This is a genomic window from Sphingobacterium sp. ML3W (assembly GCF_000747525.1).
GTDB lineage: Bacteria > Bacteroidota > Bacteroidia > Sphingobacteriales > Sphingobacteriaceae > Sphingobacterium.
Map to the genome: position 1 here is coordinate 5,072,109 of NZ_CP009278.1, position 57,671 is coordinate 5,129,779.

General features: G+C 35.2%; 59 protein-coding genes and 3 pseudogenes (2 of these 62 cut by a window edge). 14 read left to right on the forward strand and 48 right to left on the reverse strand.

The annotated features are described in order from the left end of the window. The 15 genes from KO02_RS21510 to KO02_RS21575 all read right to left on the reverse strand — a co-directional run. Positions 1-6, reverse strand: the beginning of a protein-coding gene (locus KO02_RS21510) for a metal ABC transporter ATP-binding protein (RefSeq protein ID WP_038701609.1). 780 nt of this gene lie to the left of the window's left edge; 6 of the gene's 786 nt are visible here — the first part of the coding sequence; it begins with the start codon at positions 4-6; its stop codon lies off the left edge, out of view. Between the two features lie 4 nt (positions 7-10). Then, positions 11-931, reverse strand: a complete 921-nt coding sequence (locus tag KO02_RS21515; protein WP_038701611.1) for a metal ABC transporter solute-binding protein, Zn/Mn family — start codon at positions 929-931, stop codon at positions 11-13. A 412-nt stretch (positions 932-1,343) separates the two neighbouring features. Further along, positions 1,344-1,793: a BT0820 family HAD-type phosphatase gene (locus tag KO02_RS21520; RefSeq protein WP_038701613.1), complete on the reverse strand. Its 450-nt coding sequence runs from the start codon at positions 1,791-1,793 to the stop codon at positions 1,344-1,346. Continuing rightward, positions 1,790-2,098 (reverse strand): hypothetical protein, encoded by a 309-nt coding sequence (locus tag KO02_RS21525; RefSeq protein WP_038701615.1) that lies wholly within the window; start codon positions 2,096-2,098, stop codon positions 1,790-1,792. Before KO02_RS21525 ends, KO02_RS21520 begins: the two co-directional genes overlap by 4 nt. A 43-nt stretch (positions 2,099-2,141) precedes the next feature. Then, a complete protein-coding gene (locus KO02_RS21530; protein ID WP_038701617.1) occupies positions 2,142-2,738 on the reverse strand; it encodes a 2,3-bisphosphoglycerate-dependent phosphoglycerate mutase in 597 nt (198 codons plus the stop codon). Between the two features lie 68 nt (positions 2,739-2,806). Next, the gene (locus KO02_RS21535) at positions 2,807-5,146 is read right to left on the reverse strand and encodes a ribonucleoside-diphosphate reductase subunit alpha (RefSeq protein ID WP_038701619.1); all 2,340 of its coding nucleotides are present in this window, start codon (positions 5,144-5,146) and stop codon (positions 2,807-2,809) included. Between the two features lie 38 nt (positions 5,147-5,184). Continuing rightward, on the reverse strand, positions 5,185-5,325 hold the full coding sequence (locus tag KO02_RS23870; protein ID WP_158500334.1) for a hypothetical protein: 141 nt from the start codon (positions 5,323-5,325) through the stop codon (positions 5,185-5,187). 134 nt (positions 5,326-5,459) lie between these two features. Next, positions 5,460-6,458 (reverse strand): ribonucleoside-diphosphate reductase small subunit, encoded by a 999-nt coding sequence (locus KO02_RS21545; RefSeq protein WP_200878586.1) that lies wholly within the window; start codon positions 6,456-6,458, stop codon positions 5,460-5,462. Then, the gene (locus KO02_RS21550) at positions 6,424-7,866 is read right to left on the reverse strand and encodes a leucyl aminopeptidase family protein (protein WP_038701621.1); all 1,443 of its coding nucleotides are present in this window, start codon (positions 7,864-7,866) and stop codon (positions 6,424-6,426) included. Before KO02_RS21550 ends, KO02_RS21545 begins: the two co-directional genes overlap by 35 nt. After that, positions 7,856-8,422: a peroxiredoxin gene (locus KO02_RS21555; RefSeq protein WP_200878685.1), complete on the reverse strand. Its 567-nt coding sequence runs from the start codon at positions 8,420-8,422 to the stop codon at positions 7,856-7,858. Before KO02_RS21555 ends, KO02_RS21550 begins: the two co-directional genes overlap by 11 nt. Before the next feature lie 79 nt (positions 8,423-8,501). Beyond that, positions 8,502-8,936, reverse strand: coding sequence for a tetratricopeptide repeat protein (locus KO02_RS21560; protein WP_200878587.1), 435 nt, complete (start codon positions 8,934-8,936; stop codon positions 8,502-8,504). Between the two features lie 17 nt (positions 8,937-8,953). Continuing rightward, a complete protein-coding gene (locus KO02_RS21565) occupies positions 8,954-9,550 on the reverse strand; it encodes a superoxide dismutase (RefSeq protein ID WP_038701625.1) in 597 nt (198 codons plus the stop codon). After that, positions 9,547-9,717 (reverse strand): hypothetical protein, encoded by a 171-nt coding sequence (locus KO02_RS23875; RefSeq protein WP_158500335.1) that lies wholly within the window; start codon positions 9,715-9,717, stop codon positions 9,547-9,549. The genes KO02_RS21565 and KO02_RS23875 overlap by 4 nt, the downstream gene beginning before the upstream one ends. An 891-nt stretch (positions 9,718-10,608) precedes the next feature. Further along, positions 10,609-11,061, reverse strand: a complete 453-nt coding sequence (locus KO02_RS21570) for a DUF6036 family nucleotidyltransferase (RefSeq protein WP_038701627.1) — start codon at positions 11,059-11,061, stop codon at positions 10,609-10,611. Between the two features lie 6 nt (positions 11,062-11,067). Beyond that, the gene (locus tag KO02_RS21575) at positions 11,068-11,271 is read right to left on the reverse strand and encodes a hypothetical protein (RefSeq protein ID WP_051960198.1); all 204 of its coding nucleotides are present in this window, start codon (positions 11,269-11,271) and stop codon (positions 11,068-11,070) included. A gap of 478 nt (positions 11,272-11,749) precedes the next feature. On the opposite strand from KO02_RS21575, the gene KO02_RS23880 reads away from it, so the two are divergent. Beyond that, positions 11,750-11,890, forward strand: a complete 141-nt coding sequence (locus KO02_RS23880) for a hypothetical protein (RefSeq protein ID WP_158500336.1) — start codon at positions 11,750-11,752, stop codon at positions 11,888-11,890. 102 nt (positions 11,891-11,992) lie between these two features. On the opposite strand, the gene KO02_RS21580 is transcribed toward KO02_RS23880, so the two are convergent. Beyond that, complete coding sequence (locus KO02_RS21580; protein ID WP_235212304.1) at positions 11,993-13,030, reverse strand: hypothetical protein; 1,038 nt, start codon at positions 13,028-13,030, stop codon at positions 11,993-11,995. Between the two features lie 935 nt (positions 13,031-13,965). On the opposite strand from KO02_RS21580, the gene KO02_RS21585 reads away from it, so the two are divergent. The 4 genes from KO02_RS21585 to KO02_RS21600 all read left to right on the forward strand — a co-directional run bounded on the left by KO02_RS21585 (position 13,966) and on the right by KO02_RS21600 (position 17,231). Next, positions 13,966-14,901 carry a hypothetical protein gene (locus tag KO02_RS21585; protein WP_038701629.1) on the forward strand — a complete coding sequence of 312 codons (936 nt, stop codon included), beginning with the start codon at positions 13,966-13,968 and terminating at the stop codon, positions 14,899-14,901. A 135-nt stretch (positions 14,902-15,036) separates the two neighbouring features. Then, positions 15,037-15,402 carry an STAS-like domain-containing protein gene (locus KO02_RS21590; protein ID WP_038701631.1) on the forward strand — a complete coding sequence of 122 codons (366 nt, stop codon included), beginning with the start codon at positions 15,037-15,039 and terminating at the stop codon, positions 15,400-15,402. A 726-nt stretch (positions 15,403-16,128) separates the two neighbouring features. After that, positions 16,129-16,809: a hypothetical protein gene (locus KO02_RS21595; RefSeq protein ID WP_144243384.1), complete on the forward strand. Its 681-nt coding sequence runs from the start codon at positions 16,129-16,131 to the stop codon at positions 16,807-16,809. An 11-nt stretch (positions 16,810-16,820) separates the two neighbouring features. Beyond that, positions 16,821-17,231 (forward strand): hypothetical protein, encoded by a 411-nt coding sequence (locus KO02_RS21600; RefSeq protein ID WP_038701633.1) that lies wholly within the window; start codon positions 16,821-16,823, stop codon positions 17,229-17,231. 243 nt (positions 17,232-17,474) lie between these two features. On the opposite strand, the gene dcd is transcribed toward KO02_RS21600, so the two are convergent. The 6 genes from dcd to KO02_RS21630 all read right to left on the reverse strand — a co-directional run bounded on the left by dcd (position 17,475) and on the right by KO02_RS21630 (position 23,086). Continuing rightward, positions 17,475-18,098: a dCTP deaminase gene (dcd, locus tag KO02_RS21605; RefSeq protein ID WP_038701635.1), complete on the reverse strand. Its 624-nt coding sequence runs from the start codon at positions 18,096-18,098 to the stop codon at positions 17,475-17,477. Further along, positions 18,098-19,252, reverse strand: a complete 1,155-nt coding sequence (locus tag KO02_RS21610) for a hypothetical protein (RefSeq protein ID WP_038701637.1) — start codon at positions 19,250-19,252, stop codon at positions 18,098-18,100. The genes dcd and KO02_RS21610 overlap by 1 nt, the downstream gene beginning before the upstream one ends. Beyond that, complete coding sequence (locus tag KO02_RS21615) at positions 19,252-19,551, reverse strand: hypothetical protein (protein ID WP_144243385.1); 300 nt, start codon at positions 19,549-19,551, stop codon at positions 19,252-19,254. Before KO02_RS21615 ends, KO02_RS21610 begins: the two co-directional genes overlap by 1 nt. Before the next feature lie 1,208 nt (positions 19,552-20,759). Continuing rightward, positions 20,760-20,951, reverse strand: a complete 192-nt coding sequence (locus KO02_RS21620; RefSeq protein ID WP_038701641.1) for a hypothetical protein — start codon at positions 20,949-20,951, stop codon at positions 20,760-20,762. Continuing rightward, entirely contained in the window at positions 20,941-21,519 is a 579-nt protein-coding gene (locus tag KO02_RS21625; RefSeq protein WP_038701643.1) for a zeta toxin family protein, read from the reverse strand. The genes KO02_RS21620 and KO02_RS21625 overlap by 11 nt, the downstream gene beginning before the upstream one ends. 472 nt (positions 21,520-21,991) lie before the next feature. Further along, entirely contained in the window at positions 21,992-23,086 is a 1,095-nt protein-coding gene (locus KO02_RS21630; RefSeq protein ID WP_038701645.1) for a Fic family protein, read from the reverse strand. A gap of 173 nt (positions 23,087-23,259) precedes the next feature. Between KO02_RS21630 and KO02_RS24200 the strand changes: the two genes are divergently transcribed. The 3 genes from KO02_RS24200 (at position 23,260) to KO02_RS21640 (ending at position 25,613) form a co-directional block, all read left to right on the forward strand. Beyond that, positions 23,260-23,793 carry a hypothetical protein gene (locus KO02_RS24200; protein ID WP_235212305.1) on the forward strand — a complete coding sequence of 178 codons (534 nt, stop codon included), beginning with the start codon at positions 23,260-23,262 and terminating at the stop codon, positions 23,791-23,793. A 383-nt stretch (positions 23,794-24,176) separates the two neighbouring features. After that, positions 24,177-25,112, forward strand: coding sequence for a hypothetical protein (locus KO02_RS21635; protein ID WP_038701629.1), 936 nt, complete (start codon positions 24,177-24,179; stop codon positions 25,110-25,112). Between the two features lie 135 nt (positions 25,113-25,247). Further along, the gene (locus tag KO02_RS21640) at positions 25,248-25,613 is read left to right on the forward strand and encodes an STAS-like domain-containing protein (protein WP_038701631.1); all 366 of its coding nucleotides are present in this window, start codon (positions 25,248-25,250) and stop codon (positions 25,611-25,613) included. Positions 25,614-26,507: 894 nt separating this feature from the next. On the opposite strand, the gene KO02_RS21645 is transcribed toward KO02_RS21640, so the two are convergent. Further along, a complete protein-coding gene (locus tag KO02_RS21645) occupies positions 26,508-26,699 on the reverse strand; it encodes a hypothetical protein (protein ID WP_144243386.1) in 192 nt (63 codons plus the stop codon). A gap of 421 nt (positions 26,700-27,120) precedes the next feature. Between KO02_RS21645 and KO02_RS23885 the strand changes: the two genes are divergently transcribed. The 4 genes and pseudogenes from KO02_RS23885 to KO02_RS24205 form a co-directional block, all read left to right on the forward strand. Then, complete coding sequence (locus KO02_RS23885) at positions 27,121-27,264, forward strand: hypothetical protein (RefSeq protein WP_158500337.1); 144 nt, start codon at positions 27,121-27,123, stop codon at positions 27,262-27,264. Positions 27,265-27,294: 30 nt separating this feature from the next. Continuing rightward, positions 27,295-27,576: pseudogene (locus KO02_RS24450) on the forward strand (integrase core domain-containing protein). A gap of 290 nt (positions 27,577-27,866) precedes the next feature. Further along, positions 27,867-29,015, forward strand: coding sequence for a nucleotidyltransferase family protein (locus KO02_RS21660; RefSeq protein ID WP_051960201.1), 1,149 nt, complete (start codon positions 27,867-27,869; stop codon positions 29,013-29,015). 8 nt (positions 29,016-29,023) lie between these two features. Beyond that, positions 29,024-29,312, forward strand: a pseudogene (locus KO02_RS24205) (integrase core domain-containing protein); the annotation flags it as partial. Between the two features lie 86 nt (positions 29,313-29,398). On the opposite strand, the gene gldN reads toward KO02_RS24205, so the two are convergent. The 5 genes from gldN to KO02_RS21685 all read right to left on the reverse strand — a co-directional run bounded on the left by gldN (position 29,399) and on the right by KO02_RS21685 (position 36,008). Then, the gene (gldN, locus tag KO02_RS21665; protein WP_081918465.1) at positions 29,399-30,424 is read right to left on the reverse strand and encodes a gliding motility protein GldN; all 1,026 of its coding nucleotides are present in this window, start codon (positions 30,422-30,424) and stop codon (positions 29,399-29,401) included. 32 nt (positions 30,425-30,456) lie between these two features. Beyond that, positions 30,457-31,740, reverse strand: a complete 1,284-nt coding sequence (locus KO02_RS21670) for an SUMF1/EgtB/PvdO family nonheme iron enzyme (RefSeq protein WP_158500338.1) — start codon at positions 31,738-31,740, stop codon at positions 30,457-30,459. Between the two features lie 53 nt (positions 31,741-31,793). Then, entirely contained in the window at positions 31,794-32,483 is a 690-nt protein-coding gene (locus KO02_RS21675; RefSeq protein WP_038701653.1) for a hypothetical protein, read from the reverse strand. A 412-nt stretch (positions 32,484-32,895) separates the two neighbouring features. Continuing rightward, a complete protein-coding gene (locus KO02_RS21680) occupies positions 32,896-35,307 on the reverse strand; it encodes a GumC family protein (protein ID WP_038701655.1) in 2,412 nt (803 codons plus the stop codon). Between the two features lie 5 nt (positions 35,308-35,312). Continuing rightward, positions 35,313-36,008, reverse strand: coding sequence for a polysaccharide biosynthesis/export family protein (locus tag KO02_RS21685; protein WP_235212306.1), 696 nt, complete (start codon positions 36,006-36,008; stop codon positions 35,313-35,315). Between the two features lie 313 nt (positions 36,009-36,321). On the opposite strand from KO02_RS21685, the gene KO02_RS23075 reads away from it, so the two are divergent. Further along, a complete protein-coding gene (locus tag KO02_RS23075) occupies positions 36,322-36,735 on the forward strand; it encodes a nucleotidyltransferase family protein (RefSeq protein ID WP_081918467.1) in 414 nt (137 codons plus the stop codon). Between the two features lie 268 nt (positions 36,736-37,003). Then, the gene (locus KO02_RS23085) at positions 37,004-37,447 is read left to right on the forward strand and encodes a nucleotidyltransferase family protein (protein ID WP_235212405.1); all 444 of its coding nucleotides are present in this window, start codon (positions 37,004-37,006) and stop codon (positions 37,445-37,447) included. Positions 37,448-37,490: 43 nt separating this feature from the next. Here KO02_RS23085 and KO02_RS21695 read toward each other — a convergent pair whose 3' ends face one another. The 20 genes and pseudogenes from KO02_RS21695 to KO02_RS21790 all read right to left on the reverse strand — a co-directional run. Further along, positions 37,491-38,627 (reverse strand): DegT/DnrJ/EryC1/StrS family aminotransferase, encoded by a 1,137-nt coding sequence (locus tag KO02_RS21695; protein ID WP_038701668.1) that lies wholly within the window; start codon positions 38,625-38,627, stop codon positions 37,491-37,493. Between the two features lie 20 nt (positions 38,628-38,647). Continuing rightward, positions 38,648-39,235, reverse strand: coding sequence for an acetyltransferase (locus tag KO02_RS21700; RefSeq protein ID WP_038701670.1), 588 nt, complete (start codon positions 39,233-39,235; stop codon positions 38,648-38,650). A gap of 10 nt (positions 39,236-39,245) precedes the next feature. After that, on the reverse strand, positions 39,246-39,851 hold the full coding sequence (locus tag KO02_RS21705) for a sugar transferase (protein ID WP_038701672.1): 606 nt from the start codon (positions 39,849-39,851) through the stop codon (positions 39,246-39,248). Beyond that, positions 39,844-41,013 carry a glycosyltransferase family 4 protein gene (locus tag KO02_RS21710; RefSeq protein ID WP_200878588.1) on the reverse strand — a complete coding sequence of 390 codons (1,170 nt, stop codon included), beginning with the start codon at positions 41,011-41,013 and terminating at the stop codon, positions 39,844-39,846. Before KO02_RS21710 ends, KO02_RS21705 begins: the two co-directional genes overlap by 8 nt. Positions 41,014-41,020: 7 nt before the next feature. Beyond that, a complete protein-coding gene (locus KO02_RS21715) occupies positions 41,021-42,178 on the reverse strand; it encodes a right-handed parallel beta-helix repeat-containing protein (RefSeq protein ID WP_038701674.1) in 1,158 nt (385 codons plus the stop codon). Next, on the reverse strand, positions 42,163-43,299 hold the full coding sequence (gene wecB, locus KO02_RS21720; protein WP_038701676.1) for a non-hydrolyzing UDP-N-acetylglucosamine 2-epimerase: 1,137 nt from the start codon (positions 43,297-43,299) through the stop codon (positions 42,163-42,165). Before wecB ends, KO02_RS21715 begins: the two co-directional genes overlap by 16 nt. Before the next feature lie 14 nt (positions 43,300-43,313). After that, positions 43,314-44,432, reverse strand: a complete 1,119-nt coding sequence (locus KO02_RS21725) for an NAD-dependent epimerase/dehydratase family protein (RefSeq protein ID WP_038701678.1) — start codon at positions 44,430-44,432, stop codon at positions 43,314-43,316. Further along, positions 44,429-44,851 carry a WxcM-like domain-containing protein gene (locus tag KO02_RS21730; RefSeq protein ID WP_038701681.1) on the reverse strand — a complete coding sequence of 141 codons (423 nt, stop codon included), beginning with the start codon at positions 44,849-44,851 and terminating at the stop codon, positions 44,429-44,431. The genes KO02_RS21725 and KO02_RS21730 overlap by 4 nt, the downstream gene beginning before the upstream one ends. Positions 44,852-44,879: 28 nt before the next feature. Next, entirely contained in the window at positions 44,880-45,911 is a 1,032-nt protein-coding gene (locus KO02_RS21735; RefSeq protein ID WP_038701683.1) for a polysaccharide biosynthesis protein, read from the reverse strand. Further along, complete coding sequence (locus tag KO02_RS21740) at positions 45,901-47,070, reverse strand: glycosyltransferase (protein WP_038701685.1); 1,170 nt, start codon at positions 47,068-47,070, stop codon at positions 45,901-45,903. The genes KO02_RS21735 and KO02_RS21740 overlap by 11 nt, the downstream gene beginning before the upstream one ends. Before the next feature lie 97 nt (positions 47,071-47,167). Further along, a pseudogene (locus KO02_RS24455) lies at positions 47,168-47,317 on the reverse strand (acetyltransferase); the annotation flags it as partial. A gap of 278 nt (positions 47,318-47,595) precedes the next feature. Next, a complete protein-coding gene (locus KO02_RS21750; RefSeq protein ID WP_038701689.1) occupies positions 47,596-49,071 on the reverse strand; it encodes an MATE family efflux transporter in 1,476 nt (491 codons plus the stop codon). Then, positions 49,068-50,336, reverse strand: a complete 1,269-nt coding sequence (locus tag KO02_RS21755; RefSeq protein ID WP_038701690.1) for a glycosyltransferase family 4 protein — start codon at positions 50,334-50,336, stop codon at positions 49,068-49,070. Before KO02_RS21755 ends, KO02_RS21750 begins: the two co-directional genes overlap by 4 nt. A gap of 2 nt (positions 50,337-50,338) precedes the next feature. Then, positions 50,339-51,631 carry an O-antigen ligase family protein gene (locus KO02_RS21760; protein ID WP_038701692.1) on the reverse strand — a complete coding sequence of 431 codons (1,293 nt, stop codon included), beginning with the start codon at positions 51,629-51,631 and terminating at the stop codon, positions 50,339-50,341. Between the two features lie 7 nt (positions 51,632-51,638). Beyond that, positions 51,639-52,922, reverse strand: coding sequence for a nucleotide sugar dehydrogenase (locus tag KO02_RS21765; protein WP_038701694.1), 1,284 nt, complete (start codon positions 52,920-52,922; stop codon positions 51,639-51,641). 43 nt (positions 52,923-52,965) lie between these two features. Beyond that, a complete protein-coding gene (locus KO02_RS21770) occupies positions 52,966-53,934 on the reverse strand; it encodes an SDR family oxidoreductase (RefSeq protein ID WP_038701696.1) in 969 nt (322 codons plus the stop codon). A 15-nt stretch (positions 53,935-53,949) separates the two neighbouring features. Further along, entirely contained in the window at positions 53,950-54,468 is a 519-nt protein-coding gene (locus KO02_RS21775) for a transcriptional regulator (protein ID WP_038701698.1), read from the reverse strand. Between the two features lie 290 nt (positions 54,469-54,758). Further along, a complete protein-coding gene (locus KO02_RS21780; protein ID WP_038701700.1) occupies positions 54,759-55,727 on the reverse strand; it encodes an MraY family glycosyltransferase in 969 nt (322 codons plus the stop codon). Between the two features lie 399 nt (positions 55,728-56,126). Then, a complete protein-coding gene (locus KO02_RS21785; RefSeq protein WP_038701702.1) occupies positions 56,127-57,038 on the reverse strand; it encodes an NAD-dependent epimerase/dehydratase family protein in 912 nt (303 codons plus the stop codon). After that, positions 57,031-57,671, reverse strand: the 3' portion of a protein-coding gene (locus KO02_RS21790; RefSeq protein ID WP_038701703.1) for a glycosyltransferase family 4 protein. It continues 616 nt past the right edge of the window; 641 of the gene's 1,257 nt are visible here — the last part of the coding sequence; its start codon lies beyond the right edge, outside the window; it ends in the stop codon at positions 57,031-57,033. Before KO02_RS21790 ends, KO02_RS21785 begins: the two co-directional genes overlap by 8 nt.

The window sequence follows — 57,671 nt, forward strand, 5'->3', positions numbered from 1 at the left end:
AATCATTTGCTTACTGTTTTAGTGCGGTTACGATAGTCGTAACATTGTGTTTTACCATTCCGATATACGTGCCTTCGGGTGTTCCTTTTTTACCCATTGCGTCTGAAAAAAGATTACCTCCGATGGAGATTTTTTTTCCTTTGTTATTCACGCCTTCTACCACCGCTTTGAGCGATTTGTCCGATACGGAACTTTCGACAAATACTGCTGGAATATCGTTTTTGATAATGAAATTGACCAGATCGGTCACGTCACGCAAACCGATTTCTGACATCGTTGAAATACCCTGTAATCCCCTTACATCAATTCCGTAAGCCTTTCCGAGATAGTTGAACGCATCGTGTGCGGTAATCAATACCCTTCGCTTTTCGGGAATGGATGCAATTTCTGTTTTCACCCAACTGTCAAGGCTGTCCAGTTCTTTCAGGTATTTATCAGCATTTTTCTGATAATATGCTGTGCTTTGGGGATTGAGCTTTATGAGGCTCCTTAAAGCTACTTCCGCAGCTTCTTTCCAAAGAGCTACATTAAACCAGATATGGGGATCATACGTATTTTCGGAGACACTGATTATTTTCCCTCGGACTATGGAATCACCCAAAGCAATTACAGGCTTTACGTTGGTCTGTTTCTCCAGTATTTCGCCCATTTTTCCTTCAAGATGCAAGCCATTGTAAAAGATATAATCAGCATCCATTATTTTTTTGAGATCGCCCTGGCTGGCTTTGTACAGATGTGGATCCACACCGGGGTGCATGATGGCCTCTACCAGTGCCGAATCCCCGGCTATATTTTCTACTACATCGGCTATCATTCCTGTTGTAGTTACAATATAGGGTTTTTCACCAGTTGCTGTCTTTTTGGATTCACCACAGGAAAACAATAGCAACACAACGGTTAAAACAATAAGAGAATGTAAGTGATTGTGCATCTTTATATGAATTAATTTTTTCTATGTCACTCACAGAATGATACAAAACAAATATTTAGACAAATGTAATTAAAATGTTAGACTTATGAAACATCATAAACAATAATATGCTTTATTCGCTCTGTAAAAACTGATTATTGTGAATGTCCTTAATGCCAATTATTCAAATAAAAAAAGTGTAAACCAATAAAATAAGAGATAGAAGTAATAAATGACCTGACAAAATGATTTTTAAACACGAAACTGGGTATGGATATTGAGGATAGCCAGCGTATTGCATAAAAAATAATGATGTAGGAGGTTCCCGTATTATTTGACAAAAAGAAATAGGCATTAAATTAGGCTGATATTTGATAACGTATCCGAAAATTGACTTGGATTCAAACCAAACACATATCTGGTTACTTTTATCCTATCTTCCAAACCGAAACCAGCTCTTTTTTTTCTTTTTGTAATTGATATGGGCATTTTTATTCTTCAGCTGATGGGCATAATCGCCACTTTCGGGATGGAGTGTTTGCCATATAACATCCCATCCCAAAAAACCGCCCACATTACGGTCGTCAATAAAAATATCGGCATTAATTTTTCTGCTGAAATCACCTTCAGCGGTTTCTCCATGATAATTTTCATTGACCGCATAGAATACCATTCCATTTTTCCTGCAAAAATCAGTCGCATCCTGCAATTCTTTCCCTTTCCTGTACGTCCACAATATCATTCTATGACCTTTGATTTGTAATGCTTTTAGCGTAGCAAAGGCATACATCATTTCGTCTCCGATTTCGGGATATTTATGTTCTACAACAGTACCGTCAAAATCTACGGCAATTATTTTTCCTTTTGGGTCAATAAGATTCATTTTTTACTATATTTTGCTCTGAGTTTTATTTTTTCGTTTTCTCTTTCTATCAGTAACTGTGCGATAAGCTCTCCTGCAGGAATTTTATTTTGATTTTCAAACAGCACATTTTTGACTTTTTCTTCCGATACATCTATGCGGTACAAAATACTTAGCAGTTGATTGAAATCGGACTGTATCAATCTGTCTAAATAGCGTGCTAACACTTCAAATTTTTCCTTATTTGAATTTTTGGATATAACTTCATGAATCTGAAGCTTATCCGCGATTGACAGAATGGTGTAATGTTTTTTTATATTTGACATTTAAACGTATTATTTTACGTGCATTTTAGTTTTCATACTCTTTTCAACATTTGGCAGCATTCATATGTTCATCATAAGCATAAGTCAATGGTTCTCCTGTTGCGATTTCCCGCTTTAGGATTTCTTCCGGTGAAAGATGTTCGAGATACATAATCAATGCCCGTAAACTATTGCCGTGTGCCACGATGAGTATATTTTTATGCTGTTGCAACTGGGGTTGTATGCAATTCTTAAAATAAGGTATCACACGGTTGTAAGTATCTTCCAGGCTTTCACCTCCGGGTGGAGCTATATCAAAAGACCGCCTCCATAGATGCACCTGTTCTGTACCATATTTTTCCGCTGTTTCTGCTTTGTTCAGTCCTTCAAGCATTCCGTAAGCTCGTTCGTTCAATGCCCCGTCAATGATAACAGGCATCTCCGTTTTACCCATTTCGTTCAGCATGATTTTCAATGTATGCTGTGCCCTGACGAGCTTAGATGTGAAAGCTACATCTATCTGTTCATTTCGTAAAGCTAGACCGGCTTGTCGAGCTTCCGATTGTCCGAGTTCTGTGATATCTATATCCTGCCAACCTGTAAAACGGTTTTCCAGGTTCCATCGTGATTGTCCGTGCCGGACTAAAAATAGTTTTGTCATATCTTATTTGATTTATTTATGTATAACTAAGGATTGTGGTATTAACGTGCTGATATTGATACAATTATTTAACTTCCACAGGCAATACACTCGCCGGGATTATCCAATGAACACGAAATAGCGGTCTGTTGTTCTTCTACGGATTGAACCGTTTCTACGGTAAATTTTATGGCATCTGCCGCCGCTTTGGTGCGCAGGTAATACATTCCTGTTTTCAGTCCACTTTTCCAAGAATGAAAGTGCATAGAAGTCAATTTTGCCATATTGGGTTCTGCCATAAACAGATTGAGTGATTGGGATTGACAGATAAATGCACCTCTATCGGCAGCCATATCAATAATGGTTTTCTGCTTAATTTCCCACACGGTTTTGTATAGCTCTTTTAATTCCGTCGGGATTTCATTAATATTTTGGACGGAGCCATTTTCGGCAATCAGTCTATTTTTCATCGTGGTATCCCACAAATTCAATTCGATAAGGTCTTTCAGTAAGTGCTTGTTGACCACCACAAATTCACCCGAAAGCACACGCCGGTTATAGATATTGCTGGTGTAAGGCTCAAAACATTCGTTGTTCCCTAATATCTGCGAGGTGGAAGCCGTAGGCATTGGGGCAAGCAATAGAGAATTTCTTACGCCAAATTCCATTACGTTTTTGCGTAAACCTGCCCAATCCCATCGGTCGGACGGTTCCGCATGCCACAGATCAAACTGAAACTTTCCTTCCGAGAGTGGCGAACCTTTGAAACTTTCATAAGCGCCCTGTTCCTTCGCCAGTTCCATCGAGCTCTCCATTGCCGCATAATAAATAGTTTCAAAAATATCCTTGTTCAGTTGCCGTGCTTCGTCACTTTCAAAAGACATCCTCAATAACAAAAACACATCCGCCAAACCTTGTACACCCAAGCCGATAGGTCGATGTTTGAAGTTGGAGTTTTGCGTTTCCGGTACTGGATAATAATTGCCATCAATAACCTTATTGAGGTTTCGAGTAATAGTCTTTGTTACTTCGTACAGTTTCTGAAAATCAAAATCAATCTCTGTTACATAGCGGGGCAATGCCAAAGAGGAAAGGTTGCAAACAGCTACCTCATCGGCATTAGTGTACTCCATTATTTCCGTACAAAGATTGGAACTACGGATAACGCCGATATTTTTCTGGTTGGATTTTTCATTTACCGCATCTTTGTAGCACATATAAGGCGTACCTGTTTCTATTTGGGCTTCCAATATGGCATTCCACAGTTCACGGGCTTTCACTTGTTCGCGAAATTTTCCCTCTTGTTCGTATTGCTGATACAACGCTACAAACCCTTCACCATAAGTATCGTACAATCCTGGAGCTTTATTGGGGTCGAACAATGACCAGTCGGCATTTTCTTCTACCCGCTGCATAAACAAATCGGGTATCCACAAGGCAGGAAACAAATCCCTTGCTCGCATTTCTTCCTTGCCATGGTTTTTACGAATGTCGAGAAAATCAAAAATGTCGGCATGCCAAGGTTCCATATAGACAGCGATAGCTCCCTTTCGTTTGCCCCCTCCTTGGTCAACATACCGTGCCGTATCATTGAACACACGAAGCATTGGGATAATGCCATTGGAAATACCGCCTGTACCTTTGATATAACTTCCTGTAGCTCGTACATTATGAATACTCAAACCAATACCTCCGGCAGATTGTGAAATCAAGGCACATCGTTTAAGTGTATCAAAAATACCAGAAATGCTGTCTTCGGTCATACTCAATAAAAAGCAGGAAGACATTTGCGGTTTAGGTGTACCTGCATTGAACAGCGTCGGTGTGGCATGGATAAACCATTTTTCACTCATCAGGTTATACGTCTCTATCGCTGCTGCAATGTCTTCTTTATGTATGCCAATTGCTACGCGCATAAACAAGTGTTGCGGACGCTCGGTCACTTTGCCGTTGGTTCGGATAAGATAAGAGCGTTCGAGCGTTTTAAACCCGAAATAGTCAAAATTGTAATCACGGTCATAGATGATACTGCTGTCTATTTCATCGGCATTTTTGCGGATGATGTTGTATACTTCTTGTGATAATAACGGTGCGTGCGTATTAGTTACAGGGTCGATATAATCGTATAACAATTTTGCCGTTCTGGAAAAGGATTTTAAAGTATTCTTATGCAGGTTGCTAACTGCAATGCGTGCAGCAAGCACTGCAAAATCGGGATGTACGGTCGTGTAGGCCGCAACCGTTTCGGCAGCAAGGTTGTCGAGTTCGGTCGTGGTAACATTGTCATAAATACCTTGGATTACTTTCTTGGCAATTTCTATAACATCCTTTTCATTGACAGCAAGTCCGTACACTAATTTGTGAAGCCGTGCCGTAATCTTATCGAAATGTACGGCTTCCTGTTTTCCGTTTCTTTTTATTACAAACATTGAGTTGCGTTAAATTATTTTTATTACTTAAATTTCATTTAGTAGGGTGTGATTACTTTTCCTTTGAGCACCTGTTTCAATTTGCCTTCCATCAGCTTTTTATGTAATGGTTTTACACCATCTATAGCTAAAATACCTTGTGTGCGGTCGTATTCGTGAAGGATGACACGGGTGGCCATCCCACTAAATCTTTTCTGTATGATTTTTCAAGATGCCGATTTTGGTATTGTATTTCCACAGACCACGAACGGACCACCATACCTCACATTATTACCATCTCCATAAATCGACAACTTCATATTGAGCTCATTTATTAAAAATCCTCATCCAGTGAAAACGTGGTTTTTTCTTTTATACTCTGTGCCACACCCGATTTTTGATATTCGCCTACACGGCGTTCGAAAAAGTTGGTTTTGCCTTGTAACGAAATCAGCTCCATAAAGTCGAATGGATTGGTCGCATTCCAAAATTTTTCACAACCTAATGCCACAAGCAATCGGTCAGCTACAAATTCGATGTATTGACACATCAATTCCGCATTCATCCCGATAAGCCTTACAGGCAAAGCATCCGTTACAAATTCCTTTTCCACTTCAACCGCATCTGCTATTATTTTTTGTACAATTGCTTCCGGTAGTTTATTGACTATATGATTTACATACAGCAAACAGGCAAAATCGCAGTGCAGACCTTCGTCACGGCTGATAAGTTCATTGGAAAATGTCAGACCGGGCATCAGTCCCCTTTTTTTTAACCAGAAAATGGAACAGAAACTACCCGAAAAGAAAATCCCCTCCACCGCAGCAAAGGCAATCAGCCTTTCGGCAAAATTGTCGCTGTTTATCCATCGTAAAGCCCAATCTGCTTTTTTACCTACACAGGGAATGGTTTCGATAGCGTGCAAGAGGTAATTTTTTTCCTTGGTGTCTTTCACATAGGTATCGATCAGCAGCGAATACATTTCCGAATGAATGTTCTCTATCATAATCTGGAACCCGTAGAAACAACGTGCTTCGGGATATTGCACCTCTTGGACGAAATTTATTGCAAGGTTTTCGTTGACAATCCCATCACTTGCCGCAAAAAATGCCAGTACGTGAGATATAAAGTAACGTTCTTCTTTGTTGAGCTTGTTGTGCCAATCGTTCATATCGGGTGACAAATCCACCTCTTCGGCCGTCCAGAAGCTCGCTTCCGCATTTTTGTAGAATTGCCAAATGTCATCGTGCTGAATAGGAAAGATGACAAAGCGGTCTTTGTTCTCCTGTAAAATCGGTTCAATCATTTTTGCATTTTTTCTTAATAAATTCATATAGTAACCGTACAGGTACAGCCGTAGCTCCGCTTTGCCTGTATCCTTTGGCTTCTTTGACCGAGGCTGCTCCGGCAATATCAAGATGTATCCAAGGATAATCGGTAAAGTGTTGCAAAAATATGGAAGAGGTACTAACGCCCCCTATCGGGCCGCCCAAATTGCTCATATCGGCAACCGTGGATTTCAACAAATCTTTGTATTCCTTCCAAAGTGGCAGCTGCAATAACCGTTCGTAAACCTGCTCGCCAACCTCTTTGAGTTCATCTATTTTCGCTTGATTATTTCCCAACACGGCTATACCAAACGAACCTGTAATAGCAGCTGAAGCTCCCGTTAAGGTTGCTAGATCAATCACCAATTCGGGGTCAAATCGTTTGGCGTAAGTCAAAGCATCTGCCAATACCAAACGCCCTTCGGCATCGGTATTCTGTACTTCTACGGTGGTGCCGTCCATCATCGTGATAACATCATCTACTACAAGAGCATTGGCAGAAATTTTATTGTCCGTAGCAGGAACAAGACCGATAATATAATAGGGCAGTCTGTTTCCTGCAATAGCGGCTATTGTTCCCAAAACAGCCGCTCCTCCTGCCATATCGCATTTCATCGTGAGCATACTGCCACTTATCTTCAGCGAATAACCACCGGTATCGAACATCACGCCTTTACCCACAAGTACCAACGGCTTTTCATTGACCGCATTTTCGGGCTTGTAATGAAAAATATTAAAGGTTGGTGGTACTTCTGAACCTTTGTTGACCGCCAGTAAACCGCCCATTTTCAGTTCTTCAATCTGTGCCTTGTGCAGGATTTCGGTTTCAAATCCGAACTGCCTTCCTGTTTGAGTTACCACTTCGGAAAACTGCAAGGCGTCCATATAATTAGCAGGTTCATTGACCAATGTTTTGGTCAATGAACCTGCTTCTGTAAGCATTGTCAACGCTGTAATTTTATCTTCGAGAAATGAACGTCTGGAGATATGAACCTTAATCGTGTTTACTTTTTTCTTTGCTTTGTATTTGTCAAAATCATAACTACTCAAAATCATTCCTTCCAAAAAAGCATAACGCTCTTCTTCTGTAAGTTCGTTCATTCCACGCAGCCTTGCCGTCCGGATTTGAAGCTTATCCAGAGAAGCATACACCGAAGCTCCAGCTAAACGTAATACTTCTTTTTCCCTGTCTGGCGTTACAACTATAATGTTCTGCTTATCGCCAAGCGTAGAAATGACAACCATTTTGTTCTCCAAAAATGCCAAATCTATTTTTTGTGCCAACGACTTTTGAAATCCGTACCGGTCGGCTTGCTCTTTGGTTGCTATAAGTACGATATTATCGACATCAACTGGAACATCTTCTTTCTTTACATAAGTTATAAAGGTTACATTCAAGTAATTATCCTGCATCTTCTTCTTTTAATTGTGCCGTTAAAGTCTGTTCTCCTGCTGTCCAGCCACACCCAGTCAATTCCTCCGTTTGCAAAGCATCTAACACACGAAGTACTTCGCCCACATTTCGACCTACATTCATTGGATAGGCACTCACCCATTGGATAGTACCTTTTGGGTCTATAATAAACGTTGCCCGGTAGGCTACCTTTTCTTGTTGATCTAAAATACCCATTTCTTCGGCTAATGATTTGGATGTATCTGCCAGCATTGGGATAGTAAGGTTGGCCAATCCCGGATGGTTTTGTCTCCATCCCAGATGTACAAACTCCGTGTCGGTTGATGCTCCTATGACTACAGCATTTCGTTCAGCAAAAGCTCCATTGCTGTTGTCGAACTCGATTATCTCTGTAGGGCACACGAATGTAAAATCCTTTGGCCACCAAAACAAGACCGTCCACTTACCCTCCTGTGAAGCGTACTGATGGTTGATGTCTGTAATTTCAATGCCGTTATCGGTTGTCACTACGGCCTTCTTTGCAAAATCTGGCAGCTTATCACCAATGGATAGTATTCCTTTCTGCACCAGTTGCATCTGCTGATTATTCATTAATTTTTTTACTGAATTGCACATAATATCTAATCTATTTTTATTAATTGTTTTCTAATAGTTGTTCTTTAAGGGTTCTGAAAAGCTGTTCCTGTTTTACTTTTCCTTCTCCCGTTTTTTCCGAAAAACGCACATAAGCCAACGTTGCTCGCTTTAGTTCCGATTGTATTTCATCTATATTGAGACTTTTGTTTGCTGTCAAATGAAGTAGGTAGTACACAGCACGTTTCAACATATTTTCCGCTTCTTCTTGGTTTCCAAGTTCCTCATAGGTGTTTGCCAAATTATTGCAGGAAATGATGTACACCTGTATGAATGGGATGTTCAAACGGATACACTCCGGAATATGATTGTTCAGTACCTCCGCCCTGTACAAAGCATCCTTGTAGCCGTTTAATGCTTTTTCAAAATCTCCTTTATTAAAAAATTCATTGCTGGACACCGTTAGTGCCTGCCAATATCGTTCTATGTGGTTCATACAGATGTCAATCATTTTTATTTTAAATTTTGGTTGGCAAAATCCCAATTGACTATTTCCCAAAATCCTTCTACAAATTTTGGACGTGCATTGCGGTAATCGATGTAATAAGCGTGTTCCCACACGTCCAATGTCAGTATTGGTTTTTTATTCTCCGTGAGCGGTGTATGGGCATCTTTCATCGGTACTATTTCTAACAGCCCCTGTTCATTTTGTGCCAACCATGCCCATCCGCAACCGAAAAGCTTTATTGCTGTTTCGGAAAATTTGTTTTTAAAATCCTCAAAACTGCCGAAGTCACGATTGATAAACTCGGCTATCTGTCCATCGGGAGCCTTCCCGCCATTTGGTGAAAGGCAATGCCAAAAAAAGCTGTGGTTCCAGTGCTGAGCGGCATTGTTGAATAAGGGTGCATTATTTTCGGAAAACCCCTTCTTAATAATTTCCGCTATAGTTGCAGTTTCCAAAGGTGTATCCTTGACTAATCCCGCCAGATTATTGACATAGGTAGCGTGGTGCTTACCGTAATGGTAGTCAAATGTTTCCTCTGTTATTATCGGATTAAGGGCGTTTTTGTCGTACGGTAGGTCCGGTAGTGCTTGTGTAATTCTCATTGTTTTTTGTTCTTTAGTTTTAAAATTTTAATTGCTCGTTTTAGTTGACTGACCTGCCCCAATTCCTCGGTAGCTTTCTTCATATTGGTCTGCATCAGTTTATTATCCCGGATATTTCTTTCCAGATACTTTTTGTTTTTTTCTAATAATTCTATCACGTAATCCATATTTGAAATATACATAAGTTAGATTGACAAATCTAACAAGTTAGATGATACTAACAAAATAATTAGGCTAATTATTTTTAAATAATCAGAAGCTAAATGTTTTCATTAAAAAAACCGAAGCTTTTAAAGCTTCGGTTTTTACGTATTGGTCCGAGTTTCCTAAGTAAGTTCTATATTTTTGTTTATTATCCTTCTTTTTGATTCCCCTGCGCCAAATGCGCACCTAATGATCCGTTAAAGTTAAAAATGGCGACCGTCCGGTTATTGGACTAGTGCTGAAACCAACTGATGGAGATGAAGTAGATGGTGAGGGATAAGTTCATTACTGACAAAGGTCAAGTAGATTGACCTACAAAAAACAGAGCCGAATGGTCATCCAATCGGCTCTGTATATTTTATGGTAATAAATTATTTATAATTTTTCAATCTCTTCGATTGGAAGGCCAGTCCCTTTAGCAATATCAGCTATAGGTAGACCCATTTTCTTAAATTCTAATGCAACGGCAATCGCTTTTTCATGCTCAGCTTTCTGTTTTTCTACCTTAAGCTTAGCGCGCTCTTCTAAACGTCCTTTCTCAATGCCCTGCTTTTACGCCTTGTCCAATAAATATTCGTGAGTACCCATAATACTGTTCCTCTCTAATTTTTTTTCAATTTCTTCCTCAAACTTAGTTAAAAATTGAATAAAAAAACAATTTTTAACGATATCTCATCGACCTATGAAAAACAAATATTACGATGAAACATATAGAAATTTTCTGGCTTTTGAAAACTAACATAATATGCTTAAAACCATTATGAGCAATAGCTCATAATAGCATCATTACCATTGAAAGCAAAATTTAAATAATGATAATCATAAGATCCGTTAGTACCAGAACTATCTTGATATTAAGATAAATTTTCTATATCATCAATATCTTTCGGTCTATTACTTTCCTTTTTTGCTGCAATCAATTGAGTTTTATGCAACGTTCTTATTTTTACATCCTCATCTTCGAAAATTATAGATTTATCATAATTTTCATTAAAATCCAAACCCTTTACTTTGACCATAATATCAATAGCAACTGGCGGAACTCCAAATGTAAAAACATCCCATATAGGATGAGACAGAAAATTATCTTTAGTCATATCAAATACTGGCATACCGAATTCTAAAAATGCATGCTTCAATCTTGAATAATTTGTTTCTGATCGCTCAACCCAAATATCCATATCGCCAGTAGTACGAGAATAACCGTGCAAAATAACTGCAAAACCCCCAACTAGAATATACCTTACCTCATGCTTATTCAATGAATTTAGAAAATCTCTAAAATCCTCATTAAAAATATTACCCATCGTAAATTATGCCCTTGAACTTGCTTTAAATTTTGTTTTATCCATCCTTGGCGGGTTATCTAATGCGTAATTAAAAGCAATACTGTTCAGATAAAATGCTATTTGAAGACGTTGTTGCCAACTCAATTTTATATAATACTGAGCATGATTTGCAGCCTCCACTGCAGTTTGCGCTTTAAAAGCAGTTATATCCATTCGAAATGTCATCATAAAACAAATTTAAATAATAAAGTCCATAATATATTAGAAAGTCAACGTTGATAAAAGAACGAAAAATTTAATATTTTCATATGGGAACCTCAAAAACTACATTTTCTGAATGAAGACATGTAACAACTTAAATTTTCGAGAATTAATAGTTTTTGGAAATTTTGGTGGCCACTTCAAACTTATTTGTCTATATTACTACTTATAACTAAAAAACACTACTTTGGCAAAGAGGTTCATTTATTTGATTTGATTTTATTCTACCTACTATAATAAATAAGGAGGCTTCACATTGAAGTCCCTTTTACATAAAGTAAATTTGACCAAAGGATTCCAAATCGAGATACACGAATTGGTATTGCATACTAAATTAATCCATCCCAACTCTTCGAATAGACGAAGATGTATAAAATTTGTTCTTTATCTGAATCATGGATTATCTGCTGACTTTAGGTTTTAACTTTAAATAAGTAACACAGTGATGAGTAACGCAGTAACAATCAGTCTAATTTACTCACCTCATAACCTGATAACATTAAAAAACCTGATAACAATTAAAAACGATGAACGTCCAGTAATAGGATTACCTAAGCCTGCTGATGGAGGTGAAAGTGAGGGATAAGATGATTGCTGATTACCGATGATAGTAAAGCATATTGACCAATAACATACAGAGCCGAATGGTCATCCAATCGGCTCTGTATATTTTATGGTAATAAATTATTTATAGTTTTTCAATTTCTTCGATAGAAAGACCTAAAATATCACTAACCTCTTCTTTTCCGATACCTCTAGCAAGCATTTTACGAGCAGACTCGCATGCTTGTTCATGAGCTTCATCCAATATCGTTTGAAGTTTCAATTCTAATGTATGCTTTTCCTCTGCAATCCTTTTCTTTTCAGCAATAATCTTAGCGCGTTCTTCTAGACCCGCAGCAATGCCTTTCTTTTCCGCCTTATCCAATAAATATTCTTGAGTGCCCATAATATTGCTCCTTCCTAATTTGTTTTCGACCTCTCTTTCAAAGGTATAGAAATTTTCTGGATTTTGAAAACTAACATAATATGCTAAAAAATCATAGAGACCTTGACGTGTTTTCTTATCCATTTTACGTTTCATCATCTCCTCATAAAGATCATGTTTGATGTCTTTCAAGGCTTCATCACTGATATTCTTATTAACGATAGCCAATAATGTCGTCAATACCACAACAGAAAATGGATTGCCATTGGCACGTAATAAGGATTCATCTTGATCCAGAATCTTATAACTATTAAAATCATAGCGCAAACTGGTACCCATAAATTTGTACATATAAAATGACGGTCGATAATTACTGTTGCCATCTGCCAAAATAGCGATAGCGGTGACAGGAACTTGATACTTATCCGATACTTTATAAAAATATTGGAACATACGATTCGCTAAATCTCCCTTACCTTTACTGGACTGTATCTCAATATGGCACAATATAAATTGTTCGCCTCCGTCTTTAAGATACACCTTGACCAATTTATCTACAAAACGAACGCCCTTACCATTGGGCTCGGGTGGAAACAAGGTCTCAAACTCCTTATCCAAATAATCAAAGGGTTTGCTCAGATCAAAAACATCATCAGCATCTGAAAAGAAAAATCGTAAAAAATGTGCAAAGGTCTGCTCTAAAATAGATTTCCACAGCAGATCATCGACACGACTGGATGAATGACTCATAACGGTATATAATTGGTTATCAGCATAAAAGTAAAAAATAAAATCCATAAAGCTAATAAATTTAGCATTTCAACTAAATTATTTACTAATTTATAGATTCGCCACTTCGAATAGTTCATGATAAGTAGGCTTTGTTTTTTATCGGCATCATGGAATGTCTAAAGACAATACTACGGTGATTCTGAGCGTCCAGTAATAGGATTACCTAAGCCAGTTGAAGAAGATGCAAGTAAGGGATAAGGTTAATGACAAAAACTTGAATTTTAAAATTATTTGTCTACCTTACTATTTATAAATAAAAACACCCCTTTGACAAAGAGGGTTATTTCACTTGATTATATATCTACCTACAATAGTAAATAATGGGGCTTCACATTTGAAGTCCCTTTTACATAAAGTAAATTTGACCAAAGGACTCCAACTCGATATTCACGAACTGTTATTGCAGAAGGATCATCTAACCTAACTCTTCGAATAGACGAAGGTGAATTGAATTTGTTCTTTATCGGTATCATGGATTATCCGCTGATGTGAGGTTCTAACTTTTAAACAAGTAACACAGTGACGAGTGACGCAGTAACGAAGAGTCTAACATTCTAACCTAATAACCTGATAACATTAACGAGTAACACAGTGATGAGTAACGCAGTAACGATTAAAAAATGGTGAACGTCCAGTAATAGGATTACCTAAGCCAGTTGATGGAGATGCAAGTAAGGGATAAATAACAAAGGATATGAGTATAACATAACCATTATAGGACAATCTTGCAGTTTTACAGATTCATTTATTGAAGAAGATGATTCCGAGACACAAAGTCTTGATAATAATAATATCGAGGAAGAAGAATGAATGAACATACTTTTCAATAATTAATAACTAAAATCATACTTATCTTTGGTATCTTAGTTACTATAAAAACTACGATCAACCAAAACTGCAGCTAAATTAGTATTTAATAACATCTAATTACCCTTTATAGTATGAAAACAATATCATTGCCAACACATATAAATGATAATTTTGGGGACTCAATGGGTAAACTTTTTGAGCTCCAAGTTCAGATTGACAATACAGAAAAAAACATAGAAATATTACTGGATTATAGTAAAGCAGCATTCACTAAACCATTTTTTACATTAGGACTCTTGCTACTCATTAAACAATATGGAGGAAAAAGAGCTCCAATTAGTTTAAAGTCTGAAATAGAAAATCAAAGTGTTGCTGGCTATATGAATAATATTTTTTTTCCAAATATTATTCATTGCGACAAAATAAACAGCGTGTCTGTCATATCATTATTAGAAAAGTATAAAAATAAAACATACATCCCCCTTCTTTCATTTCCAATAGGTAGTGATGCTGAGACCTCAAGAATAAGAGATATCTTTATCGGTCATCTGAATTCTTTATTAAGAGGATTTGTCAACGTAGGCACAAATTATAATCTTCTTTCAGCTCTGCTTTATCTTATTGATGAGACGATTGAAAATATTATTCATCATGCTCATCACGATCACGGTTATATATTTGCTCAATTTTACCCTACATTAGGATATCTTGACATTTGCATAGGCGATATTGGAAGGACGTTATTAGAATCTTATACTGACTTTAAAGATAATGCCTATAATGTAACGTCTCACCTAGATGCAATGAAAGCAGCACTTGGGGGTAAATCTACAAAATTACAAGATATCAGTAGAGGGTTTGGAATAAGTACATCAACACGTATGTTGACGGAAGGAATGAATGGCAAGTATTTTATCTATTCAGGAGATACTTTTTGCTATATATCTGCAGAGAAAAATGAAATCTATACAACAAAAGGAGATTTTAATTGGCAAGGTGTATTGGTCTGCTTAAGAATACCTGCGCTCGTACCTCAAGATTTTGATTATTCTAAATTTGCAGAATAATAGAAGGAAATAAAAAAAACAATTTATCTATTGACTTGTTCTTTACAAGAAGAATTTGTATATTGTTTAAAAGCATTTTAATAATTTATAATTTAAGCATATCTTTGCACACTATTTAAAGAACAGGAGTACACTATGACAACTGCAGCAGACATTAGGTTAAAGGATTTATTCAATGAATCTTTAGACACCAGAGAATCTGTACATTTTCTGATTAATTATATCGAGAGGGAGTTGGGTAAAGAGGACTGTTACGATATTACATTAGATTTTACAGGAATTGATTTTATGTCTAGGTCATTTGCGGACGAACTACATAAACAAATCAATTTAGAGAATTTTCATAAATCATTCACATTTGCCAATATGCCTCTGAGCATGAAAGAATTGTTAAGAGTGGTTGAAAAGACACAAACTACAAGAAAAAAAAGAGAGATGAAATCCTCTGTTCTTGTCGTAAAAGATATTTCTATGATAAAGGATTACACTTTTTCGTGGTAAAAATTTGTCTACTTATTTAATATAGAGAGGCTTCATATTGAAGCCTTTTTTAATTTTGATATATTTTAGTCCACTTAATATTACTTAGAAAAACAGAGAGTTTTAATGCAGCACTACAATCGGCATCATGGATTATCCGCAAACTTTAGTTCTAACTTTAAACAAGTAACACAGTGACGAGTAACGCAGTAACGATCAGTTTAACTTTAAACAAGTAACACAGTGACAAGTAACGCAGTAACGATCTGTCTGACTTTTAAACGAGTAACGCAGTAACGATTGGTCTAACATTCTAACCTAATAACCTGATAACATTAACGAGTAACACAGTGACAAGTAACGCAGTAACGATCAGTCTAACTTTTAAACAAGTAACGATTAGTCTAACTTTAAAAAAGTAACACAGGGACGAGTAGCGCAGTAACGATTAGTCTAACTTACTCACCTCATAACCTGATAACGCTAAAAAACGGCGAACGTCCAATGATAGGGTTTTACCTAAGCCAGCTGATGGAACGGAAAATGCTAATTAAAGGTGGGCATAAAACTTGACTTATAAAAAAAGTCGCAACATAAAGAGTAATGATTGTCGAATTAATAAGACAATAAAAAAAGGGATCCTTACAGAATCCCTTTATATCTTATACTTGGTTACATTTCAGAAGTGAAAGAGGCTTGACCAAGTCTTACAATACAAATATAGTAATTCTTAAACCAATTACCAAAATGAAAATAAATCTTAGGCATAAATATCTTTCCCGATCAAGATACAATAGGTATTTGTATGCCACCCATAATCATAAAGAAAAAGCAAAGAGACTTTATAATGCAAATATTAGATTGGCACAAGCATTTCATCCATTATTGACCCAATTTGAAGTAATCCTTCGTAATTCCTTAAGTAACGTACTAGCGGCACATTTCATTGATCCAGATTGGATTATTAATCAGAAAAATGTGTTCATGAGCAATCCCTCTCTCGGACAATCACGTTATTATCTAAAAGAATGTATTATAAAATCCGAACGTAAGTTCAACAGAAGAAATACAACCATTACTAATGGTAAGCTATTAGCAGATCAAACATTTGGTTTCTGGATAGCCTTATTTCTACCACATCATTATTCCTTGTTGAACGGAAAACCAATACAAATCTTCCCTTGTAAACCGACGAATGAAAACCGAGCTAGTATACATGCCAAATTAGAAAAAATCAAAGACTTTAGAAATAGAGTCAATCATTGTGAACCCATTTGTTTCAATGGACAACATATCGACTGTACAGAGGCTACAGATATCAAACAAATTCTTTATCACTTAATAGAATGGATAGATCCTGAATTAGTACCATTTTTTACAGCTATTGACAACATCAATAATAAGACAAATCAAATACACAACATTTAAAATAAAAAGTTATGTTTATAATTGATATCCGCTGGATCTTTAAAATACTTTTTAACTTGGCGATCATCATTATTATCGGCAGGTTATTTTATGCTCCATACGAACCAAAGCTACAGGGCACCAACATGGTATATATTCTGCCATGTCTTGGTCTGCTGAGCAGTTACCTCTATCTCGCGGCTTGGTTTGGCTGGAAAAAAGGATTTAAAATATTATGCTATGTAGCTGGATACTTCTTATTTACAGGTTATTTTGCCTTAAGAGACTCCTTACCGAAGTGGCTCGATCACACCATAACAGTTTTAATACTGGCCCTGATAGCTTATGGTTGTTACCGCGTCATTAAATACCTGATTAACCTAGTGAAAAATCTAAAAGTGAGATTTGAAGCTTACAGGATGCGTTATAAAAATAGAAGATGATACTGTAAAAAGAAAACCTCATAAACTTTTCGAATAGTTCATAATAAGTAGGCTTTGTTCTTTATCGACATCATGGATTATCAGCAGACTTTAAGTTCTAACTTACTCACCTAATAACCTGAACGCTTAAAAAATGGCGAGCGTCCAGTAATAGGATTATCTAAGCTAGTTGATGGAGATGCAAATGAGAGAGAAGGTGATTGATAGTTGAGAGCAGAAAGAAACCTGCAGATTAAATGATCATTATTCTGTGATATTATTAATATCTTTCCACATGGCATTGAGAACTATCAAATCCTCATCTGACTGTAATGTTGTCACTTGGGGCCTCACGGCACAGGAATATTTTCGAGCAGAAGTGAAATAGTTAACTTCTTTATCAACTACACTAAATATGCCCTGAACAATCCTAGCACCAACAGTTAGATTTATTGGTGAATGATTATTATTTGTCAATTCCATAGACAAACAACCACAATATCCAGGTTGGGCTATAGTAGAAATAGTCAAACCCAGCCTCGAATACGAACTACGCATATATAGGGAAAGTAACAAATTATTCGGGATTTTAATGTATTCAAGAGTTGTGGCCAATACAGTTTGACCTGGATATAAAACAATTGTTTCACCAAGCTGTCGGCGAGTTTCTTGAAAGAAATTTTTAAACTCCTTTGGTTTCCCTAAATCAGTATTTAAAGAAGCAACCATTAATGGATTGCGACCGATAGAAGAAATTAAGAAATTAATTCCCAATCGAAAGTCAATCCCTATTTGTGTTATTTGACTTTCATCTAGTAAAGGCCGTAATACGAGCTCTCCTGAATCAATAAGCTCAACTATTTTATCTTTTGTAATTATTGCTGACATTATTTCTTATTGTTCCACTCTTTCGTAATAAAATAATTTCCTATTGACTTTTCCATAAGACTGTTAATGATCGAATAAATCTTACCGCCTGGGACTTTATTTGTTGTACCTAACATAGGGTCAAAGCGATTGAAATCCGCTAACCAAATATTCCAACCATACTCAAAAATACCATGCAGCTCTGCATCACTCTTAGCCTCAACCGGTATAAGATTATAAAAATCATCGGACTCAATATTCGAAAATCTTTTCATCAGGGTTTTCCCTGTTAATCTATTCAATATTTCATTGAAAGTGTTAATAATTAAATTATTATTACCATCAACGAAATCTCTTACCATACGTTCTCGATGAGGGGTAGCAGGATGGCTTGTAGACCAACCATTGTTATAGCTAATAGAATTTAAGTAAAGATTAGAGGTCATACCAATATATTGTGACGCAAACAAATCACAGAAATACTCCATTAGATGGGTATAAAATACATCCGCACGATTTTTATCAACTAACTTATTGTTTACAATCATTGGTTGATCAATAAAGGGGAAATATTTTAGAATATCTTGTTGTTTATGTAAATCTGGAATCTGAAGAAGTTGATAAATAGCATATTTCGCTACATCAAACTGCTTTTCAATAAAATGACCTAATTCATGATATAAGGGTACTGTAGAGATATAATCCTTACATAAAGTAATTGGCAGATTTATTTGAACTAATTTCTGTTTAAATTCAACTCCAAATTTGATCTTAATGGATTGATAAAAAACGTCGTTCCTAGTATAATCTAGAAAAAAACTAAATGCGTATAAATCTTTTGTTAGACCAGTAACGATAATAAAGTCGCCAATTTTAACCCAGTCTTCCATGGCGTTATTCAAACACCTGACTATTTCAAATGGTATAGAATTAAGGGTACTGTCTCTTAAAAAAACAAGACAATTAAAAATAAATTTAATATATGACCTGACTTCTTTTATTTCATCCTCACTTAAAGCACTTAAATCTTGAGCCTTTATGCCATCAAAAAGTTTTATCAGATTGTCATGATAGATAGCTTTATTATTATCCGAATAAGTATCACCCCGTGTTTTAGAAATAAGCTCCTCTACTTCAGAAAACTGAAGCAAAAGCATCTTTTGAGATTGATTCATTAAAAAACTAAGCTTTCTTCAGATTGTTTAATAATCGACTGCAATTCTGATATTTCTTCATTATTAATGCACGATAAATTAACCCTTGTCAACCATTCAGGCGCAATTTCCTGAAGAAGAATTTTAACGTCCCTTGATTCGGATGATAAATCATAGATATTTAGAGACCCTTCAACTAACCCTTTTGCTTCTGTTAAGATAGGAAGCAAATAATCCATATACGCAGAAGAACCATCCTTAACATTGTTAAGAAAGAAAGAAAGAAAATCTATTCTTTCATTTCTAGGATTGTGAGCCATCAACATAAGTAATTGTGTTTATTGAGTTTATTTATTAAAAATAACAAAAAAAATCTTTAAAAGTTCTTTTTGCAAAAATAATATTTACAATCAACTCTCACAATAGCTAAAGCAACAGTAAAATATCATTCCTAATTTATCGATTCAGTTGATCACTAAATATGGAAGAAATTTCGAATAAAAAAATCTACGTAGAATGCTACAGTTTGCTGAACAATTTACAGATGAAAAAATTGTTACGCTGTCACGACAATTGAGTTGGTCTATTTGGTTAAACTGCAAGAGCAGATGAGCCAAATTTTAATCGTGAAAGGAGCGTCATCACCAAACATATTGGTAACGTTTTTAATGATGGTGAACTGCATGAAAAAAGCAATGTACAAGATTTGCACATTAGTGGTTCTGACCGCCCAGATAAAGAAGCTGTACTGGTAACATTTAAATGAATTAAAATAAGGAGCTATGTTTATAATTGAAATCCGTTGGATCTTTAAAATACTTTTTAACTTGGTAATCATCATTATTATCGGCAGGTTATTTTATGCACCATACGAACCGAAGCTACAGGGCACCAACTTGGTGTATATATTACCATGTCTTGGGATACTAAATAGTTACCTATACCAATCCGTTTGGTTTGGCTGGAAAAAAAAGGATTTCAAATATTATCCTACATCGCTGGATATTTAATATTAATGGGTTATTTTGTGTTAAGAAACTCCTTGCCAAAATGGTTTGATTATACTATAACAGTTTTAATAATGGCCTTGATAGGTTATGGTTGTTACCGCGTCATTAAATACCTGATCAACCTGGTTAAAAATATAAATATTCGATTTAAAGCCTACAGGATGCGCAATAAGAATAGAAGATGATATTAAAAAGAAAACCGCATCAATTCTTCGAATAGTTCATGATAGATAAGCTTTGTTCTTTATAGATATCATGGATTATCCGCAGACTTTAGGTTCTAACTTTAAACAAGTAACACAGTGACGAGTAACGCAGTAACGTTTGGTCTAACTTGAAACAAGTAACAAAGTGACAAGTAACGCAGTGACGATTAGTCTAACTTACTCACCTGATAACGTTAAAACGATGAGCGTCCAATGATGGCGTTTACACCCAAGCCAGCTGATGAAGATGTAAGTGGGGGATAAGATTTGCGGAGTAGACGAAAGATGATTTTATTGGAAGCGATATGTTCTTTATTCCTTTGGCAAGGTACTTAATAATTCTTTTGCCGAAACTTCTTTTATCTCGCCATTAATCTTAACTACTAAAGTTCCATTCTTTTCCGCTGTCTCATGAGCTAATTTTGTTAATGCTTTTTGAACACCCAATCTTACTCGCTCCGAGAAAGAAATACTACCCGATTTTTCATCTAGTTTATTCAACATACTCACTTTGCTTTTTAATCGTTAACCAAATCTCGTCATTAATTACCACTTCTCCAAATTCATCCTTTTTCGCTATAATCTCTGGAACAAGATCCATATTATCAAAAACAATCCAAGTATCACAAATAGGTTTATACAAGTTCAAAAGATTGTATATACCTCTATAGTAACGTCGAAAAACAACATCGTTTGGAATAGAATGTCCACCTAATGATACCCGTTTTGATACTCGCTTAACAGCCATTTCAGGTGAGTCAAGCCAAAAAAACAATACAATAACACGATAACCATAATCTTTTGCACGTTTAATTAATGATACATAACTTCTGGTGGCGAGTGTAGTTTCAAATGCAAAATCAACCCCTTCTAATATCAATTCTTGAATTCTATTCAACATAATTCGACCTGCGCTCATTGCTACACTATTTGGATTAAATGGAGAAATACCAGCAGCAATATTGTCAGCATTTACATATTCTTTACAACTAAATATTTCAGGTAAAACAGTATAGCTAGCTGTTGTCTTACCAGCACCATTACAACCACAAATTATGTACATATTTGGCATAAAGATTTATATTTAGTGTTTTATTTTAGTAAATATAACAAACAGCTATTAGCCCAACAATAAGCAATTTGCATTACTTCAAATAACCTCAGAAATTGTTTCAATCATAAAATCTCAATCATCTTTTTCAAATGGTTGATAGTAGATTTCATTTACGCAAAAAAACTTCCATCTTTCTCAACTTTCCAAATAGTTGATGATAGATAAAGTTTTGCTATTATCGGCATCATGGATTATCCGCAGACTTTAGGTTCTAACTTTAAACAAGTAACACAGTGACAAGTAACGCAGTAACAATCATTCTAACTTTAAACAAGTAACACAGTGACGAGTAACGCAGTAACGATTAGTCTAACTTACTCACCTAATAACCAAATAACGTGACAACTAACACACTGAAGAGTAACGCAGTAACGATCAGTCTCTCTTCGATGGAAAGTCCAGTCTCTCTAGCAAGAAATGCTGTAGGGCACTACCAGTTAAGCTCATAATTCGTACTTCTACCACCTGAATCAGCTTTTAATAATATACCTTTATTGACCAAGTCTATAATATCACGTAATGCCGTATCTGCAGATACTTTGGATATCTTTGCCCACTTTGACGTGGTAAGATTTCCTTCAAAATCATCCAACAATTTATCCAGCATCATCCGTTGCCGATCATTTCCTATTTTCGAAGCATTGGCCATCCAAAAGTGATGTTTTTTTACAACCTTATCGATTATAATACTGGAAGAGATGATAGCTTCTTTGAGGCATTTTAAAAACCAAACAATCCAATTTGTAATATCAGAATCTCCTTTTTGTGTTTTCTCTAAAATAGCGTAATATCCTTTACGTTCTTTTCTAATTTGAGCAGACATACTATAAAACCGTTGGTTTACCCCATCCGCTCTAGATAGCTGCATATCTGTTAGCGCACGAGCTATACGTCCGTTTCCATCATCAAAGGGATGTATCGTGACAAACCATAAATGAACAATAGCAGCTTTTAATACCGGATCGATATTTGAATCAGAATTAAACCAATCAATTAGTTTAGTCATCTCCTCTGTGAGTCGTTCAGCCTTTGGTGCTTCAAAATGCACGACCTCTCTTCCTATTCCTCCAGACACCACTTGCATATCACCATTGCGCCATTGTGCAACATCAATCTTATACAATCCGCTTCTCCCTATCGGAAATAATGCAGCATGCCAGCCGAATAACCTTTCGTCACTCAAAGTTTTATCCGTGTTTTGTGTAGCATCTAACATCATTTCTACTACTCCATCGATATGACGATCAGCATGTATCAAACCAGAGATATCTAACCCTAGTCGAGTAGCTATTGAAGACCGTACCTGTTCTGGATTTAATATCTCTCCTTCAATTTCCGAAGATTGAACAACATCTTGAATAAGTGTTTCTAAGTTAGCTTCGTCTTTTAACGCAAAGCCTAATAACTCCACTTTTCCAATAATCTTCCCTTGAAGATGCCTTACTTCACTTAGTAGATTGAGAATTTTCTCATCGTCCAACATAAATACTGTCCAGTTGTGCCGTTCATGTAGATAGACTGCCATAACTTATATCCTTATGCGGTAAATATAGCAATTATTTACCGCATAAAAAGCGGAGAATAAATTAGTTAATCTCCGCAATCAATAAAATTTAGGTTCTAACTTTTAAATAAGTAACGCAGTGACGAGTAACGCAGTAACGATCATTCTAACCTAATAACCTGACAAGTAACACAGTGACGAGTAACACAGTGACGAGTAACGCAGTGACGAGTAACACAGTGACGAGTAACGCAGTGACGAGTAACACAGTGACGAGTAACGCAGTGACGAGTAACACAGTGACGAGTAACGCAGTGACGAGTAACACAGTGACGAGTAACGCAGTGACGAGTAACACAGTGACGAGTAACGCAGTGACGAGTAACACAGTGACGAGTAACGCAGTGACGAGTAACACAGTGACGAGTAACGCAGTGACGAGTAACACAGTGACGAGTAACGCAGTGACGAGTAACACAGTGACGAGTAACGCAGTGACGAGTAACGCAGTGACGAGTAACACAGTGACGAGTAACGCAGTGACGAGTAACACAGTGACGAGTAACGCAGTGACGAGTAACACAGTGACGAGTAACGCAGTGACGAGTAACACAGTGACGAGTAACGCAGTGACGAGTAACACAGTGACGAGTAACGCAGTGACGAGTAACACAGTGACGAGTAACGCAGTGACGAGTAACACAGTGACGATCAGTCTAACATTCTAACCTAATAACCTGATAACATTAACGAGTAACACAGTGATGAGTAACGCAGTAACGATTAAAAAATGGTGAACGTCCAGTAATAGGATTACCTAAGCCAGCTGATGGAGATGCAAGTAAGGGATAAATAACAAAGGATATGAGTATAACATAACCATTATAGGACAATCTTGCAGTTTTACAGATTCATTTATTGAAGAAGATGATTCCGAGACACAAAGTCTTGATAATAATAATATCGAGGAAGAAGAATGAATGAACATACTTTTCAATAATTAATAACTAAAATCATACTTATCTTTGGTATCTTAGTTACTATAAAAACTACGATCAACCAAAACTGCAGCTAAATTAGTATTTAATAACATCTAATTACCCTTTATAGTATGAAAACAATATCATTGCCAACACATATAAATGATAATTTTGGGGACTCAATGGGTAAACTTTTTGAGCTCCAAGTTCAGATTGACAATACAGAAAAAAACATAGAAATATTACTGGATTATAGTAAAGCAGCATTCACTAAACCATTTTTTACATTAGGACTCTTGCTACTCATTAAACAATATGGAGGAAAAAGAGCTCCAATTAGTTTAAAGTCTGAAATAGAAAATCAAAGTGTTGCTGGCTATATGAATAATATTTTTTTTCCAAATATTATTCATTGCGACAAAATAAACAGCGTGTCTGTCATATCATTATTAGAAAAGTATAAAAATAAAACATACATCCCCCTTCTTTCATTTCCAATAGGTAGTGATGCTGAGACCTCAAGAATAAGAGATATCTTTATCGGTCATCTGAATTCTTTATTAAGAGGATTTGTCAACGTAGGCACAAATTATAATCTTCTTTCAGCTCTGCTTTATCTTATTGATGAGACGATTGAAAATATTATTCATCATGCTCATCACGATCACGGTTATATATTTGCTCAATTTTACCCTACATTAGGATATCTTGACATTTGCATAGGCGATATTGGAAGGACGTTATTAGAATCTTATACTGACTTTAAAGATAATGCCTATAATGTAACGTCTCACCTAGATGCAATGAAAGCAGCACTTGGGGGTAAATCTACAAAATTACAAGATATCAGTAGAGGGTTTGGAATAAGTACATCAACACGTATGTTGACGGAAGGAATGAATGGCAAGTATTTTATCTATTCAGGAGATACTTTTTGCTATATATCTGCAGAGAAAAATGAAATCTATACAACAAAAGGAGATTTTAATTGGCAAGGTGTATTGGTCTGCTTAAGAATACCTGCGCTCGTACCTCAAGATTTTGATTATTCTAAATTTGCAGAATAATAGAAGGAAATAAAAAAAACAATTTATCTATTGACTTGTTCTTTACAAGAAGAATTTGTATATTGTTTAAAAGCATTTTAATAATTTATAATTTAAGCATATCTTTGCACACTATTTAAAGAACAGGAGTACACTATGACAACTGCAGCAGACATTAGGTTAAAGGATTTATTCAATGAATCTTTAGACACCAGAGAATCTGTACATTTTCTGATTAATTATATCGAGAGGGAGTTGGGTAAAGAGGACTGTTACGATATTACATTAGATTTTACAGGAATTGATTTTATGTCTAGGTCATTTGCGGACGAACTACATAAACAAATCAATTTAGAGAATTTTCATAAATCATTCACATTTGCCAATATGCCTCTGAGCATGAAAGAATTGTTAAGAGTGGTTGAAAAGACACAAACTACAAGAAAAAAAAGAGAGATGAAATCCTCTGTTCTTGTCGTAAAAGATATTTCTATGATAAAGGATTACACTTTTTCGTGGTAAAAATTTGTCTACTTATTTAATATAGAGAGGCTTCATATTGAAGCCTTTTTTAATTTTGATATATTTTAGTCCACTTAATATTACTTAGAAAAACAGAGAGTTTTAATGCAGCACTACAATCGGCATCATGGATTATCCGCAAACTTTAGTTCTAACTTTAAACAAGTAACACAGTGACAAGTAACGCAGTAACGATCTGTCTGACTTTTAAACGAGTAACGCAGTAACGATTGGTCTAACATTCTAACCTAATAACCTGATAACGTTAAAAACGATGAGCGTCCAATGATAGGGTTATTACCTAAACCTGTTGGTTAAGACGTAAGTGAGGGGTAATTGTGAGGATAGAAATCTTACATTAATTGAAGAGTAGCTTGTCAAAATGAAATAATCATCCTTTTTACATAAATCGAACACCTAATTGTGGGGCGCCCTTATAGGAAAAGGCGTATCTTTAGCAAGAATTCATTTAAGTTGTTAGCCATGAATAGAACCATAACACTTACCTTAATTATTATTTCAATAATACTTTTAGTATTTACTTTTTTATACAACCCGCATATAACGGTATTTCTATCTTTGGTAATTTCTTTAATTCTACTATTATCACGCCTTTTTCTAACAAAGAAGAATAGCAAAACTTAAGATTTCATTTGTTATAACCGTAGTGCTGGAAGTATATGAAACACAAGGGGCATTGATAGCTGAATTAAAAGGATAGGGTTTGATTATTATCTGAATCATAGATTGTTCGCAGACTCTAGCTCTAACTTTAACCAAGTAACACACCGTCCAATGATAAGGTTATTATCTAAGCCAACTGATGGAGATGTAAGTAAGTGATAAGATCTGCGGTGTAGACGAAAGATAATTTTATTGGGAGGGATATATAATTTATTCCTTTGGCAAGGTACTTAATAATTCTTTTGCCAAAACTTCTTTTATCTCGCCATTAATCTTGACTACTAAAGTCCCATTCTTTTCCGCTGTCTCATGAGCTAATTTTGTTAATACTTTTTGAACACCCAATCTTACTCGCTCCGAGAAAGAAATATTACCCGATTTTTTATCTAGTTTATTCAACATAATACGACCTGCAGTCATTGCTAATGACCACCTCCCAAAAAACTGGAGTATTTAAAAGTAGAGAATAAAGCCCACCGTCGCGAAGATCTTCCATTACGCATAAGAATACGTAATACAGCCGAAACACCGGGACGTTATGGACTTTGGCGCGTCTATATTTTTTTACGTCGCAAAGGCTGGTCTGACAACCATAAACGTGTCTAACAGATCTATAAGGAAGAAGGTCTGAACTTAAGGAGTAAACTCCCGAGACGCTCCAGAGCAGCTTTTCATCGCTCGGAAAGACCTTCGTTTTCCAATTTATATGACTGCTGGAGCATGGAGTTAGCTTCGCTGCTACTTCGTGGTTGTAGCAGATGCACTGTCCGATGGGAAGAAAATCCGCTGCTTAACTATAGTGGATAATTATAGTCGTAAATACATGGCAATCTATGTAGGACAAGGTATAAAAGGCTATCAAGTTGTAGAAACTTTAGAACAATTAAAGTTATTTAGTGGTATTAAGGCTAAGAAAATTCAGGTTGATAACGGTTCAGAATTGCTAAGCAATCATGAACCCGGATAAAAATATGTGTGAATAATTTATCTCAAAGAAATGGATAGGTTGGCCCACGAACAAAAAGTTGAACTTGTCTTTTCAAGACCTGGAAAACCAACGGATAATGCGTATATTGAGTCGTTCAACGAAAGCTTCCGAGACGAATGCTGAAACACCAATTGGTTCCTTTCGTTGGAGGATGCCAAGCAGAAAATTGATGACTGGAGAAACGAATATAATACCTTCAGACCTCATAGCTGTTTAGGAAATTTAATCCCTGAAATGTTTATTGAAAATCAGGTCAAAATAGCAAATTTTTCTAATTTACAATGCTCCTGAAATTGGAAGGGGGTCAGTTTATTTTCTTGCAGGCCTATGACATTTTTTTGTATCTTGGTATTAATTTTTCATAATTGGATTAATTTATAGCTATACCCAACGTTGTTCGTCGTTGGGGATTTTTTGTTCTGGTGAGCACTAGAATAAGCTTAGTCCACTTGCTGTTGGCTGCTACTTTACATTTATATTGTCCATTAAGGCAAGCTCCAATTTTTACCGTGCATTTTATAACATATTTTCCTGCTCCTAGATCAGGTATATTTCTATCTTTCAGGATTACTATGCATCTAATGGTAAAAAAAATAGTTATTTTTGGCATGACAACTACTTCACAATTTATGGACAACAGGCTCAGGGACGTTTTTTTTCAATTAGTGCGCATCGGACTATGGAACAAGGGATCACTTGTACTGAACACAGCATTATCGGAGGCCGATTGGTTACAAATACGATCTTATGCAATACACCACACCGTAGAAGGACTTATCTACGATAGCTTTCCTTTTTTAGAAGAACAACAATTACCCCCACAATCCCTTCGATTAAAATGGACGGTGCGAGTGGATCAAATCGAGCGCCATAATGCGAAGATGAACGAAGTTATTGCTGCCCAATATACCGCCTTCACCAAGGAAGGTTTACGTCCTATCTTACAGAAAGGTCAAGGCGTTGCAGCCTGCTATGAAATCCCTCATCATCGTATGTCAGGAGATATTGATTGGTATTTCGAAGAAAAAGGCTATGCAAAAGCGAGAGAAATTCTTAAAGAAAAACAACTAGACTTCCAAGATACTGCAGGATTTAGCCTATTTTATGAGTGGCAAGGAATTGCAATTGAGCATCATAAACGGCTTTTTCATATACGCAACCCATTACAATATCGTTATTTAGGTCAACTTCAACGAAAATACTTTCAACACCAGCAAGGACTTATCTTAAATGGTACTACCATTAAAACTCTGGCTCCGGAATTACAGTTATTACAGGTAAATGTACATATATTCAAACACTTACTTTCTTTCGGCATAGGTTTACGACAACTTTGTGATTCAGCTCGACTTTATCATACTGTCTCTACCCAAGTTGATCCACAGGCGTTAAAAGAAATTTATACGCATACCGGTATTCTGGCTTGGACACATTTATTACATATCATCCTTGTCAAACATCTAGGTTTACCCGAACAATCTGTCCCTTTCCCTTACCCCGAAAAATGGGATGCGGACTGGATGATGGATGAGATTTTTTATTCAGGCAATTTCGGTTATCATGATGAGCGCTATAAAGATGGTTCTTTCTCTCCTTTATCAGCTCGCCCAGCAGGTGTCCATCGGATTTGGTCTAACATGAAACGGTATTTTAAATATGCGCCTCAAGAAGTATTTTTCTATCCATTCGTACAGCTTTATTCCAAAGTTTTAGGCATCGATGACGATTAACGTAATTATTTATATCAAAAGAAATGGATCGATGGGCTTATGAGCAAAAAGTTGAATTTGTCTTTTCAAGACCGAAAAACCAACGGGTAATGCGTATATTGAATCTTTCAATGGAAGTGTTCGCGCTGAATGTTTAAATACAAATTGGTTCCTCTCATCGGAGGATGCTAAACAAAAAATAGAGGACTGGCGGGGAGAATATAATACCTTTAGACCCATAGCTGTTTAGGAGATTTAACCCCTGAAATGTTTATCGAAATGAAGACCAAAATAGCCGTTTTTTCTACTTTCGAATAGTCCGAAAATGGGAAGTCTTCATATGATAAAAAAAGCATTCTCAAAAGATGAGAATGCTTTTTTATCATAGCAAAATTAAACTACACTTATTTTTTCTTTCCTTTTTTCTGCGCATTAGGGATAAACTCTTCTAAGTTTTCCGCTTTCACACCCTTAGGATTCGTCCATAATTTCTTTTTATAAGCATCGATCTTTTCCTCGATCTGCGCTGCATCTTGCAATTGCTGTGCTTCGTCAGCTACTTTTAGCGCACCAGCAGAAGATTCACGGATGATCGTACTGGCATATTTCTTTTGCACAAACAGGTCATCCATCGTCATATCATATAGCCCTTTATCCGGATCGGTAATATCGACCTTCACCAAGCTATAACGCAATTGTGGGAAATACAACCAAAATGCAGGAGTAGAACCCACTGATTCAGCCAGCTCAGCTGAAGTCGTGATATCCATCAATGGCGCTACACCAATGATACGGCTCTCCAAACGGCCACGTTGCTTATCAAAGAAGATATCCTCTTTGATGCGGAATTTTGTTACCCGAGTAGGATCAAATTCATTTAAAGCCATTTTTGAATCAATCTGGTTCCCCTCATCATCAAATATGGGTACGAGTACGCTATCCGTAAAACGGGCAAGCCCATCATTAGCACTCATTCTACCTTTAAAAGAATCATCATCAGGACTATATAAAGACAACTTACCCGCCTCGATACCCTTCATGATAATTTCTATCAAAGAGTTTCCCGGTGTTGCGAGCAGGAGATTTTTTTCATCCTTCAGGTCGATATCACGCCATACCCTTTTATAAAAACGGATATTTTTCATATTGATTTCTGGATAAGCAAAAGGGACCGCATCTTCCAGGTTATTGGCCTGATAAAAACCATCTGTAGTCGGTATCGTATCCATCAATACCTCCCCTTCAAAGCTGTTTGTCAGCTGTTCAGTCTTTAAACTATCTGGTATTTCTTGTTGTGCAAAGACAGGAACAAATCCCATAGCCATTGCAATCGTTATCAAAATCTTCATTGGAATATCTTTTTTCATAGCCAATACGCCACTATGCATATCCACAATACCATGTATTTTAGAAGGTGAGCACCGTGTCATATTGCTATCGATTTGAATGTTATATCAAGTTATTAGTATTTTCTTGTTTTACTCTGTATAGTCGGCATTTCAAAAGCAGACATCACACAGCGGAAACCGATATACGAATGCGGTTCATAATCGACCGAATAATTACGGGTTTCGCTATTCAATTGCTCACCATTATCCTTCCAAGAACCACCACGCACTACTTTCCTTTTCAAAGCGTCGGCATCTTGATCATCCGCATCATATAAAAGAACAGGATTCAGATCGTTGACAAAAACCATTGCTGATGGACTGAAAGCATCTAATGTCCATTCAGAAACGTTACCAGCCATGTTATAGATCCCAAAAGCATTTGGAGTATATGACTTTACCGGAAGCGTAAACGTAGCTCCATCACGCGAATAAGTTCCTTCACCCTGTTTAAAATTGACTGCTAGCTTTCGCTTACCCTCTGCCCCATCAATGGTCATACGCGTGCTTGTAGTCGTATCACGAGGATCCAGCTTGCCTTCTGCTGCATATTGCCATTGCGCTTCAGTAGGAAGGCTTAAAGTCAGCTGATAGCCACTGAGGTAAGAGTTTTTCATCAACGTTGCCATCACTTCTTTCCCACGCCAGTCTGTAAATGCTCTTGCCTGTCTCCAGGTTACACCAACGACAGGATAGTAATCAAAAGATTCATGTGTAAAATAGTTGACATCAAGAGATGCTAACTGCGAGTTCGGAAAGTCGCTGGACCAGATATCTTCTACAGGCATCACTAGAACAGCATCCTTTACATATGTTCTTTTAGCATTACCCTTGGTTTTTTGATATTCATATTGATATTGCATCACCTCTGGATTCAGCGTTCTTTTAGATCCTTTCATCAGGATCATAGGCGCTAATTGTTCCCGTATAGTAGGGTCGTTGCTCTTCCACAGAGGTGAAACTTTTTTCACCTTCTTCCAGTCGATCGGGCGTTCACCTTCAGGGTCACCTGTTTCCAAAAAGTACTGATCATCCTTTAGATAATCCGTTACCGCGATTGAATCGGCTACCCAGTTTATAAACTCGCGGTATTGTTTATTGGTCACTTCGGCCTCATCAATAAAAAATGCACTCAGACTCACGTTCTTACCTGTATCAGCACTATCCAGAGAACTTTTAAACAAAATCGTTCCAGAAGGGACATACACCATTCCCGGAGGCGCTGGTAATTTACCTGCACGGAAAGCGGCCACTTTTGGAGCTTTATATATGGACGAGCTTGATTTACAAGCTTGCATACACATCAAAACTGCTAAAAAAACCAGCCCAATCGTGAGACTCGGATAGTATCTTTTCATCTTATTCATAATTATTAATCTTTGATATTTATGTTTTATTGCGTTGAAATGGATTAATTGCGGTTAAAAAAAGCATATTTAACCCCTACGGACACAAAACCATATTGGTCGTTTTTACTATGGATAATACCATCGATATTATCATTCGTGGTCAAGTTATGTTGGTAGTTGACATTGATCGCCCACTGTGGTCCATAAAGTGTTCTGCCGAAAGGGATATCAACACCTACATTTAAAGGAACGATGAAATGTATACCAGATAGATCATCAGCAATCTCACCTCCATTTGCCACTATCCCGGTGCTATAACCACTTTCCAATTGTCTCGAAATTCGGTTTTTCATAAGTCCGGCACCAGCACCAATATAAATATTGGATACAATCCGCTCCAGATTACTAGCACCTAAAGTATAATTACTATAGTTATCCGGCAATCCCATGAATTGACCCAAGCGTACTTTACCATTCACGTTACCAGCGTAATATTTATTGCTGTATTCACTACCATAGCCATTGCCACTTACTTCACCTTTTTGGGCATGAAGACCTACGGATATAAAAGGACTTATTAAATAATCACCTTCTCCATACCAAGCAAAATTCAATTTCGAGTTTCCCAGATCTGCCAAGCCATAGGCAGCTCCAGCACCTGCACCTACTGTAATGGGACGAGAGAATTGTGCAGAAACAGATCCAATACCTAAGCAGGTAAACAAAGTAAGTGTAAGTAATAGTTTTTTCATTATGTGTATTGATTGGTTAAATATAAATTCAGAAAAGAAGGATGTGATCGCATATGGCCACATAATAGGTATGTAATAAAAACTTTTAATTGTTGTCATATTAAAAATCGTTGATAAACCCGAGTAATCTCCATTGCTTTTAGGCAATGCCAAGTTGATTCGTTATTATGCTAATGATCCTACAAAGTAACGTAATTTTTACTTAAATTGTTGTTCTAACAGCACAGATGATGAATCGTTATGAAATTATTTTCACGCGAGTCTATATGCAATTTTTAAGCCATACTCCAGTTACAAGGGAATTATTTCAATATTAGGTGGTATTTTGATATTCAGAATGAATTATAAAAAGGGAAAAAAAAATTGGCGCAATTCCAATAGAAAAGCGCCAATTACAATATATTATCGATTTCTATTTGAAACCAAATTTACTTTTCAAGTTCTGCCATAATTTAGCAATACCCGCTTTCTTTTCATTTTTATCACCGTAACCGTAACCATAACCGTAGCCATAGCCATAGCCGTAACCACGAGCAAAGTCCACATCGTTGACAACCGATGCTAAATTTTTCAACTTACCATCCACATAAAGTTCTCTTGGTACTTGTAACAACCGTTTATCCAAATAATTAACACGAGACACAAATAATGTCAAATCAGCATTTTGTGCGATCAATAGCGTATCCGTCACCAAACTAACTGGCGCTGTATCCACTAAAATATAATCATAATGCTCACGTGCATATTTAATTACATCATCAAAATGTCCATTCATTAACAATTCAGCAGGATTTGGAGCGATGTAACCTGAATAAACGACATCAAAATCATAATTTCCAGGTTTCTTAATGATGATATTATCCACATCCATATCTGGATTGATCAAAAATTGTGTTATCCCCACATTCGTATGTTGTAAATGTGAAAGCCCTAGATAATCCAATACTTTTGGACTACGGATATCAGCACCAATCAATAAGACGCGCTTACCAGACATGGATAAGATTTGTGCGAGATTTGTTGTTACAAATGATTTACCTTCACCTGATGTAGTTGAAGTCACAAAGATCACCTTTGATTCATCCTTTTTATCCGCACCAAACATAAAATTCATATTAGTTCGTAAAATCCGGAAAGCTTCAGCAAGAGACGATCTATCATTTTGATGAATAATAGTGTCTTCTGAGCTAGGAATCTCACCAAGTACTGGTGCTTTAACAACATCTTCAATATCTTTTCGAGAATGAATTTTATTATCCAATAAAAACTTCAAATACAAGATGAAAAAAGGGATTAGAAATCCAACTATTAAAGCTCCAAATATCACTAAACTTCTCTTTGGAGAAACTGGATAACCATTTCCATATGCAGCATCTATAATCTTTAGATTATCTGGTGTTGCAGCGGCTTTCACTTCACTTTCTTCACGTTTTTGCAACAATAGCAAATAAAGAGATTCTACAATCTGTTGCTGTCTCGAAATTTTCTTAAAGCCTTGTTCTTGATTTGGGATCGAATTAATACGCCCTTTAATCTCATTTGATTTCCGTTCACTACTATTCAACGCCAATTTGGTTACCTGTTGATAGTTTTCCAAAGAGCGTCGAATATTATTTTTACTCTCGTTGATATTTTCATTCAGGGCCACAACTGTTGGGTTTAAATCCGAAGCCGATTTCAATAAATCATCACGCTCCAAGACCAGCTTATTATACCCTTCAATCGCTAAACCTATAGACGCATCCTGAAGACCAATATTAGAAGGTAATAATTTACCATCTTTCTCTCCCTTTAGAAAGTCGCTCATATGATCGACCAATTGCAACTGCGTACGATACTCTAATACTCTTTTATCATTCTCAGAAGCATTCTGTAAGAAAACACCAGCTTCAGTAGCCATGTCAACCATGGAGTTTGCTGACTTAAAATCTGCGGCTTCTTCATCAGCTCCTGAAAGATCTTTAGAAATCAACATTAAACGCTTATTGATAAAATCGGAAGTAGCCCTTGTCATCCTCATCTTATCATTAGTTAAATCCGCATTATAAATGTCAATCAAAGAATTTAAAATTAAATTGGATTTCTTTCTTAGAGTTGACACCATGGTAAAATTGACCATATAAGACTGCATTTCCTTTCCTGGAGTAATATTAATAGCTCCCAAAGTAGCATCTACTGCCCAATCTTTAGGCATGACAGTTATTTCAAAACCACTTTTCTTATCTGCTATACTATTATTACTTTTTCTAAAAATTACACTGTCATTTCCAATTTGCACTAATTTATTAAAACTTGCATTCAACTTTTTCCCAGTAGATAGATCGGTGATTTGCAATTGTTGTTTATCCTTAAGCTGTACTTCAATATGAAGAAGAATAGTATCTTGGCTTCCTTGTGGCTGAAGAATAAATGGCATATCAGTTTCAAGAATTTCCGTTGAGCGAATCTTGCCCTTACTAGCATACATAATATTTAGATGGTGCTGATCCACAACTTTTTTAATCAATCGTCTGGACTTCAAAACTTCAATCTGATCTGTGACAAAAGATGAAGAACGCCCACCTCCTAAACCTAAGCTACTACTTAATTCAGCAATACCTGCCAATTCACCCGCCGAGCCGCTGCGCTCATCTTTCAACAAAATTTTTGCAGTAGTATTATAAGTCTTTTGCGCGTAACGCAGATATATCACAGCAATTCCTACTGAAAGTAGAATAGCAAACACAAACCATCTCCAATAATAGGCATATTGCTCAAAAAGCTGCCTTAAATTAATCTCTTCTCTTTGATTGTCCCTCTGTTGTAAAGGTTGTTGTTCCATCATGTTGTTTAGCGTGTCAATACAGATATTACAGTAATTAAAAGGCCTGCAATTGAAATAATAATATTTGTATTAGCCCCTAATTTAGAATTATTGATTTGTGACTTATTTGGTTCTACATAAATCACATCATTTTGTGCTAAGTAGTAATAAGGTGAATTTAAAGTTTCTTGTTTTGTCAAATCCAAACGATGCATAGACTTTTGTCCGTTCACTTCACGAATCAAAGTCACATTTTCACGTACGCCACGAATGGTCAAATCTCCCGCCATACCCAAGGCTTCTAAAACCGTGAGACGTTCAGTTGGCATAATAAACGATCCTGGTCTAGCAACTTCTCCCAAGACAGAAACACGAAAATTATTAAAATTCATATTGACTCCCGGATCTTTTATATATTGACTTAATTCTTTTCGCAATTTTTCGATAGCTTCCAAGCGAGTTAAACCTTCTATATGAACAAGACCCAACATAGGAAGGGTTATATCTCCTTTATCATCAACCGTATAAGTTGGTCGCAGAGCCATATCAACAGCTTGTGACATATTACTTGTAGTCATGGTACTTAAGGGATTAAAAGGGGCTGTTACTTTTGGATCTGCAGCCGTAACAACAATGGTTAAGATATCATTTTTTTGTATCTTAGGTACATATTGCTCATAGACGGTAGTAATCTGTGTAGAATCAGGCTGAAAATACACCATGCTCTTTCGAGATCCGCACGAACTAAAAACCATTAGGATAACTGTTAGCATCACTAAGGTAAAACCACACTTTGAAATTAATCGCATGTTCTATTCAAATTATAAGATTTATTCTGCTTAATATAATGACAAAAATATATTATTTTACTCACACTATCCCAATTAAATATCAATTTAAAAAAGATTTTCATCAAACACCACCACATTAGCAATATTTGTGCCTAAATATTAAAATGCTTTTGAGAGTCTAATAAAAACTACAATTATAAACCTCTTATTTTTATTATAGCAATATTTTAATAAATATTTTTGGATGTATCAAGTTTACAACAATTTGATGGATAATAAAAATCAGGAAGTATTTCTGCAATTACTAAGGATTGGACCTTGGGGAAAAGGTACTTTATTAATAAGACAACCGATCTCTAATAAAGATTGGTCTCAAATTTACTCTTGTGCTACTACCCAAACAGTAAGAAGGGTGATTTTTGATAGATTTGTTCATTTAGAAGAGTCTCAACTCCCTCCACAATCTTTACGATTACAGTGGACTATACGAATCGTTCAAATTGAGCGATGTAACTACAAGATGAATACAGTTTTGGCAAGTCAATTTAAAAATTTTACAGAATTAGGTCTTGACCCTATTTTACAAAAAGGAGAAGGGGTAGCAAACTGGTATTTAAAACCCGAACATCGTGTCTGTGGCGATATATTGGTATTTTGAAGATTTAGGATATTCGAAAGCGAGGGAATTTATAAAAAATAAAAATCTTAAATTCAAATATACGGCAGCTTTCAGTCTAGACTATGAATGGAATGAAATTAATATTGAACACCATAAGCGTCTTTTTGATATTAAAAGTCCATTCAAATATGAATATTTAAGTAAAATACAAGATAAATATAAGGACAAACAACAAGAACATTGAATTAAAGATTTATCCATCAAAATACTCGCTCCAGAACTCCAAATCCTACAAGTCAACGCACATATTTTAAAGCATATGATTTCTTTTGGAATAGGTTTACGTCAAATCTGCGATGCAGCGCGCTTATACATTACTTATAAGGATCAAATTGACGCCCAAGCATTGTTCCAGATGTATAAAGAAGTTGGTATCTTGAAATGGGTTCATATCTTACATCATATCTTGACCAAACACATCGGATTACCTAATGATGCGCTCCCTTTTTCCTATCCAGAAGATACACAATCTGATTGGATGTTAACAGAAATTTGGCATGGTGGAAATTTTGGTTATTATGATGACCGTTTTGTAAATGGGAAAACAATCAAAACAATTCCTGTTCACCCAGATGGGGCAAAACGTTTATGGAGTAACTTTAAACGTTATTTCCCATATGCACCTCAAGAAGCCATATTTTTTCCCATAATAAAACTCTATTCTAAATTTATTGGAATAGATCGCGATTAATAAATCGATCTTTAACTATATAGTTAAAGATCGATTTATCTAATTATTTACTAAATACCTGCTCTATAGCAGTCTTTATACGTATTCTCTCCTCATCCGTTAGGTTAGAACCAGAGGGTAAACATAAGCCCTTATCAAATAGATCTTCCGCTATATTACTACCATAATATGGAGTTTCTTCGAATACAGGTTGTAAGTGCATAGGTTTCCATAATGGTCTTGATTCTATATTAAACTCCAAGAGCGCCAATCTTAGCTCTTCACGAGTAATTCCAGCTTCAATAGGTTCAATTGTGATTGCGGCCAACCAATGATTCGAATAGAAATCTTCAGAAGGTTCAATAAACACTTTTACGCCAGGGCAAGAAGAAAACAAGTTTACATAAAAATCAGTCATGGCACGACGCGCTTCTACACGATGAGCTAAAACTTCCATTTGACCACGACCTATACCTGCACAAATATTAGACATACGATAATTATATCCAATATGAGAGTGTTGGTAATGAGGAGCATCATCACGTGCTTGGGTCGATAAAAAAACCGCTTTATCTTTATCTTCTTGCGAATGGCAGACTAATGCGCCACCACCTGAGGTAGTTATAATTTTATTACCATTAAAACTCAACACACCAAATCTTCCAAATGTACCACATGCTTTACCTTTATATGTAGACCCTAACGCCTCTGCCGCATCTTCGAGAACCGGTATATCAAATTCGTTAGCGATTGTTAAAATTTCTTCCATTTTTGCAGGCATTCCATATAAATGAACCACAATAATAGCTTTCGGTTTCTTTCCTTTAGCAATACGGTCAGATATAGCATCTCGCAATGCAATTGGGCACATATTCCAAGTATCTCTTTCAGAATCAATAAAAACAGGAATAGCTCCTTGATAGGAAATTGGATTTGCGGAGGCAGAAAATGTCATCGATTGACAAATAACCTCATCGCCATAACCAACTCCACACTCAATTAATGCTAAATGCAAGGCTGCCGTACCAGCAGACAATGCCGCTACTTTAACATCTGCATTTAAAAACTCTTCTAAATCCTCTTCGAAACCATTTACATTTGGTCCTAATGGGGCTACCCAATTCGCATCAAAAGCTTCGTGAATATAATTTAATTCACGCCCTCCCATATGTGGAGATGAAAGCCAAATTTTATCTGACATGATATTTAATATTTATCGTTTTATTTCTTTATTACTTTTCCCGGATTCCCCACTACAGTGCATCCATCAGGAATATCTATAATAATTACAGCTCCCGCGCCTATGGTGCACCATTCACCTATTTTAACACCCTGAATAACAACAGCACCAATCCCGATATGTGTACCCTCTCCGATCATTACATTGCCTGCTAAAGCCGCATTTGGTGATATATGCACAAAGTCTGCGATGACACAGTCATGATCCACAGATGCATTTGTGTTGATAATACAGTGGTCTCCAATGCTAACATCTACATTCACAGTTACGCCTGCCATTATCACAGTTCCTAAACCTATACTTGTTCGTTTAGAAATATGTGATCGAGCATGTATTAATTTAGCATACTCAAAGTTAACATATTCATTTACAATATCTTTTCGAACTTTATTATTTCCGATTGCTATGATTATCTCTACTTTTCTAGAAGGAACCTCATGAAAAACAGGATATTCTAAAACTTTCGTTTTATTGAAGTCTGTATCAAAAAAACCATCAACAACTAGATTATTACTTTCCGCAATTTCTGCGATAACTTTACCATGTCCACTTGCACCAAACAAATACATCTTTAAAAAATTAATTATGTCCGTTAAAAGGTTCAATTGTTACATGCCCGTCTGCCGAGATTCCTTCACTTTTAAATACTTTTTTAAAAGTTGTAAAGAAAACCTTGATATCCGTTGCTAAAGAAATATGATCCACATACCATACATCTAATTCAAACTTCCTATCCCATGAAATGGCATTTCTTCCATTAACTTGTGCCCAACCTGTTATACCAGGTCTTACCTCATGACGACGCTTCTGTGTTTCATTATACAAAGGTAGATATTGAATTAAAAGTGGTCTTGGCCCTATCAATGACATATCCCCTTTTAAAACATTTATTAATTGTGGTATTTCATCTAAGGATGTTTTCCGGACAAAAGCACCTATCGGAGTCAGACGTTCAGCATCTGAAAGCAAATTACCAACAGCATCTTTTTTATCATTCATCGTTTTGAACTTGACAATCTTAAATATCCGACCACCTTTCCCAGGTCTAGCCTGCAAAAAGAATGGCTTTCCATCATTCGCAAAATAAAGTCCTATACAAACGACAACAAATAAAGGTGATAAAAGAAGAAGGCCAAAAAATGAGGCCAAAAAATCAAAAAACCGTTTAAAAAAATGTTTATACATGTTTAAGTCCCTTCTTCTGTAACAAACGATTATATTCAGTCAACAAAGAATTCCATACTACTTTTTGCTCATATCGATCTGTAATCATTTTTCTTGCCTTAGATTTTAGATTATTATAGAAATTTACGTCATCAACAAACCTAATCATAGCTTCAAGAACAACGTCTGCATTTTTCAAAGGGATAATGGTTCCGTTTTGCCCTTCAATAATAATCTCATTACATCCATTTATATTGGATACAATACTGGGTAAACCTAATGATCCTGCCTGCATCACGACATTTGGAAAGCCTTCACGATAACTAGGGAAAACTAAAACATTGGATATCGCAAAATAAGGCCGGACGTCCCTCTGAAAACCTACTGTAATAATACTAGGGTTATTATCAATTTCCACTTGTATCTCTTTATCTAAAGGATCCAGATCGGATTCCAATGATCCTACCAGTAGTAATTTAACATGCGGTTTATTCAACTGCACAAAAGCAGATACCAATTCATTAATCCCTTTATCGCTAACTAAACGACCAATAAAAACAAAAACAAAGTCGTGTTCATTAATCATTAAAGAAGTCTTTAACTTAACTAATTCATCTTCATCCAAATTTTCTCTTGAGAAAAATGAAGTATCAATACCATTTGAAGATCCATTGCAAATTACATTTAGTTTTTCCTTTGATGTATAGTGATTTTGAATAATAAAGTCATATAAACCTTTTGAATTTGGATAGACTCCAGTCGCGGCATCATAAGTCAATTTTTCCACCAAATCCAAAATTTTTCTTTTTATACCAGTTGCCTCCATTAAAGGCATTCCAGCAACTGTATGCAGCCTTATTGGCACACCAGCTAATTTTGCTGCAATCATTCCAATAATACCTGCTTTAGGTGTATGAGTATGAACAATATATGGACGCTCGTTTTTCAAGAAAAAAAAGAGTTGTAATAGTGATTTAAAATCTGCAAAAGGTGTTATTTTTCTTGACATTTTTATTGCAGCAATTCGAATACCTTCTCTATCGCGAACTTCTGCAAGTTCTTCTCCTGGTGAAGATACACCAACAACATCAAAACCATTATCCCCCATAAAACGTAGTTGCCCTTTTAAAAGAAGATTCAGAGAAATTGGTACTGTAGTAATTCTTACAATTTTAGTTTTCATATTACAATTAATTTGCGAAGCTAACTTTCACATTTGCCTTATTCTTAACTAAATTCTTAAGACTATTTTCTTGAATATTATTCCTTAGTGATTTTGATTTACTATCAATAACCTTCAATTGTGAAATATTCACATTAATTCCTTTATCAAAGTTTTCTCCGATAATTAAAGGGCTCTTATTTCCTGATAAAAAGATATTTGATAATGTAATATCACCTTTCGGGGGGAAAGTACCTAAATACCTCCAATGTAGTCCACCGATATTAAGACCATTCTTTGAATAATTTTCAATTAAATTATCACCTATTATACTTACTTGTTGAGCTTTCTTTCCATACAATTTTGCGATAGTGAACATGTAACCATTTTCTGCATTATTAAAACTAAATAGATTACGTAAATTTATCCCTTTAATGTAGTCTAAATTTGAATTTGGTTCAATCACTAATCCAGACATCGGTAAAGTACCATTAGTATTAGAGATTAGAATATTTGTCAATGTAATATTTTCTCCACTCGTTATACTGATTCCATTTCTTCTACAGTTATCAATAACTCCTCCATTAATAGATACATTTTTAGTTCTACGACTAATTTTAGGATCTTGTCCAATGTATATTCCATCACCCCAGCAATCCCTAATATACGGGGAAAAAATTTGAATATTTTCAGAATTTTGAACTCGAATTCCCATCGCCCATTCGCCTTTTCTAGAAACAGAAAATTGTCTATCGCCTTTAATCTTAACATTATATAACTTAACATTTTGTACATTATACAACTTAAGTACTGACAAACTAGACGAATTTGAGGGTTTTAAAACGATCTCACTATTATCTCCGAAATATAGAATACTATTACTCCTCAAACTAAGTCCCTTATTTGAGATTAAAATCGGAAAATCAGGAAAAATAACAACCTTATGAAGATCAAGTGCCTTTTGAATAAAGTCTGTATAATCAGTACTACCATCTTTTTTAAAAGCTTTAGGCAATGCATTAACCAACTTAAAACCAGACCTTTGAATTTCACCAGATACATTTTTTAATTTACGAAAATCGTTAAATTGTTCATTAGTGACACTCTTATATTGAAATTTTTGTGCATTAACTTCAGTTTTTATAAAAAAAAGAAATATAAGAGAAGTTATTAAGATTCTTGCCATACAGTCCTCCTTATATAGTCTGTATAAGAAATAATAATACGAACAACTTTTTGTGAAACATTTGGCATAGAATAATCAGCCACAGTTCTAAAGTTCCTTTCTGCACCTACTTTCTGTTGTAATACTTGTGTCAAACCTTGTAATATACGTTCAGGAGATAATCCAACCATCATCACCGATGCTTCTTCCATAGCCTCAGGTCGTTCATGTGCCTGACGGATATTTAGAGCTCTAAAGTTTAGAATAGATGACTCTTCGGAAATTGTTCCTGAATCAGATAAAACAGCATAAGCACGCTTCTGTAAAGCATTGTAGTCGTGGAAGCCTAATGGTTTTAAGAACTGAACTTTTGAGTGCATTTCAATTTGCATTTTATCGATCATATTTTGCGTACGAGGATGCGTAGAAACAATGATTGGATACTGATACTTTTCCGCAATAGCATTCAAAGATGTCATCAATCCACGGAAATTCTTTTCTGAATTGATGTTTTCTTCACGATGTGCAGAAACAACAAAGAATTTACCTTCTTCTAAATTCAATTTCTCTAAAACTTGAGATGCTTCAATTTCGGGTAAGTAATGCGTCAACACCTCAAACATAGGAGAACCCGTTTTGATGATGCGATCTGCAGGTAATCCTTCACGTAATAAATATTCACGCGCAATATCAGAATACGTTAAATTGATATCTGAGGTATGATCAACAATTTTACGATTTGTTTCTTCTGGAACTCGTTGATCAAAACATCTGTTTCCAGCTTCCATGTGGAAGATTGGGATGTGACGTTTCTTCGCTGGAATGGCGCACAAACATGAATTTGTGTCCCCCAACACTAAGAAAGCATCAGGTTTTAACTCTTCTAATAAAGGATCTATTTTGATTAAAATATTTCCAATTGTCTCCGTTGCTGTTTTACCTGCAGCTTCTAAAAAATAATCTGGTTTACGAAGACCTAAATCATCAAAAAATATTTGATTCAATTCGTAATCGTAATTTTGTCCAGTATGAACAATAATATGCTCCACAGCCTCAGAAGCATCTAAAGCCATTAATACACGTGATAATCTGATGATCTCTGGTCGTGTTCCCACAACCGTCATTACTTTTAATTTTTTCATGATATGTTTAACACTTAAACAGTTTCAAAATAAGTATCTGCATTCTCTGGATTAAAAGGCTCATTGATCCAAAAGATCGTATACAGCTCTTCTTCTCCAATATTTTTGATATTATGGGTATACCAAATCGGCATATCGACATAAGCAGGTTCGTTTCCGTCAAGATAAAAATCCATGACCTCATCCGTACCAATCTTTCTCAATTGAATCAAAGCTTTTCCTTTGATCACGGCAAACCTTTCGATCTTGCGAGTATGGTAATGATTACCTCTCGTAATTCCGGCTACTGTCGTAGAAAAAGAACATTGTCCACCGATTCCTAAACGAATCACCTCAACAAAAACCCCTCTAGGATCTGTATGTTGGGTAAATTTTACAGGATAATGCGATTTATGATCAATATAGGTACGGAATGTATTGAACAGGTTATGCTCAAAAGTGTTATTGATAACAGGAATTTCTCCTCCATCAAAATACTTCGTTTTATAATCATTTAATAAGGCTAGAACTTCTGAAACCTTTTTTGTAGCAGTAGCATCAATCATTAACTCAGGAATACCTTTATCTGCACGAATCACTTGAATAATAAGATCAACAAGTTCTTGAACATAAATCAGTTTCACTTCTCCATCATTGGCAATAGTAGGTGTTTCACCATGTGTCAACTGATAACAAAAAGTAGCTATAAAAGAATTATAGAAAGGCTTACCAAAAGCTCCGAAAACATTCGGAATTATTAATCCGCTTGCTTTTCCTTGACTTTCATTTGCCCAATCCACTAGTGCCTGACGAGCAATTCTCTTCGATTTTCCATAATGGTTGTCGCGTTCCTCTTGAGTCGACGATGAAATCAGTACATGCGCCTGCGAATTGGATCTCTTTAACGCATCAACCAATTTCACAGACAAAGCTATATTCGTATCGTGCAACACTTGATCAGACTCATGACGATTTAGAGCTGCTAAATGTACAATGACATCACATTTTGAAACGAAAGCATCTAATTCTTGATCCTGATCAAAAATTTCTCGATTAAAATCGACTCTTTCAAATTCTTCAGGAAACAATCCCAATGTATTGTACAAATGACTTCCTACAAAGCCGTTTTGACCTGTAATTCCTATTTTTATCATTTTCTATTTATAAAATAATCTAAGGGATAAGTATAATCATCTTTAGAAGCATTGTCTATTCCAAAATCTGAAAAAACCAATAATTCAGAGTTTTCTTCTAATGCTTGAAAAGCCGTAGCATAACCTGTAGACAAATGTACTACCTGATTTTGGTCTGTGCTTAACACCAAACGTTCTACAGATAAATCTGTAGAAGCGGTATCCCAATTATCAATTTGTACAATATCAATCGCAAAAGAACCTGAAAGAACATAAAACCAGCGTTGTTCAATACGATGTGCTCTCCAACCGCGGACTAATGTTAAGTCTACATTTTTGATGATGTAAAATCTTTTAACCAGCGACATATCAAAATCATTCACAAAACGAATTTGACCTCTAGCATCTTTAGCGATTCCTCCTTTTATAAAATCTATCATTATATTTTAAAATAAATATTTATAAAAACTAGTAAGGGTATTGCATCACATCTTCACCAAAAACCTCTTTTCTAATCAAAGGCAAAGTTGAGATGAGTTTTTTCAAACCTTCCACACCTTGTTGTTCAGTATTGTGCGAATGATAATCTTCAATTTTAGAAACATCTTGCTCACCTTCAGAGAAATATTTTGCGTAATTTAAATCCCTATTGTCAGCAGGCACACGGTAAAAATCGCCCATATCTTCGGCCTTCATCATTTCTTCACGTGTACAAAGTGTTTCATAAAGTTTTTCACCATGACGCGTTCCAATCACTTTAACAGGAACCTCTTTACCCGTCAATTCGATCAATGCTTTAGCTAAATCACCAATTGAACCTGCCGGAGCTTTATTTACAAAAAGATCTCCTGGATTAGCATGTTCAAAAGCGAATAACACCAAGTCCACAGCATCATCTAGGGACATGAAAAACCGAGACATATTAGGGTCGGTGATGGTAATAGGTTCTCCCTTCTGAATCTGATTTAAGAACAAAGGTATGACGGATCCTCTTGATGCCATGACATTTCCATAACGAGTCAAACAAACAACAGTTTCTGTCAAATTACGTGCCTCAGCAACTGCAACTTTCTCCATCATAGCTTTAGAAATCCCCATAGCATTAATTGGATAAGCAGCTTTGTCTGTTGATAAGCAAATTACTTTTTTAACACCATTCGAGGCCGCAGCACGAATGACATTCTGCGTTCCTTCCACATTGGTCTTAACCGCCTGCATAGGAAAAAATTCACATGAAGGCACTTGTTTTAAAGCAGCCGCATGGAAAACGTAATCTACACCTCTTGTGGCTGGCTCTACAGATGAATAATCGCGGACATCACCGATATAATATTTGATCTTATCATTTTTATAAAGATTACGCATATCATCTTGCTTTTTCTCATCACGAGAGAAAATGCGAATTTCTTTAAAATGATCTGTGTGTAAAAACCGATTTAGCACAGCTGTTCCAAAGGAACCAGTTCCTCCGGTTATTAAAAGAATCTTATTATTTAACATGGTCAAGGAAATATTTAATTTTATCTATGTAATTCTCATAATGGAACGAATTCTCTGCTAAGATTCTGCAGTTGTTTCTCATTTCCATTTTTTCATTCAATCCTAATTTTTCAGCTTTTTCCAAAGCTATCACTAAAGCCTCTGCTGATTCATTGTCACACACAATTGAATTATGTCCATCAATAACATAATCGCCAAGATCACTTGTAATATTCAAAATTGTTGGAGTTCCTAAAGCCATACTTTCAACGAATTTCGTTGGAAATCCAGCTTTTGTTGATCGTAAATAAGGTCTCTGTAAGAAACTAAAATCCGAGTTCTTTGTTATTTCTAAGGATTTTTCGAAAGAAACTCTTCCATAATTCTTAATATAAGAAGGTACACTTCTAAAGCCATTATCCTTAAAAAACTTGAATTTTAACAAATCCGCGTCTAATATGCCAGCAATTCTAAATTCGATACGTTTATTCTTATTATAGATCATATTAACAGCTTCTAAATAGTTATTGAAAAGATCTTTCCTACCGGGATTACCTGTATATGAGACAATCAATAATTCTTTATTTGGCTGTAAATTGGGTGATATGTCCCTTATATCTATTAAAGGAGGTATAATAACAGTATTGCATCCATTTTCTTTATAATAATCACTTAAAAATGAAGATATTGCAATCACATTTTTTGTTCTTTTTATAAGAACACGCATAGCTAATTCAATATTCCAGTAATATGGATCAATCAAATAATTAAATATTGTTTTTGGATCATACCATTCTACAGCATCAAAAACTAATGGAATTTTACTCTTTGAACTCCATGGAAGTAACCTCAGAAGATAAGGCGAATATCCACTATACAGTACAACAGCAGCGATGTCCTTCTCATTTTGTTTCAACCATTTTATTGCTTTTTTTCCAGCATCGAAATATGAAAGGTGTTTCAATAATCTAGGTAATTTCTCATTAGTTCTCTCATTTAAGTTTATGACCCTAATTCCTTCAAAATCCTCCTCAGAATCATTTCCTGCTCCAGAACTCAAAACAACTGTTTGATACCCCAGTTCCTGAAAACATCTAAGATTTCCAAGAATCCTTCTTGAAGCCGCACTTTGTGAGGGAAATGTTACTGAGCCCACATACACAATATATCCTTTACTCATTAAATATTTTCTTTAATTCCACAACCTTTTCGTCACCTGATAAATGACCAATACCTAGAGATTCTTTCTTTATTTTTTTAAAGTATTCATCTAGAGTTTTAATATGTTTTGCGGGAACTCCGCCTATTACTGAATTGTCAGCAACATCTTTTGTCACTACAGATCTCGCAGCGACAATAACATTATTACCAATAGTTACTCCAGGCATAACTAAACAGTCAATTCCGAAATATACATTATTCCCGATTTTTATTGGTTTAGTAATTTCCAAATCAGGTTGCAAATGCCTTAAAACCAAAGTTCCACCGTCATGAGTTAGAAACTTACAGCCATCTGTTATATACACATTGTCTCCGAAACTAATTAGAAATGGTTCTGTTCCCCACATATTTGGATTGTTTCCATATATAACACAATTTGATCCAAATCTTACTCCCATTTTTCTAGAGCACTTAATCGGGTTTAATTTGAAAGACACAAAAAGATATCCTTTGTATAAATACCTTATTAATTTGTTTTTATAAATCATTTTCCAATTTTATTTTTAAAAAACCTTAGAATAATAGCCTTTTCTTCCTCCTTCATGAAAAAAAGATATTGTAATAAACAGTAAAAGAAAAGAAATATGGTATTAATCATAATAGAAATATAAAAATTAGAGGAATCAAAAAAACTCAACTTAATAATTACAAAAAAAATAAGACAGACAATCCCAGAAATAAATTGATTAAGAAATTCCCTATTGAATGGATGAATACCTATATGCTTTTTCACAAAAATAATACATAATAAATTATATACTAATAATGCAATTGAAACTGCTACTCCTGCTCCTATAATTCCATACTTCGGCACGAAAAAATAACATAATACTAATGTTATGACAACACTAATTAAGCTAAAGAAAGTAATTCTATTAGCCATTCCTATCATATTTAACAATTGACCACTAACGCCAGTAATTGAATTTATCATTTGACCGACTGATATAATTATAAGGACTTTATAACCATTTTGAAATTCTTCTCCATAGAAATTAAGCAACCCAAGACCACAAAAAATCATTACACTTATAAACAGAATATTAAAAAAGCTTAACCACTTGATTGATATCCTATAAATTTCTGAAAGTTCCTTCATATTATTATTAGCAAAATAGGTCGATATTTTAGGCGCAAAAATGCTATTAAATATAATAAGAAAAAACGATGATAAGCCTGCCAATGCCTGAGCAATACTATAAACACCTATATCTTTGATACTACAATATCTACCTAAAGCGAATCGATCTATTTTTGATTGCAAAAGAAGCAAAAATCCTGTTATTACAATAGGAAAAAATAAATAGAGAACTTTTTTAAAGGGCACAAATGTTGTTTTCAGAATCTTTCCAAACATTTGTAACTTAAAACAAGTATATATGTAAAATAAAAATGTTAAGACTGCGGCAACAAAATATGTAAATTCTACAGGAAAATTTGAAATTGGAAAGATTAATATAAAACCGAGTGCAATTAGCCTAAAAATATTTAATACATATGTACCAATTGCAAAAAACTTATAATCTCCAAATCCTCTAATCCCCCCACTAATTAGTAATGAAACACCTTCAAATAGTACAATCCCACTAAACCACTTCAATAAAGGCTTATTCTGGATACTTAAATTAAAATACTGGATAATGTGATCATCAAAAGGAATAATTAATATCCATAAAGTAACACCAATTAATATACTGAGTATAAATGAAATTGTAAAGAAGCTCCGAGCTTCATCAAAACTTTTCTCATTAATATATAACGGAATTTTATACATTAAGCCATCCTTAAGTCCCAATGGAACAAAACTGATAACAACTGATAATATGGAATATATTAATATATAATTTCCTAGCGCTTCAGCACCAAATAATTTAGCGATGTAAAAGGTTAGAATATAACCCAAAAGGAAAAATAATACTTTAGAAAATGCTAAAGAAACACCTTGCCTAACTAAACTCATCCTTTAAAATCTTTAATTATTTCCTTGTATGCTTTTAAAAGATCATCAACATTTTTGGCTTTATTATGTCTTATCTTTGCTTGCTCTCTTGCATTGACTGAAAACTTTTTTGCCAATTCATCCGATTCAAAAACTTTCTCAATACTCCTTGCCAATTCTACTGCATCATTATTATTATAAAGGAGCCCGTCAACGTCATGACGTACGTAAGTACTTATCCCTCCAGCATTAGAACCTACACAAGGCACACCGAGAATCTGCGCTTCCGCCAAACTATTGGGACTGTTTTCAATCGTTGAAGGTATTACAAAAACATTAATATATTTCAAAATATCTACTAAGCCTGATTGATTTAACCATCCCGTAAATTCAATATTATCCGACAAACCTAAATTCTTTATTTTATGTATAAGATATTTATCGTAAGTTCCTAATTTCAATCTTGATAATAGATCTTTGCTTAAGATATTCTTACCAGCAACAAACAACTTAACATTTTTATACTTTGTTTTTACAATAGCTAATGCATCAAGCAAAACATGCAAACCTTTTATCGGATAATGGGCTTGTGTAGTAAATAATGTATACCTATTAAAATTATTACAATCCCATTCATTGTCATAAAAGCTTTCCCTTAAACTTCTGTCACAATGATAGTAAGTAGCATCAGGATTAATAGCATTACTATGTAATTTATCCCATTCAGTTCGACCTAAAAAATTACTGAAAGATTTTAATATAAACAACTCATTTTCACCTCTTTTCTTATACGCGAGTTGACGCTTCAATAAGCTATCATTTGTAACTAAATCTTTAAACGATAAGTATCTGAAAATTGAATAAAAAGGTAATTCTGCAGAGAATTTCTTCCAAATCTGAGAAACCAATCCCTGAAGTGTAATAACAGTAGATATTGAAACTTTACAATCAAGAAGGATATTCCCTAAATAAAATTCTGAGCCCTGAACATCAATAATTGTTGGTGAAAAAGTCAATATTTCATCTTTTAATTTTTTCACATCATTTTTGGAATATCCATTCATAATTTTTTTTGAATGAATTTGAACGATTTCCACATTGTCGATACTTTTCCTTTCTTCTTTAAAAGCAGCTATCGAAACTATTTTTATCTTAGCAACCTCAGGGTTATCTTTTAAGAGCGATAACATGGCTGCCAACCAGCCCCCAGAAGAAGAAATACCTTTCTCATTTATTATATTGGAAACGGGCATGGCTGTAAGCCAAAAAATGTTCAATGATTTCATAATTATAATTTCTCAGTAATTGAAATTTCCTTTTTAAATGTAGATTGACAAAATCCAATTAAAATAACCCATAACACGAACTGAAATGAAAAACCTATATTAATAAATGAATGTCCAGTCATATTATTAGATAGTAAAACAAAAAGAGGAATAAATAATTCGAGAGGAATATTTCTTAAAGAAAAATTCTTTTTGATATTAAAATAGAATCCTGAAAAAAGTGTTATATATAGGACAAGTCCTATTACTCCCATTGCCGCCACTGTTTCTATTATAAAATTATGAGCAACTTGTGGGAAACCGTATTTCTCATGGGTCAACTCAAATCCCTTTCCAAAAAAAAGTGTTTTGGTATCTGAGAAAAATTGATTTAAATAACCGATCCAAAGTTCAGTACGACCTCCTGATAAATCATCATTTTTCGGCTCCAAAACCCTCATAATTGCATTGTCAAAGATTCTATTTAAGAAAGTTAAATTTAAAACGTCCTTTAATAAGAAAATTAGTCCTAATGATACAACAGAAACAATTATACCTTTGACGCTGAAGTTACTAATGATCAAGTATAAAGCTAAAATAGCTATCGCCAGTAGGAATGATCTAGACTGTGTCAAAAAACCAAAAAATAATAAAGGAAGACCCAATAACAAAGTGAGTTTTAAAGATTGTTTTTTCCTATTAAAAAGTACTACAAGCAATGTTAATGCAAAAGAGAAAGATGTCCCAAGAATGTTAGAGTTATTATAGTCGCCTGCTGAAAATCTCTCAGTACCCAGATTTACTCCTTCAAATATTACCCCTAACACACCAGCACATACTGCACCACAAATATAAGAGTTAAGAAGTTTAATAGAAGTATACCGATCTTCCTTTAAGATTTGGTTCCCCATATAAAAGAATAAACTTACAGTGATCAAAAATTTAAATGATGTTACTAAAAGAGAAGTGTCTTCATGTATAAATATAAGTAATGAAGAATAAACTAAAATAGCAATAGCATTAATAATGATTCTACTTTGCAAATAATACTTATTAGCACTTAAAAGCCTAAAAATCAAAATAAATACTACAAGGTTCAATAGTGACGCGCTACCTTGATTTAGTACAATAATCCTTTGGTTTGAAAGCAAGAAACTAAATATACACAAAGCCTCAAAAGGCCTTAAGAAAAGTGATGCTCCAAATAAAACCCCTATTCCTAATATCGAAAAAACATACGTATTAGTTCCTAAGTAAAACAATAATTGTATTATTGTTCCTATCAATACCAACAAGTAAAATTTTCGATTCTCCATTTTGAAATTACAATCTATTATCAGACTTATCCGCTATAATTCCTTTTACATCATATACAATCGCTGTATCTTTTTTCAAAGTATCAAAATCAATACTTAAAAATTCTTTATGCGCTACACCTAACACGATGGCATCATATTTTGCATTTGGTAATGTCGTTAAGTTATCGATATTGTACTCATGTTTCACGGCTGCAGGATTTGCCCATGGATCATAGGTAGTTACTTTGACACCATAGTCTTCCAAAGCAGCAATAACATCGACAATCTTTGTATTGCGTACATCTGGACAGTTTTCTTTGAATGTTATACCTAGCATCAATACTTCTGCACCATTAACATTGATACCTTTTTTGATCATCGTCTTGATCACTTGTGACGCTACATACTCGCCCATAGAATCGTTTAAACGACGACCGGCTAAAATAATTTCTGGATGATAACCATGCTCTTGTGCTTTTTGTGCCAGATAGTAAGGATCGACACCAATACAGTGACCTCCAACTAATCCTGGTTTGAATGGCAAAAAGTTCCATTTTGTACCTGCTGCTTCTAATACCGCGTGTGTATCGATATCTAAAATATTGAAAATCTTTGCCAATTCATTAACGAAAGCAATATTGATATCACGTTGTGAATTTTCAATCACCTTAGCTGCCTCAGCGACTTTAATACAAGGCGCTAAATGTGTACCTGCTGTGATGACCGTTTTATATACAGCATCGACCTCTAAACCAATTTCTGGTGTAGAGCCTGCTGTTACTTTTAATATTTTTTCTACCGTATGTAACTTGTCTCCTGGATTGATACGCTCTGGCGAGTAACCTGCAAAGAAATCTACATTAAACTTTAACCCGGATACGCGTTCCAATACAGGGATACACTCATCCTCGGTCACTCCTGGATATACCGTTGATTCGTAGACAACAATATCTCCTTTTTTCAAAACTTTACCGACAGTTTCAGAAGCTTTGTATAAAGGTGTCAAGTCTGGGCGATTGTTTTTATCGACTGGTGTAGGTACCGTAACGACATAAAAGTTAGCATTGTCGATATCTGTCAATTGGTTAGAACACCATAAGCCATTAACACCCGTTGTTAACGGATTATCTTGAGCTAAAACAGCCTGTAAGATATCATCCTCTACCTCTAATGTCAAATCTTTTCCCGCACGTAATTCATCAATACGTTTTTGATTGATATCGAAACCTACTACTGGAAATTTTGTTGCAAATAAGCGGGCCAATGGTAACCCTACGTATCCTAAGCCAATAACTGCAATTCTTTTCATCTATTTTATGTTTTTTGGTATTTAGATTTTGTTTTTTTAATTCTTACTTTAAGTTATCCCAGTACCATTGTACCGCTGCTTTCAAGCCTTTATCAATAGTATGTGTAGGCTCGTAGCCCAATAACGTTTTTGCTTTCTCAATAGACGCTAATGAATGTGGAATATCACCTTGACGGTTTGGTCCATTTGTAGCATTTACCTGCGCGATCTCCGCATCGAAATCAGTTAAATATTCTTTTAAATAGCCAACTAATTGGTTCAAAGTTGTACGATCTCCAACAGCTGTATTATATACGGTGTTGATAGCATCTGGATTTTCAGTTGTCATCGCCAATTCATTCATCTGAATTACATTGTCGATATAGGTGAAATCACGCGAATAATCACCGGTACCATTGATAACAGGGCCCTCATGATTCATGAACTGCTTAACAAATAAAGGTATAACTGCTGCATATGCTCCATTTGGATCTTGACGACGGCCAAATACATTGAAGTAACGTAGACCCATTGTTTCTAAACCATAGGTTTTCGAAAAAATATCAGCGTATAATTCATTTACATATTTCGTGATTGCATATGGTGATAAAGGCTTACCTATAATATCTTCGACTTTAGGTAGATTTTCTGAATCGCCATAAGTCGATGAAGATGCAGCATAGACAAAACGCTTAACATTTGCATCACGCGCAGCAACTAACATATTTAAAAAACCTGTTACATTAACTTCATTAGTCGTCTGTGGATCTTTAATCGAACGGGGAACAGACCCTAAAGCAGCTTGATGCAATACATAGTCTACACCCTGTACAGCTAACGCACAGTCTGCTGTATTACGGATATCTCCTTCAATTAAAGAAAAATTAGGATTGTTTGTATGTTGCGCCAAATTATGGCGATGTCCAGTTGCAAAATTGTCTAAAACAACGACTTGATAACCTTTACCTAAGAAATGTTCTGTCAAATTGGATCCAATAAAGCCGGCTCCTCCAGTAATTAATATTTTGCTCATTGTATTTGAATATAATTATACTTCTACGTTACTTGTATACAAATTGATAGAATGTGCTTCTTCCTGTGGCACATTGAAATAAAGTTTAATTTCCTTTTTCAATTTTTCACTTACTTTGTCCGCTAACTGCAATAAATATGCCTGATTTAAATCTTCTCCTGTAATTAATACCTCGATTAGACCAGAATCCAAGCCTTTTGCGTAATCTCCAATCAAACTAACGGACTGAACACCACCAGATCTAGACAAAACTTGATCAACGACATCCTCAATACCTAAAAAAGTATGAATTAATTTTTGAAGGGGTTTAAATAAGGAGTGCTGTGTATTGGCGCGATAAAATATTTTATTTTTTTCTGAATTTTTATTCAAATACCCTGCTTCTTCCAATTGGTTCAATTCTTTTCGAATGGCATTGGTCGATTCTTGAAACTCATCTGCTAACCCCCTCAAATAACCTTGGTTATTTGCCGAAACAAAAAATTTGATCAGTAGCTTTAATCTTGTCTTTGACGTGATTAGCGAATCTAGCATATGGTTGATTAGTCTATGAGTAACAAAAGTACTCATAGACTAAGAAATATGCAAATGATTTTTGAAATAAAATGGAAAATCATGCTTGAGTGTGAAAAAAGCATGATAACAGGTATAAACTTAATTATTTTTTCATATTGACAAAATAATCTACTGGATAAGTATGGTTATCTTTAGTTGCGTGTGATAAAGGATAATCGGAATGCACCAATAGTTCACTACCCTCTTCCAAGGCACGTATAGCGGTTGTGTAACCAGCAAAAATATACAATACTTTTAAATCTGAAGCTTTATTTAGTTAATTTAAGTACATATTGCCTGATGATGTAATCTTTCAATGCTAAATAAATCCCACTCAGTACTGCAATAATTAACACTGCAAATAACCATTTTATTTTACCATCAAACTGTGCAAAATAAATAACCATAATCCCTAACACCAATTGCAGTGCGCCATAAAGTGCCGATATGACAAGTCTATTATAACCTGCCTCATTGGCAAGATATTGATATAGATGGGTACGATGTCCTTCCAAAATATTTTCACCTAAATATAAACGGCGTACGATAGACCAAATGGCATCGACACCATAAACCGCTAGAAATAATATATATATAAAATCACCCGTTTTAAAAATCAAAGTACCTAGTGCAAACAGTAAGATATAAGCAATACCTACTGATCCGACATCTCCAGCAAAACACTTGGCTTTATTACGAAAGTTAAAGAAGGCAAATACGAGAATTCCTAATAGTGCGTAAATTAAATAATCTGGTTCTATAAATGCTATAGTTCTATTTACATAGTATAAGAGACCACAAACGACTAAGCTATACAACGCTGTAATACCATTGATACCATCCATAAAATTATACGCATTGATCACCCCTACAACGAGAATGAAAGTGACAATAATGTAATACCAAGGTGGTGAAAAAATCCCCATTTGGAAAGCCATCAATAAAACAGAAGTAAAATGAACTCCTAATCTTAACCGGGTAGAAATTTCTAATATATCATCGAGGAAAGAAATAGAAGCCATTAACGTCAACCCAACCATAAACCAGGGATATGAAAAACCAGATTGAATAAAAAATAGCAGTATGGCAATATAAAAAATAATTCCCCCTCCTCGTAATGTAATCGCACTATGCGAAGAGCGTTGATTAGGCCTATCAATAATATTGAACTTATCAGCTATCCTGAAATACAAAAGTTCCAATACAAATAATAATATAACGGTAAAGATATACACCATAAATTTAGTTAAAATTTAAAGTTACAAATATACTGATATTTGCTTTATTTATTTACTTAACGTGAAATATACCTAAAACGTTACAGGTAAATTGAAAAATTTCTCTATTATGCGATTTTAAATCGCTGTAGCACATATTTTTCTGTAAAAATTTTTCACCAATCGATATTAAGGCAATTATTTTTACGGAATTTTATTAATAAAAACTTTATATATATCATAATATAGCTATACAACCGTTTGCTTTAGAATAATTAAAGAAAAAAAAATTATGGGAATTCATTAAAATTGATCTACTGGGGAGATGTTGAAGACCGGTAAAGTGATCATTAATTAGCCAATAAACAATCACTTTATGAGCATAATTTATATTTCTTCTAGGGAAAAATAATTAATAAATCAACTCTTGTCGCTAAAAGATTTGAAGGTTATTTCTAATCCTTCCCGAGCTGTCAACGGCAATCGATCAATCCGTAATGCTTTTTTTATTTTATCATTAGAAACAACATAAGACTCTGTCAACTTTTTCAATCGTTCGCTATTCAACGGGAATGGAATAAAATCACCTATACGAACCATATTTTTTATTAAAGTAGGTGATATATAGCATAAACGAGGAGATCTGTTTAAATTATGTGCAATTACAGATACCAAATCATTTGTTGACAATGTCTCGTCATCTGCAAAATTATAAATCCCAGATGGGACACTCTTTTCTGACAACATTTCCTCTATCAAATAGTTGAGATTATCAATACTTACGAACGAACGTTGATTATTAAATGATGCCAATGGCCATGGCAACCCTTTCTCCACAACTTTATAAAGCAAATTGAGGTTCCCCTTATTACCTGGTCCATGGATCATACAGGGTCTTATGATAAAAATTCTTTTGCCATATGGTAACATTTGCTTTAGCAAATACTCCTCTGCTTCTAATTTAGACTTACCATAAGGTGTCTGAGGATAACCAACAATATTTTCATCCAACATACCCCCCACAGTATCTGCAACGGCTTTGACTGAACTAAAGTAAAAGAAGTCTCGAACATTTGATTTAAGGAATACATTAAATAATTCAATCGTTAAATCGCGGTTAATTTTAAAATAAGCATCAGAATCTGAAGTATCAGATGTATCATGTGCCTTTCCCGCAAGATGAATAATTGCGGTTCCATCTAAAGGTTGATGTTGCGCCCAATCAGAATGACGAAGTGATAATGAAACCACCTCAATATTGCTCTTTTGTAGATACACCATTAGATTTTGGCCCACAAATCCTGAGGCTCCTGTTATAACAACCTTAGTCATGGAGTAAATTTTTTACAATTGATACGTATTTTCCTGTAACTATTGGTTTCGAGTAATAATTGTGCACCACACCATAACCATCTTTTCCCATTTCAACTAATTGATGATGATTCGTAGTTTTTAAAAATGCTACAATATGCTGTACTTTATCATACTCATTACGCTCAGTAATAATTTTGGCACAATTATAATCTTTTAAGAAATTGACAATTGGAGTGCCTTCACCGGAGCAAACAATCAAAGGCTTAGCACAGGCCATAATGGTATATACTTTAGACGGAAATCCATGTCCTTCCATTTCTTTCGACATAAATATAAACTGCAAATCTGCATATGCCAAGAGTTGTGGCATCAATTCACGTGGTTGATAAGGTAGAACATGAACCTTTGATAATCCATTTTTCAGAACAGCCTTTTGCACATATTCTTTCATAACACCCTCACCAATAATAAAAAACTCAATAGGTTCTTCTCTCAGTAAGATTGCGGTTTTTAATAATGGTTCCCAATCTTGGGCATGCCCTACATTACCCGCATACATTAATTTAATATTCTTGTTCTCAGGAAAAACTGTCCGATCTAAATTTAGATCACCTGGATAAGGTTTATATAAATCCGTATCAACAAAATTGG

What these genes read in the sequence shown, in the direction of transcription:
- KO02_RS21545 (WP_200878586.1), bottom strand. Translation starts at nt 6,458, where the DNA reads ATGAATTTATTAAGAAAAAATGCAAAAATGATTGAACCGATTTTACAG.
- KO02_RS21680 (WP_038701655.1), bottom strand. Translation starts at nt 35,307, where the DNA reads ATGATGGAACAACAACCTTTACAACAGAGGGACAATCAAAGAGAAGAG.
- KO02_RS21535 (WP_038701619.1), bottom strand. Translation starts at nt 5,146, where the DNA reads ATGTTTGTAATAAAAAGAAACGGAAAACAGGAAGCCGTACATTTCGAT.
- KO02_RS21610 (WP_038701637.1), bottom strand. Translation starts at nt 19,252, where the DNA reads ATGAATCAATCTCAAAAGATGCTTTTGCTTCAGTTTTCTGAAGTAGAG.
- KO02_RS21695 (WP_038701668.1), bottom strand. Translation starts at nt 38,627, where the DNA reads ATGTCAGATAAAATTTGGCTTTCATCTCCACATATGGGAGGGCGTGAA.
- KO02_RS21570 (WP_038701627.1), bottom strand. Translation starts at nt 11,061, where the DNA reads ATGGGTAATATTTTTAATGAGGATTTTAGAGATTTTCTAAATTCATTG.
- KO02_RS21725 (WP_038701678.1), bottom strand. Translation starts at nt 44,432, where the DNA reads ATGATAAAAATAGGAATTACAGGTCAAAACGGCTTTGTAGGAAGTCAT.
- KO02_RS21730 (WP_038701681.1), bottom strand. Translation starts at nt 44,851, where the DNA reads ATGATAGATTTTATAAAAGGAGGAATCGCTAAAGATGCTAGAGGTCAA.
- KO02_RS21765 (WP_038701694.1), bottom strand. Translation starts at nt 52,922, where the DNA reads ATGAAAAGAATTGCAGTTATTGGCTTAGGATACGTAGGGTTACCATTG.
- KO02_RS23075 (WP_081918467.1), top strand. Translation starts at nt 36,322, where the DNA reads ATGTATCAAGTTTACAACAATTTGATGGATAATAAAAATCAGGAAGTA.
- gldN (WP_081918465.1), bottom strand. Translation starts at nt 30,424, where the DNA reads ATGACACGGTGCTCACCTTCTAAAATACATGGTATTGTGGATATGCAT.
- KO02_RS23885 (WP_158500337.1), top strand. Translation starts at nt 27,121, where the DNA reads ATGGCAATCTATGTAGGACAAGGTATAAAAGGCTATCAAGTTGTAGAA.
- KO02_RS21675 (WP_038701653.1), bottom strand. Translation starts at nt 32,483, where the DNA reads ATGAAAAAACTATTACTTACACTTACTTTGTTTACCTGCTTAGGTATT.
- KO02_RS21590 (WP_038701631.1), top strand. Translation starts at nt 15,037, where the DNA reads ATGACAACTGCAGCAGACATTAGGTTAAAGGATTTATTCAATGAATCT.
- KO02_RS21660 (WP_051960201.1), top strand. Translation starts at nt 27,867, where the DNA reads ATGGTAAAAAAAATAGTTATTTTTGGCATGACAACTACTTCACAATTT.
- KO02_RS21625 (WP_038701643.1), bottom strand. Translation starts at nt 21,519, where the DNA reads ATGCCAAATATGTACATAATTTGTGGTTGTAATGGTGCTGGTAAGACA.
- KO02_RS21530 (WP_038701617.1), bottom strand. Translation starts at nt 2,738, where the DNA reads ATGACAAAACTATTTTTAGTCCGGCACGGACAATCACGATGGAACCTG.
- KO02_RS21735 (WP_038701683.1), bottom strand. Translation starts at nt 45,911, where the DNA reads ATGTTAAATAATAAGATTCTTTTAATAACCGGAGGAACTGGTTCCTTT.
- KO02_RS21620 (WP_038701641.1), bottom strand. Translation starts at nt 20,951, where the DNA reads ATGTTGAATAAACTAGATGAAAAATCGGGTAGTATTTCTTTCTCGGAG.
- KO02_RS21750 (WP_038701689.1), bottom strand. Translation starts at nt 49,071, where the DNA reads ATGAGTTTAGTTAGGCAAGGTGTTTCTTTAGCATTTTCTAAAGTATTA.
- KO02_RS21740 (WP_038701685.1), bottom strand. Translation starts at nt 47,070, where the DNA reads ATGAGTAAAGGATATATTGTGTATGTGGGCTCAGTAACATTTCCCTCA.
- KO02_RS21645 (WP_144243386.1), bottom strand. Translation starts at nt 26,699, where the DNA reads ATGTTGAATAAACTAGATAAAAAATCGGGTAATATTTCTTTCTCGGAG.
- KO02_RS21775 (WP_038701698.1), bottom strand. Translation starts at nt 54,468, where the DNA reads ATGCTAGATTCGCTAATCACGTCAAAGACAAGATTAAAGCTACTGATC.
- KO02_RS21515 (WP_038701611.1), bottom strand. Translation starts at nt 931, where the DNA reads ATGCACAATCACTTACATTCTCTTATTGTTTTAACCGTTGTGTTGCTA.
- KO02_RS21600 (WP_038701633.1), top strand. Translation starts at nt 16,821, where the DNA reads ATGTTTATAATTGATATCCGCTGGATCTTTAAAATACTTTTTAACTTG.
- dcd (WP_038701635.1), bottom strand. Translation starts at nt 18,098, where the DNA reads ATGTCAGCAATAATTACAAAAGATAAAATAGTTGAGCTTATTGATTCA.
- KO02_RS23875 (WP_158500335.1), bottom strand. Translation starts at nt 9,717, where the DNA reads ATGGATTACGTGATAGAATTATTAGAAAAAAACAAAAAGTATCTGGAA.
- KO02_RS21760 (WP_038701692.1), bottom strand. Translation starts at nt 51,631, where the DNA reads ATGGAGAATCGAAAATTTTACTTGTTGGTATTGATAGGAACAATAATA.
- KO02_RS23880 (WP_158500336.1), top strand. Translation starts at nt 11,750, where the DNA reads ATGAGTAACGCAGTAACAATCAGTCTAATTTACTCACCTCATAACCTG.
- KO02_RS21630 (WP_038701645.1), bottom strand. Translation starts at nt 23,086, where the DNA reads ATGGCAGTCTATCTACATGAACGGCACAACTGGACAGTATTTATGTTG.
- KO02_RS21685 (WP_235212306.1), bottom strand. Translation starts at nt 36,008, where the DNA reads ATGGTGTATTTTCAGCCTGATTCTACACAGATTACTACCGTCTATGAG.
- KO02_RS23870 (WP_158500334.1), bottom strand. Translation starts at nt 5,325, where the DNA reads ATGGCCACCCGTGTCATCCTTCACGAATACGACCGCACACAAGGTATT.
- KO02_RS21595 (WP_144243384.1), top strand. Translation starts at nt 16,129, where the DNA reads ATGAAAATAAATCTTAGGCATAAATATCTTTCCCGATCAAGATACAAT.
- KO02_RS21785 (WP_038701702.1), bottom strand. Translation starts at nt 57,038, where the DNA reads ATGACTAAGGTTGTTATAACAGGAGCCTCAGGATTTGTGGGCCAAAAT.
- KO02_RS21755 (WP_038701690.1), bottom strand. Translation starts at nt 50,336, where the DNA reads ATGAAATCATTGAACATTTTTTGGCTTACAGCCATGCCCGTTTCCAAT.
- KO02_RS21565 (WP_038701625.1), bottom strand. Translation starts at nt 9,550, where the DNA reads ATGAGAATTACACAAGCACTACCGGACCTACCGTACGACAAAAACGCC.
- KO02_RS21635 (WP_038701629.1), top strand. Translation starts at nt 24,177, where the DNA reads ATGAAAACAATATCATTGCCAACACATATAAATGATAATTTTGGGGAC.
- KO02_RS21575 (WP_051960198.1), bottom strand. Translation starts at nt 11,271, where the DNA reads ATGATGACATTTCGAATGGATATAACTGCTTTTAAAGCGCAAACTGCA.
- KO02_RS21700 (WP_038701670.1), bottom strand. Translation starts at nt 39,235, where the DNA reads ATGTATTTGTTTGGTGCAAGTGGACATGGTAAAGTTATCGCAGAAATT.
- KO02_RS21715 (WP_038701674.1), bottom strand. Translation starts at nt 42,178, where the DNA reads ATGGCAAGAATCTTAATAACTTCTCTTATATTTCTTTTTTTTATAAAA.
- KO02_RS21705 (WP_038701672.1), bottom strand. Translation starts at nt 39,851, where the DNA reads ATGTATAAACATTTTTTTAAACGGTTTTTTGATTTTTTGGCCTCATTT.
- KO02_RS21520 (WP_038701613.1), bottom strand. Translation starts at nt 1,793, where the DNA reads ATGAATCTTATTGACCCAAAAGGAAAAATAATTGCCGTAGATTTTGAC.
- KO02_RS21710 (WP_200878588.1), bottom strand. Translation starts at nt 41,013, where the DNA reads ATGAAAACTAAAATTGTAAGAATTACTACAGTACCAATTTCTCTGAAT.
- KO02_RS21550 (WP_038701621.1), bottom strand. Translation starts at nt 7,866, where the DNA reads ATGCAGGATAATTACTTGAATGTAACCTTTATAACTTATGTAAAGAAA.
- KO02_RS21640 (WP_038701631.1), top strand. Translation starts at nt 25,248, where the DNA reads ATGACAACTGCAGCAGACATTAGGTTAAAGGATTTATTCAATGAATCT.
- KO02_RS21525 (WP_038701615.1), bottom strand. Translation starts at nt 2,098, where the DNA reads ATGTCAAATATAAAAAAACATTACACCATTCTGTCAATCGCGGATAAG.
- KO02_RS21585 (WP_038701629.1), top strand. Translation starts at nt 13,966, where the DNA reads ATGAAAACAATATCATTGCCAACACATATAAATGATAATTTTGGGGAC.
- KO02_RS21560 (WP_200878587.1), bottom strand. Translation starts at nt 8,936, where the DNA reads ATGAACCACATAGAACGATATTGGCAGGCACTAACGGTGTCCAGCAAT.
- KO02_RS21670 (WP_158500338.1), bottom strand. Translation starts at nt 31,740, where the DNA reads ATGAAAAGATACTATCCGAGTCTCACGATTGGGCTGGTTTTTTTAGCA.
- wecB (WP_038701676.1), bottom strand. Translation starts at nt 43,299, where the DNA reads ATGAAAAAATTAAAAGTAATGACGGTTGTGGGAACACGACCAGAGATC.
- KO02_RS21770 (WP_038701696.1), bottom strand. Translation starts at nt 53,934, where the DNA reads ATGAGCAAAATATTAATTACTGGAGGAGCCGGCTTTATTGGATCCAAT.
- KO02_RS21780 (WP_038701700.1), bottom strand. Translation starts at nt 55,727, where the DNA reads ATGGTGTATATCTTTACCGTTATATTATTATTTGTATTGGAACTTTTG.
- KO02_RS21615 (WP_144243385.1), bottom strand. Translation starts at nt 19,551, where the DNA reads ATGGCTCACAATCCTAGAAATGAAAGAATAGATTTTCTTTCTTTCTTT.
- KO02_RS21580 (WP_235212304.1), bottom strand. Translation starts at nt 13,030, where the DNA reads ATGGATTTTATTTTTTACTTTTATGCTGATAACCAATTATATACCGTT.